The organism is Paraburkholderia elongata, from assembly GCF_013177735.1.
In the GTDB taxonomy this organism is placed as follows: Bacteria; Pseudomonadota; Gammaproteobacteria; order Burkholderiales; family Burkholderiaceae; genus Paraburkholderia; species Paraburkholderia elongata.
Genome location: NZ_WOEZ01000018.1, coordinates 57672 through 115342, shown reverse-complemented (window position 1 = coordinate 115342; position 57671 = coordinate 57672). Strand labels below are relative to the sequence as shown.

Here is a 57671-nt window from a genome sequence, read left to right as displayed (position 1 = left end):
CAGTTGACCGAGAACGCGGCGTCGGGCGAAATGCGCAGGTTGCCGACGAAATACAGGCCGCCGGCCAGTGCCGTACCGCACGCTGACACCAGGTAGACGATCAACCTCGCGCGCTTCACATCGACACCCTGGCTGCTGGCTGCCACCGCGTTGTCGCGCATCGCGGTCAATGCGAGGCCGGCTTTCGAGCGCAGGAACAGATACAACAATCCGATCGCCGCCGCGACGATGGCAAGTGCGAGCCATAAGGTCAGCGATTCGCGCAGCGCACGCGGCACGTCCTGCAATGCGGTCAGGCTCGTGCCCGAACCACCGCCCAGCACCGACACGTTCGCCACCGTCAGCCGGAACACTTCCGCAATCACCCAGGTGCCGATTGCGAAGTAGCCGCCTTCCAGCCGGAACGCCACCAGCGAGACGGGAATCGCCACGACGGTTGCGATCGCCGCCGCGATGGGTACAGCGACGAACGGCGAAATCCCGCAATAGTTGGCGAGAATCAGCATCCCATAGCCGCCGATCCCGAAGAACGCCTGCTGGCCGATCGACACCATCCCGCCATAGCCCGCCAGCAGATTCCACATCAACGCGAACACCAGATACGACGCGAGTTGCACGAAGTCGCGCATCGCATCGCGCCCGGCCCACCATGGCGCGCTCGCCACCGCCAGCGCGACGATCAGCAGCACGATCATCGCCACGCGGCTCGCACGGGTTGCGCGCCGCACTTCAAAGCCCCCTGCGGGCCGGTTCATATGCATTGTCATGTCGAGCCTCTATGCGGTTTTGGGAAGCAAGCCCTGCGGCCGTGCCACCAGCACGCCGAGAAACACCACGTGGCCGAGCCAGATACCCCAGCCGGGGTCGAAATAAAAGCCCACCTGCTGCGCAATACCGAGCGCCATGCCGCCGACGAAGGTGCCCCAGAAAGAACCCATTCCGCCGATGATCACTGCTTCGAACGCGTACAGCAGCAACGCCGGGCCATCGGTCGGCGACACCGCCGTGCGCATCGAATACAGCGCGGCGGCGACCGCGATCAGCACGAACGCAATGCCCATTGCCAGCGCATAGGTGCGGCGGTACGAGACGCCCATCAGTTGCACGATCTCGCGGTCATCCGAGGTGGCGCGAAACGCGCGGCCAAGCGGCGTGCGGCCGAACAGCCACTGCATCGCGAAAGCCAAAGCGAAAGTGACGACCAAAGTGACAAGCGGCAGGTATCCCAGCGTGATGCCGCCCGCGAGCGTGATGCTCTGCGATTCGAAGCTGCCGGTGGCGATCGATCGCGGATCCGCGGAGAACACCTGTTGCAACACGTTCTGGATCACGATCGATAACCCGAACGTGACGATCAGCGAAGGCAGCGGATCACGGCTGCTCACCCGGTTGAGAATCGTGTACTGCACCGCATAGCCCGCGCCAAACGCGATCACGAGCAGCAGAACCAGCGACACGGCGAGCGGTAAATGCGCGTAGTTCGTCAGTGCGAACAGCACGAACACCAGCAACACGATGAAGTCGCCGTGCGCGGTATTGGTGAGCCGCATCACACCGAACACCAACGACTGCCCCATCGCGAAGAGCCCATATAGCGCACCGAGCAGCACGCCCTGGACGACGATATTGATAAATGTGTTCATGCGACCGCTCCAAAATACGCTTGCGTGATCGCCTCGTCCGACACCTCGGCCGAGACGCCTGCAAGCGACACACGCCCTTCCTGGAAGCAATAGAAACGCGACGACACGCGGCGCGCCAGTTGCACGTCCTGCTCGACGACGATCGCGCTCATGCCGCCGGCAACGATCGCGGGCAACGCCGCATAGATCTCGCGCACGATCACCGGCGCAAGGCCGAGCGAAAGCTCGTCGCACATCAGAAGATCAGGATTGCTCATCAATGCACGGCCGATCGCGACCATCTGCTGCTGACCGCCCGACAATGCGGTGGCCGCATGGTGACGGCGCTCCTGCAACGCCGGAAACAGCGAGTAGACGCTTTGCAAGTTCCAGCGGCCTGGCCGTTTGGAGAACGCGCCGAGCAGCAGGTTTTCTTCGACGCTCAGGCTCGCAAACAGACGCCGGCCTTCCGGCACCAGCGCAATGCCCTTGCCGACGATGCTCGCCGCGGCCGCGCTGCCGATCGGCTCGCCGCAATACAGGATCTGATCGGCGTCCCGCGGGCGCAGCAAGCCCGCCACCGATTTCAGAAAGGTCGACTTGCCGGCGCCGTTCGAGCCGATCAGCGCGATCACCTCGCCGGGCGCGACCGTCACGTCGATGCCGAACAGCGCCTGGAAGTCGCCGTAAAACGCGCTCAGGGCGCGGGTCTCCAGCAATGCCGACATGATCAAGCCTCCAGTCCGAGGTACACGCGCCGCACTTCGGGATCGTCCATCACGGCGGCGGGCAAGCCTTCAGCAAGCCGCTTGCCGAAGTTGATGACGAGCAGCCTGTCAGCCACCGCGAGCAACGCATGCACGACGTGTTCGATCCACACGATCGTCACGCCAGCCTCCTTGACGCGGCGAATCTCGTCGACGAGTTCGTGCGTTTCGGGTTCGGTCAGACCGCCGGCGATCTCATCCAGCAGCAGCAGTTGCGGCTGCGTGGCCAAAGCGCGGGCCAGTTCGAGACGTTTGCGATCCAGCAGCCCCAGCGTGCCGGCCAACTGGTTGGCGCGCACTTTGAGACCGGTGCGTTCGAGCACATCCATGCAGACGTCGTAGGCAGCATGCTCGGCCAGTTCACCGCCGAAGGTCGCGCCCACCAGCAGGTTTTCGAACACCGTCATGCCGCCGAACGGGCGCGGCACCTGATACGAGCGGCCGATCCCCGCCGCGCACCGGCGATGCGGCGGCAAGTGGTTCACATCCGCGCCGTCGAATTCGACGCTGCCCTGATCGGGCCGCACGTCGCCGCTGACCAGGTTGAACAGCGTGGTCTTGCCGGCGCCGTTCGGACCGAGAATGCCGTACGTTTCGCCACGTTCGACCGCAAAGCTGATGTCGTCGGTCACCTGTAGCGCGCCATAACGCTTCGACACGCCGGTTAATCTGAGAACTGGGTTCATCACCGCTCTCCGCTGTGAAGTCACGCGATCAGCTTGAGCGGGCCGGACAGCGGCACGCTCGGCGCGAGCTGGTTGTTGACGATCGCCAGATCGAAGCGATGCTTCTGTCCCTTCACCCATTGGCCGCCTACCAATGGCGTCTTCGCGACGTTCTTCACTGGCCCACTGCCCCAAGCAACATGGCCGACCAGCGTATCGAGCTTGGTCGATGCAACCGCGTCGCGGATCGCTTCGTTGGAATCGACATCTTTCGCGCGCTTTAACGCATCGACGGCAATTTCGAACAGAGCGTGCGCAAAACCGATCGGTTGCGTCCACTGCTTCGACGTGATGCGCTCGTAGTCGTCCGCGACTTGCCGCGCGCTTTGTCCCGTCAACGACGACTTGAACGGATGCGACGGCGACCACCACACCTCGGTGGAGAGTCCATCGCCGAGATCGCCGAGCGCTTCGATCGATGTGGGAAACAGCAGTGCCTTGCCGATCGAAATGACTTTTGGCTTCAGGCCTTGCTGGCGCGCCTGAACGAGAAAATTCTTTGCGTCGGGCGGGATCACGACGCCGGTGACGATCTGCGTATTCGCCTGCTTGAACGACGAAATCTGCGCGGAAAAATCCTGCGTCATGCTCTGGAAACGGCCCGGATCTTTCAGCGTGAAGCCCTTTTGTGCGAGCACCGGCGGGAAGCCAAGCTTCGCGTCGCCCCAGGCGTTGCCGTCGCCGTCGTTCGGAAACAGGCCGCCGACGCTGTGATTGGTCTGCACCGATTGCCACATGCCGGTGAAGACCGCGATCACGTCCTCCAGTCCCCAGAAGAAGTGATAGGTAAAGCGGAAACCCTTTTTCGGATCGCCCTTTCTGCCGAAGAACCACGGCTGCCACGGCACCACCGTCGACACACAAGGCATCTCGTTCAGCTCGCACGCATCGCTGACCGGATTCGCGGTCTCAGGCGTGCCGGACACGAGCATGATGTCGACCTTGTCCTTCAGGATCAGATCGTTGGCGACTTCGCCGGCGCGATTCGGATTCGACTGGCTGTCCTTAACGACAATCGACACCGGATAAGTTTTACCGCCGATCACGATGCCGTTTTTCAGCGCCGTTTGCATCTGCTGGATCGTGAAGCGATCCGCTTCGCCGAACGGTGCGAGTGGGCCCGTTTGCGGCGAGACGTAGCCGATTTTCAGCGTGCGCGGGCCGGCAGAGAAAACGAGCGGCGAGAACGCCGAGGTTGACGCGGCGAGCGCGCCGCCCGCCGCGAGTGTGACGAAGCGGCGGCGCTTCGCATCGAAGGAATGTGCGTCCATGGTTGTCTCCTGAATTTTTTGTATGAGTGGGGGGCGTTCGCGCTAATCTGGCCGTCTGCCCTCGAAGGCAGCTTCCAGCAGCGCGCGTAGCGGCGTTCGTTCGACCGGCCGCGGATTCCAGTACGGATTCTTCAGCGCGAGATCGAGCGCGACGTCGAGATCGGTTGCGCTCACACCGATGTCTTTCAGCGCGGTAGGTGCGCCGTGATCGCGGGCGAGGTCGAATACGCCTTGCGCGGCGTCGTCGGCATGCAGCGCGCGTGCAATACGTTTCATTGCCTCAGGCGCGGCCTCGCGGTTATAGGCGAGCACGTGCGGCAAGACGATCGTGTGCGTCTCCGCGTGCGGCAGATTGAACGTGCCGCCGAGCGTATGGCACAGCTTGTGATGCAATGCCATGCCGACGCTGCCGAGCACCGCGCCGCACAGCCATGCGCCATAGAGGCAGTCGCCACGTGCAGCGAGATCGTCCGGTTTAAGCATGACGCGAGGCAAGCCCTGGCCGAGCGCACGGATACCCTCTTCCGCCATCAACGCGATGATCGGGTTCGCGTCCTGCGCGTAGAGCCCTTCGGCCGCATGCGCGATTGCGTTGATGCCGCTTGTCAGCGATAACGCGGGCGGCAGCGAGGTGGTCAACGACGGGTCGTAGATCACCGTCTTCGGCAGCACGCGCAGATCGCGGCCGGTCTTTTTGACGCCGTCTTCGGTGAGACCGTAAATCGGCGTCATTTCGGAGCCTGCGTAAGTGGTCGGAATCGCGATGATCGGGAGCGAGGTTTCGAGCGCGATTGCCTTGCCGAGTCCGGTCGTCGAACCGCCGCCTATTGCAATCGCGCAATCGGCGCCGACCTGCGTGGCAAAGTCGCGGGCCGCACGAGCGGTTTCGATCGGCACGTGCATCACGGCTTCGGCGTAGACGCCCGCGGCCCGCGAGCCGAGGCTCGCCGCCAGCGCTTCGGCCTGGGCACGCTGTTGCGGCGTGGACAACACGATCGCCCGCGTCGCGCCGAGCAAACCGATTTCACGATCGAGCTGGTCGAGACTGCCCGCGCCGAAGATCACGCGCGACGGCAGGCCGTTATAGATGAACGGTTCCATGGCGGTTCAGCGCGGGTAGTAAGGCGGAATCTGCGCATCCACGTTGACCCAGACCGACTTGGGTTGCGTGTATTCGCGCATCGCTTCGAAACCCATCTCGCGGCCGTAGCCGCTCGCGCCGACACCGCCGAACGGTGACGCGGGGCTCACGCGCTTGTAGCAGTTGATCCACACCATACCGGCGCGAATCTCGCGCGCCACGAGATGCGCGCGTTGCAAGTCGCGCGTCCAGAGACCTGCGCCGAGACCGTACTCGGTGCCGTTCGCAATCGCGAGCGCTTCTTCGTCTGTGCGGAATGTGGTGACGGTCATGAACGGACCGAACACTTCTTCCTGCGACACCCGATGCTCCGGCAGCGCTTGAACGATGGTCGGCTCGACGTAGCAGCCATTCGCCAGCGCTACGTCGTCCGGCGCCTTGCCGCCCGCCAGCACGCGGCCACCCTGTTCGCGTGCGACGTCGACGAACGACAGCACGCGGTCGCGATGCTGACGCGAGGTGAGCGGGCCCATTTCGGTCAGTGGATCGAGCGGATTGCCGATCCGGATCGTGCGGCTTAACGCGGTGAACTTCTCGAGCACTTCGTCAGCGATCGATTCGTGCACGATCATCCGCGAGCCGGCAATGCACGCCTGCCCCTGGTTGTGGAAGATCGCGAATGCCGAGCCTTGCACGACGGCATCGATATTCGCGTCGCCGAATACGATGTTCGCGCCTTTGCCGCCGAGTTCGAGCTGTACCTTCTTCAGATTGCCGCTCGACGCCTGCACGATCTTGCGCCCGATCGCAGTCGAGCCGGTAAAGGCGACCTTGCTGATCTCCGGATGCTCGGCAATGTACTGACCGGCGACATGACCTAGGCCCGGCAGGATATTGACGACACCGTCTGGAAATCCAACCTCGGCCATCAGTTCTGCGATTGCGAGACTCGACAGCGGCGTGAGTTCAGCGGGCTTCATGATCACGCAGTTGCCTGCGGCGAGCGCGGGCGCCATCTTCCAGCTCGTGAACATCAGCGGGAAATTCCACGGCACCACCTGCCCGACGATGCCGACCGGCTCGCGCGTCATGTAGTTCAGAAAGCCCTGCTCGACCGGAATCACCGAGCCTTCGAATTTGTCGGCCATGCCGCCGAAATAGCGAAACGTGGCTGCGGTGCGCGGCACATCGAGATTGCGCGTGTCGCGAATCGGGTGGCCGGTGTCGAGCGATTCGAGGCGCGCGAGCGCATCGGCGTTCGCCTCGATCGCGTCGGCGAGTTTGAGCAGCAGGCGCCCCCGCTCCATCGCGGCGAGATTGCTCCACTTCGGAAACGCCGCTTTCGCCGCCGCCACGGCGCGATCGACATCGGCGGGTCCGGCCATCGCGACTTCGGCAATCACCGAGTTGTCGTGCGGATTGAGGGAGGCGAGCGTTTCGCCGTTTGCAGCCGGCACGAAGCGGCCACCAATGAAGAGTTGCGTTTGCATGTCAGTCCTATGCAAGTAAAAGCGGGGCGTGACATTCCCCGCGGCGCCAGCGGTCTGGCGCCGTTCGATCGGCAATCGGGGGGAATGTCTGAGAGTTACATCTGGATCGGATACGGCGGCAGTTCGCCGCTTTCGTAGCGCTTGGGCAGATCGGGCGTAGCGTTCTCCCACACCAGCAGCATCGAACGCTTCTGCGAGTAGCCCTTGTGGCGGATATCGGCCGGCATCGCGGCGATATCGCCCGCGTTCATCGTGATGCGCGCGCGCGGCTCGCCGCTGTCCTTGTCGGCGACGTCCCAGATGATCTGATCGGACAGTTGCAGGAACCACTCGACGCGGTCGTTGCCATGGAACACCGGCAGCACGAACTCTTCGGTGGTCGGACAGAACAGGCTTTGCTGGCACACGGAGGTGACCGACGGATTCCACGTCACGTCCGAGCGCGACAGGTACTTGAAGAGGCTGAACGCATGCAGTGCGCCTTCAAAGCCGGGCTCCGCGTGAATCTCCGGTTCGTCCTGGCCGACGTCCGCAAACTGGCGGTTGACCGGCAAATCGTCGCGCAGCGGCGAATCGCCTTCGAGGCCCGGCATGCGCCTGGTGGCGATCCGCGTGCGCTCGATCGCGGCGATGTTGTCGCCATGCTTCGTGCCGAACGCAGAGCCGGTTTCTTCGGGCGCGGCGAACGGATCGAAGCCTTCGTTGACCCAGTCCCGCAGAATCGCCTTGAAGGTCGCCATGATGAGCGGCGTGTCGAACTGCTGCATATGATCGATGCCCGCTTCCTTGAAACTTGCGTTGTACGCACCGGCGTACATGTCAACCTTGCCGTAGTGATTGCGCGTGCCGATCACTTCGTCGAAATTGACCCAACCGTAGAAGAAGCCCCAGGCCACGTCGCGCATCATCGCGCGCAAGAAGTCGTCGGCATGCATCTGGTGCGAGCGGGTCTCGCCTTTGGCCGGCCATTTGACGGTAGCGAAATAAGCATCGCGGCTGAATTCGAAATCACCGAGGCGGAACGTGCGATAACCGGACACCGCATCGGCCTCGCTCGCGGTGACGTTTTGCAGGGTGCTGGTTTTGTCCATGATGGGCTCCAGAAGAGGATCGTTCGTGTAGAGGGAATCAGTGGATGCAGATGTCGGCCCACTTCTCGACCGAATAGCGTCCGAGGATCGTCTGCACGAGCAGCACGCCCTTCGTCACCGCTTCGAAGCGGTAGGCGGCGCCTGCGGGTAGCAGCGCCTGATGGCCGCGGCGCAGCCGCACATAACCCATCGACTGACCCAACGGCTGGCCTTCGAGCCGCACACTGCCTTCGGTCTGCGCGTCGACCAGCGGTCCGTCCGACGGTTTGATGAAATAGACGTCGATCTCGCCGTCGAGCACGACTGCGAATTCATCGTGCGACGCAGCGAACCACGGCGACGAACCTTCCGCACGCAGCGTCTCGATCACGTACTTGAGATTCTTGCCGACGACGACTTTCTCGTAGGGCTCTGAGTGGCTCGCCACGTCGAACACGTTCGACATGGCGTAATGCTCCGGTTTGCCCTTGATGATTTCGATGGAGCCTTTGCGGAAATTGTCCAGGCTGCCGAACCAGGTCTGTTGCATGTCTGTCTCCAGTTAATTTACGAATCCACGAATGCGTTGCATGGATCGAAGATTAAGTGGCTGCAGGCGCAACAGCAATGTTCTGAGGGTCGGGAAACGCGAACCATGGGTGCATCAAATTCCCGCCAGGGAAACTACCTGGTGGCGAACCCGGACAGGCGTGCGGCTGACCTCAGTCTTCGGCCAGTTCCTCGCCGACGCTCTTGGTCTCGTCGTCCGGCGGCGCAATGCCGAGCGCCTTGTCCCACTGCGGTTCGCGCAGATAGCGGGCGCGCAGGAAGTCGACGAAAGCCTTGACCTTGGTGGTCGAGCGGTGCGATGCGGGATAGACCGCCGAGAGCCACAGCGGCGGCGCCGCGTACTCCGGCAGCACGCGTTCGAGGCGATGCTCCAGCAGATCGGCAGCGGCGACCATGGTCGGCAGATAGACGACGCCCGCGCCGGCTCGCGCGAACTCCAGCAAGAGGTGCACGCTATTGGTTTTCAGCACCGGATTCAGTGCGATTTCGAAGCATTCGTTGCCGCGCATTAACGGCCACTTGTCGCCCCATGGATAGTACGAATAACGAGCGAAATCGTGCCGCAGCAAGTCGAGCGGCGTTTCGATCAGCGGCTCTTCCTTCAGATAACCGGGCGCTGCACATAACACGCCGCGTACCGGAAACAGACGCCGCTCGACCAGCAGGTTCGACGCCGGCGGATAGATCTGCAACGCCAGATCGAAGCCTTCCTGGACCGGATCGATGACTCTGTCATTGACGGTCACGACGAACTCCACGCGCGGGTAAGCGGCGCGGAATTCGATCAGCGTTTGCGAAAAATGACCAAGCGCGAAGCCCGGCAGAACATGGATATTGAGCGTGCCGGCAAGCGCCTGTGGATCGCCGCGCGAGCGCCCGGACAAATCGTGGACCTTGTTGACCAGCTCCGCGCACTCACGGTAATACGTCTCGCCGAGTTCGGACAGGCGCACCGCGCGCGTCGACCGATGAAACAGCGGCACGCCGAAATGGTCTTCGAGCTGTTTAACGCGAGACGTCACCACCGATTTGGCAACGCCCAGCTGCCGCGCGGCGCCGGCAAAGCTCTGCGCTTCCGCGGCCCGCACGAACGCTTCCATCGACATGAACAAATCCATCCTGTCTCCTGTGGTCGCTGGGTTCGCCGCCAGTCCTCCCGGATGAAAGTTTATTCCCTTTTGGGAACATTGCCGCTTGATGAGTTCGGGAAATTCTGGCGAATAAATTCGCGCTATCTTTTGCTGAAGACTTCTGAAGGGCGTATGTGTACCGCCACCACCCTCCCACTCAGTGCGACAATCGAGCCTATCAGACCATGCGCGGTCCACGACAGGCGCAATCAGGCAACTACCCCAGGAATCTTCGATGAAGCTGTCATTTGAGGTGTTGGAAGTACTCGATGCAATCGATCGCACCGGTACGTTTGCGGAGGCGGCCGAACTTCTGCATCGCGTGCCGTCGTCGCTAAGCTATCTGGTGCAGAAGCTCGAGAGCGACCTCGAAGTCAACCTGTTCGACCGGAGCGGCCGGCGGGCGAAATTCACACACGCCGGACGGGTGGTGGTCGAGGAAGGCAGGCGTCTGCTGCAAGGCGCCGAAGAACTCGAGCTCAAGGCAAAACGCGTGCAACACGGCTGGGAAGCGGATTTGCGCATCTGCATCGACGAGATCCTGCCGTTCGACGCAATCTGGCCGCACGTCCACGCGTTTTACGACATGAACATGGAGACTCGCCTGCGCCTGTCCAGGGAAGTGTTGGGCGGCACGTGGGATGCCTTGATCACGCGGCGTGCCGACCTCGTGGTGGGTGCCGCTGGCGATCCACCCAACCTGCCCAATCTCGTCACCCGCCCCATCGGTTCGATGCGCCATATTTTCGTGGTGGCGCCCGGTCATCCGCTCGCGGAGCTTCCCGAACCGCTGAGCATGGAAACCGTCGCGCGCCATCGCGGCGCGGTCATTGGCGATACCTCGCGCGAATTGATGCCGCGCACCGTCGGCGCCGCTGCTACGCAGAATTGCCTGACGCTGCCCACGCTCGCCGGCAAACTCGCCGCGCAACTCGAAGGGCTCGCTGTCGGCACCATTCCCGAGTGCCTCGCGACAGCGCCCATCGCGCGCGGCGAACTCGTCGCCAAGCAGGTCTTCGGCATGCGGGACGTGACCCACTTTTATATGGCCTGGCGCGAAGACGAAACCGGACAGGCGATGCGCTGGTGGATCGATCGTCTCGATTCGCCAGATCTCGTGGAGCGGTTCGTCAGCCATCTGTACGTTTGACGACGGCCGGTATGTGTCAGGCGCCGATACACGCCGGCCGGAAATCCTTGTCGTCCACGGCGGCGATTTTTGCCTCCAGTTCGGCCAGTAAGGCCCCGCCATCCCGAACATCCGGATCGGCCGGGTACCCGCTCAGGCGAGCCAGCGCTCGCGACAGCAAGCTGCGCGCCTCGCCGACGCGATCCTGCTCGATCCAGAGCCGCGCGAGACTACTCGCGGCACGCACCGCGAGAACAGCCGCGCTCTGCCGGCGTGCGGACTCCAGCGCGGTCATGAACCACTCTGCGGCATCCGCGTCCCTTTGCAATGCGCGCATCGCATCCCCCTTCGCACGGCACAGCTCGGCGTAGTACCACCGCTCCCCCGTCTCCTTGCAATGCTGCAGGGCTTCGTCGATCGCGGCCAACGCTTCTGTGTACTGTTCCGCACGCATCAGTGCGCGTGCGAACTGACATAGCAGCATGGTCAGTTGCGCCAGGAAGTCGATGTCACGAAGCTCGTCCAACGCGCTGCGAAATTGCGCCAGCCTGTGCGGATGCTCGCCGGACAGCGAAAACAGGTACTCGTCGTAGCATGCACAGCAGGTGTGCCAGATCGACAGCGATACGCGCGACGAGATAGCCTTCAGCATCGCGAGCGCGCGTTCCGCCGCCGCGCGCTCGCCCATGAGCAGCGCAAGCGGCACAAAAACATCGCCGAGCACATAGCAGGTGACGAGTTCGAAATCGTGCTGAAGGGCAGCCTCCAGCGCCTCCCCGGCAAGCCGCATCGCCCCTGCCGTGTCTCCCAGCGCCCACGTCACGCGCGCGAGCAGCGCCCGCGCGACGATGGCTTGGTCGAACCTGAAGCCGATCGTGTTCCACCGATGATCCGTGGGTACCCACGCGCTCAACATCTCTTCGAGCTTCTGGCGGGCCATGCGCTGTTCGCCGACGTAGTGCAGCGCGACGCCTTCCATGCGGCACCCGATCAGGCTGTGCGTCGCGTCTGTGAACTGACAGGCCAGCGCTTCGAAGCGCCGCGCGGCGACCAGCGCCTGACGCGCCTCACCGCCCGCCTGATACGAGTGCCGTAGTCCGCACAACGCGCGCGATTCAAATCCGGCATGGCCCATGGCAACGGCAAGCGTCAACACTTCGGACCATGCTTCCAGCGTCTGCATAGTCGGACCCTGCGTATAGACAAGCGCAGCCGCCCAGCTCGTCATCAGCCTCAAGCGCGCTTCAGCGGGAAAGTTCGAAGCGTTTGCGTCACGCGCGGCATCGAGCGCGGCGCGCGCGCGGCTACGGCATTCGTCGACTAGTGAAAGATCGAACAGATACGGTACGACAATCGAGGCAAGTTCGACGCCGACCTCGCGATCGCCCGTGGCCGAAAAGGCCCAGTCGAGCGCGGCTCGCACATTGCCGATTTCACGCGTGAAATCCGCCAGATCGTCTTGCAGCGACGTCACCTCCAGAGCGTGCTGCGCGCGTTTGAAGCGTTCGCAGAACGACTTTGCGTGGACCAGCGCGGCAGCGCTGCGCTCGCCGTTGTCGTCGAGTCGCTGCAGCGCATAGGCACGTGTCGTTTCCAGCAGACGATACCGCGGCGAAGCGCTGCCGTCGGCGCGGATCACCAGCGACTTCGACACGAGGCCGCTCAGCGCATTCAGCACTTCCGCCTGCGTAAGGCTGAGTTGCGTGCCGACGTAGCACGCCGAATCGAACGTGAACGCATCGACGAACATGCCGAGCCAGCGCAAGATGACACGTTCGCTGTTGTCGAGCAGGCGGTAGCTCCAGTCGAGTGTCGCCTTCAATGTCTGATGGCGCGGCAACGCAGTCCTGTAACCTCCCGACAGTATCCGCAAGCGGTCGTCGAGCCGCGCCGCCAGCACCTCGATGCCGAGGACCGCGGCGCGCGCCGCGGCCAGTTCGATGGCAAGTGGAATGCCGTCCAGATGCCGGCAGACCTCGCCGATCAGAAAAATGCTGCGCTCGTCGGACGAAAATTGCGGATCGGCAGCGCGGGCGCGGGTGAGAAACAGCTGGACCGCACTTGTCTGCAACACGTCATCGCTTGGGTTTCCGGGGCTGGGCACGTCGAGCGACAGAACCGGATAGACAACTTCGTCACGCGCCCGCAACGCTTCGCGACTCGTCGCCAGCACCCGCATGCCCTCGCCGGCTGCCGCCAGCGCCTCAGCCATCGTGGCAGCCGCTTCGATCACGTGCTCGCAATTGTCCAGCACGATCAACAGGCGCTTGCCTCTCATCTCATGCGCGATCTGCGCAAGCGAAAGGCCGGACGAAGAAATCTTCATGCCGAGCGCCATCGCCAGTGCGTCCAGCGCAAAGCGCGAGTCCGACACCGGCGCAAGCGACACGAACGCCACACCGTCGGGAAAGCGCGGCACCATCTGTCTCGCCGCTTCGATAGCGAGGCGCGTCTTGCCGATGCCGCCCGAGCCGACGAGCGTCACGATCTGCGCGGGTTCAATGGCGGCCAGCACCTCCGCGACGGCGCATTGCCGCCCCACCAGCGTCGACACATGGAGAGGAAGATTGTGCGTACTCGACCGGTGCGTATTTGACTGGTGCGCATTTGGCCCGTGTGTCGCGAGGGCGCCCTCGCCCACATCCGCTATCTCCGCGCCCGCCGCCATCTTCAGGCCGGTCATACGGTAGCCGCGGCCCGGCACCGTCACGATGCGGTCGCGATCCGCGCCCAGCGCCTTGCGTATCGCCGCAATGTGCACCTGGAGGTTGTTTTCCTCTACGATCGTCTCGGGCCAGACGTGCCGCATGATCTCGTCCTTGGAGACCAGCGCGCCTTTTGCGGAAATCAGCAATTCAAGGATGCCGAAGGCGCGGCTGCCGAGACGCACTGATTCGCCATGCGAGCGTATTTCCCGATGCTCGAGCGAAATATGGAGTTGTCCAATTTGAATCATCGCAAGCTCGCGAATCCAGAAGAGTGAATCGATTGAGCGACAGCTTTGCGTATATCACGATCGTCTGTTCGATGGGTTGTCAGGTCAGGACAGACGCGTGGGCAACCGGACCCTGAAAAGCTCCGCGAGGAGGATCTTATCTGGATCGTCAGATCGGGGAAATACTACGGCAGTTCTAGCCCGCAAATAGCTCAAATTTTTGATTGGTCAAATCAAATTTTTTGAACCTTCATTTTTGAACCTTCGGTCATGCACGACGATGCACTGCGTGTTTCACCAACCGAACCCGGCTTGCATGCCGGTGTGCGGTGGGCGCCCCGTTGGCCTGCTGCTCCTTGTTCAATACCGCCCCCTGCTTGCTGCTAGCCGGCGATCGCCTGCTAGTCTTTCCATTGCGCGCCCAGAATCAGCCCGCAAAAATTCACGCGGCAGTATTCAGGATCGATCCGCTCTAGCACGTCCGCGCAAACGGTACCGAACGTCGATGCCGGGCGATGCGCGATGCCGCGCCCAATTGCTTCGATGATCCGTTCCTTGAACCCGCTTTCCCGTGGATACGCCAGCAGTATTTCGTCACGCTCTGTTCGCGTGCAGGCATTCAGGTTCTCCGCGAGCAGGTCCGTGCGCATCGCCTCGGCAAGCACTCGCGCAAGCGGCGAGATATGAGCCGGAATACCGGGCGTCATGTGCAGCGCGATCGCGTGCCAGACATCGTTCATATCAGCAGCCGAGGCGCCGTGACGCCGCAGAAACTCCCGCGCGGCATTGGCGCTATCCACTTCATAGCGCAGTTGCGAATGGTCGTACGCCGAACTCAAACCGATACCGGCGAACATCGCGGCGACGTATAGCGCACTTCGATCGCACAGGAGCCGCTCGCGTTCGAGCGTCAGCGACGCAAATACGAACACCCGCGCGGCATGCCCGGCCAGCACATCTGGCAGGCTCGCCCGCACAGCGTCCGCAGCCGCCACGGCCATTGGACTTCGCGGGATCGGGACGCCAGCGACGATGTCAGGCGAGGTTGCACGGCTTGGCTTCATGGCGCGGGCTCAGTGGAGTGGACCTGAATTGTTATTGGAGCGGTTGATGCACGCGGGCACGCGGGCACGCCGGCTCGCCCATTGGAGACCGATGCGGCATCACGACCTGACAAGCAGATTAGAGCGAGGGCGCACTAAAAGTCCTGACGACTGCCTTAAACGTTCTTAAACGTAGTCGTGGACACTGCGTGAGGGAGTGAGGGAGTGAGGAAGACTGAGAAGCTGGTTGTCGATGCCTGGGGGACCGGCGCTCTTTTAGCAGGATTTATGACGCGCTCAGGACTTTTAAGGTTTGCATGGGCCATCATCGCCTCACCGTTGTCCGTAATCTTGAGGGAGCCTTCTATGCCTTACGATCCGTTTTCGCCCAATGCCTATGTGGTCGCGGCCGCAGGATCGCGATGCCGGGGCACACAGCCATGAAGGCCATGTCCACGTCCCCGTGGCGCCTGCCAGGGGCGATCTGCGCAACCCTGCTTGGCGTGGCGTTCTTCTTCTTCATCATCGGCGTCTTCGGTCTGCCCGCGTCGATCATCGCGCTCGCACTCTTCGTCGCGCTAGCCGTGGCGATCTCCCGGCGCCCACAAACCGAACGGAAAGAACCGTGAGCCTCGATCCCGCCATCCTCGCACGCGTCCAATTCGCGTTCACCGTCAGCTTCCACATCATCTTTCCGACGATCTCCATCGGACTCGCCGCGTTTCTGGCCATCATGGAAGGCCTGTGGCTGAAGACCAAAGATCCGCTCTATCTGCAGATCTACCGTTTCTGGCTCGGCATCTTCGCGATGGGCTTCGGGGTCGGCGTGGTCACCGGGATCGTCCTCTCGTTCGAATTCGGCTCGGCTTCGCCAGATTCGGACAGATGGCGGGCCCAGCCATCGGCCCGATGATCGGACTGGAAGTGCTGACCTCCTTTTTCCTTGAAGCCGGGTTCCTCGGCATCATGCTGTTCGGCTTCAACCGGGTCGGACCGAAGCTTCACTTCCTCGCCACCTGCATGGTTGCGCTCGGCACGTTGCTGTCGGCATCGTGGATCCTCTCGGCCAATAGCTGGATGCAAACTCCAGACGGCGTGGTGGTCGAACACGGCCGAGTCGTGGTGACCGACTGGCTGAAGGTGATCGTCAACCCCTCCTGGCCGTATCGCCTGCCGCACATGTTGCTGGCGGCCTACATCACCGGCTCGTTTCTCGTTGCCGGCGTCGGCGCCTGGTATCTCCTGCGCGGCGAACATGAAGCGTTCGGGCGCCGGACGGTCTCGATCGGCCTCACCTTTGCCACCCTACTGATCGGCTGCCAGGTCTTCGTCGGCGATATGCTGTACGGGAAAATGCTCGAGCATCAGCCGGCCAAGATGCAGGCTGCCGAAGGCTTCTGGGAAAAACAGTCGCAATCGCCCGCGCCCTATTACTGGTTCATCGTCCCGGATCAGCGGAACCAGCGCAATCGTTTCGCGCTCGGCACCCGTTACCTCGGAAGCATCTGGCTCACCCATAGTCTGAACGGCCGGGTCGAAGGATTGAAGAACACGCCACGCGACCGGCAACCGATCATGGCTTGGGTCTTCTACGGCTTCCGCACGATGTACGGCCTTGCCATCATCATGTTCAGTGTATGTATTGCATCGCTGTGGCTGCGCTGGCAGGGCCGGCTCTTCACCACACGCTGGTTCCTGCGAACACTCGTCGTGATGACGCCATCCGGCGTGATCGCGACGCTCGGCGGGTGGTATCTCGCCGAGACAGGCCGCCAACCCTGGGTGATCTACAACATCCTGCGCACGGCCGACGCCGTCTCGCCTGTCCCGGCAGGCGTACTGCTTTCGACGCTGATCGCGTTCGTCTGCATCTATGCGCTTTTCATGACCGCGTTCCTGATCTTCACCTTCCGTATGATCCGGCGCGGTCCACAAGCAGCACAGTCCGAGCCGGTGGCCACCGGCTCGCTCAAGCATGCGCTCAAGCCCGCGGTGATGAATGATCCTGCCGGCAGCAACCCGGCTCCAGTGGAGTAGCCCGTCATGACTCTGCCTCTGCTTTCCGCGCTGTTCACCGCCTTCGCGTTGTCACTTTACGTCCTGCTGGACGGCTTCGATCTGGGCGTGGGCGCCCTGCTGCTCCTGCAATCCGACGAACGGCTGCGCGACCGCATGGTCGATTCGATCATGCCCACCTGGGACGGCAACGAAACCTGGCTGATCATGGCCGGTGTCGCGCTGCTCGCTGCCTTCCCCATCGCTTACGGCGTGTTGCTTCCGGCGTTCTATATACCGCTGATCGTCATGTTGCTGGCGCTGGGACTGCGCGGCGTCTCGTTCGAGTTCCGCTACCAGATCGAGCAGGGGCGACGCTTCTGGGACGCGGCGTTCGGTGTCGGCTCGATCGTGGCTGCGCTCATGCAGGGGCTGATCGTGGGCGGGCTCATCCAGGGCGTAGCCGTCGACGGTGAGCGTTTCAGCGGCAGCGTGTTCGATGTGTTCCAGCCCTTCCCCGCGCTGACCGCCATCACCTTGCTCGCCGGCTATCTCGTGCTCGGCGCCGGCTGGCTCCATCTGAAAGGGACCGCGCCGCTGCGTGAATTTGCTCAGCGTTACCTGCGTCTGGCGGTGCCGGGCTTCGTTTGTCTCGCCGCAGCAACCTGTGCCGGCGCAGCGTGGGTTCAACCCGGCATTCGCGCCGCATGGGCCGCGCATACAATCGCCCTCGTGGTGATCGCGGCGCTGTTTCTCGGTGTGACCGCCGCCCTGCTGCGCGCGATAGGCGGCCGAGCCGACGGACGTCCCTTCTTTCTGGCGCTGGCGCTGTTCGTCCTGGGCGTGGCGGGCCTTGGCTTCGGCATTTTCCCGGACATCGTGCCCTTCCGTCTCACGCTCTGGGCCGCGGCATCGTCGACCCTCAGCCATGTCTTCCTGTTGATCGGCGCGGTGATTGTCACGCCGGTCGTACTCGCTTATTCTGCCTTCGCATACCGCACGTTTCGCGGCAAGACGCCCGAGACGGGATGGGAAACATGAGCCCGCGCATGCGGCGTCTGAGCTGGTTCGGCGGTCTCTATCTGGCGGCCGTCGCCACGCTGGTTGTCGTCAGCGTGGCGATGCATGCCGTCTTGCGGCTCTTCACGTGATCATCGCCTGTCAAATACGGATCGGCTTCAGCCATGAGTGACACTGCACAGCCGACAGCGATGCCCGCTTCGCCGCCACCCGCGCCTCCGCCCGCGCCCGCGCTCTTGATGTCGCCGGCGCACACGCGCCTGCTGCTCATGGGCCTTGGCCTCGCCACCGGGATGGAGTTCTATACGTTCGACAGCATGAACCTGGTACTGGCGGATCTGACCGGCACGTTGGGCGTGTCCGCGGACGAAGCCAGCTGGCTGCTGACCGTCTATAGCTGCGCGCTGTTTCTCGGCGTACCTGTCTCGATCTGGATGGCCGGGCACTATGGCTACAAGCGCTTTCTGCTCTCGACCATTGTCGTGTTCGCGATCGCCTCGATGGGTTGCGCGATCTCTCCGGATCTCAGTTCGATGCTGATCTGGCGCGCGATCCAGGGGCTGGCCGGGGCGGGTCTCGTCGTATGGTGGCGCGCGAGCATCTATGTGCTGATGCCCAAACCCCAGCGCAGCCCGTCGCTGATGAAGGCTTCCACGTTGCTCTATCTGTCGAGCGCGGCAGGGCTTCTGGTCAGCGGCTATATCACGGACCATTTCAACTGGCGCCTGATCTTCCTGCCGAACCTGTTGTACGCGTCCGCCGCGATATGGCTCTTGGCCCGCTACTTCCCCACACTGCCGCCGCCTGCCTCCGAGCGCGTGGTCAGCACCGACTGGCTCGGCATCGTTCTTCTTGCGACGGCGCTGATCTCGCTGCAGATCATCCTCAATCGCGGCGAAATCGACGACTGGTTCGGATCGCTACATATTCGTCTGCTCGCCTGGACGAGCGGCGCGGCGCTGCTTCTCTTCGTTGTCTGGCAGGCGAGTCCGGCGAACCGGACGCCGCTTCTCTGGCTCGGGCTGCTGCGTGACCGTTATGTGTTGTCGTCGGCGTTGATCGGCGTCTTCACCGGCATGATCCTGTCGGGCAGCCTGTTCGTTCTGCCCGAATTTCTGCGCAATCTCTCGACCCATACCCATAGCGCGACCCAGACCGGGCAGATCATCTGCATCTATGCGTTGACCGCAGCCGCCATCCGGCCGTTCATGGTCGGCCTCATCGCGCGGATCGGCCAGCGCAAGACGATCGTGATCGCGCTCCTCATGCTGATCGCGTCGATGGTCCTGTTCAATCGCCTGCTGACAACGGACACGCCGGGCTACTACTATGTCGTTCCGCTGATCCTTTATGCCTGCTGCCTGTCCCCGTTGTTGCCGGCGGTGGGCAGCGGCACGGTGGCCAGGATCGAGCAGAACAAGCTGCTCGACGGCGTCTCGCTGTACATGACCTTCCGGCAGTTCGGCGCATCGCTTGGCGTCGCGCTGCTGACCATTCTCATCGGGCATCGCGAGACGCTTCATTCATCGCGCCTGTTCGAGCATCTTCGGCACAACAATCCGGTCACGCAAGACTGGCTCGCGTCGGTGAGCGCAACGCTGGTCGCGCGCGGCGGCTATACCCCATTCGAGAGCCAGCGCGCAGCAGTCAGCGTTCTCGCCGAAGCAGGCGCACACCAGGCTGCCACGCTCGCTTACGCGGACGCGTTCGCCTTCATGGCGGTCGTCGGCGTCATCGCGCTGTGCCTCGTTCCCATTATTCCGCCGACCCCGGTGGCCAAAAAATAAGGAGCGCGGCCATGAAAACAGTATCTCTTCCCACCCCTATCCATCCGCGTTGCCGGAGGAAGCGATGAGCGAAGCACCACCGGTTCAAAAACCGGCCACCACGCCGCCGCCCGTCGTTGCACCTGCGGCGCCCCCGCCGCCTGACAATCGACGCGGACTGATTCTGGGCATTCTCGCGCTGATCGTGTTGCTGGCGATCGCCGCGTATTTCCTCGTGCCGGACCTCTACGAGAAGCAGACCGACGACGCCTATATCGACGCGCATCTCGTCTCGGTCATCCCCAAGGTGCCGGCTTACGTGCAGACACTGCATGTGAACGACAACAGCAAGGTGACGGCCGGCGATCTCCTCGTCGAACTCGATCCACGCGACTACGTCGTTCAGGTGGACCAGGCACGCGCCAATGTCGCGGCGGCCGTTGGCAAGCTGGAAGAAGCGCGCAATCAGGTTGCGGTGGCCGAAGCCAATATCGGCCAGCAGCAGGCGGAGCTTGAAGTGGCCCGAGCTAATGCGAAGCTTGCCGGCATCAACCTCGCACGGCTGCAATCCGTCGCCGACGTGCGCGCGGTGTCATCGGAGCGGGTCGATGAGGCGAAGGCGGCCGCCGATGGTACACGCGCCTCCGTGACCGCCGCCCAGGTCAAGGTCGACGCGTTACAAGCGCAGGCGAAGCTCACGCGCTCCCAGGTCAAAACGGCAGAGGCCGCAGTCGCCCAGGCGCACGCGATGCTCGAGCAGGCGACGCTCAACCTGTCGTACACCAAAATCTACGCAACCGAGTCCGGCAGTGTCGCGAACAAGAGCGTCGAGCAGGGCAACTTTGTTCAGCCCGGGCAGACATTGTTGTCGGTCGTTCCGGACAAGCTCTATGTGACCGCGAACTACAAGGAAACGCAGTTGACCCGCGTCAGACCGGGCCAGCAGGTCACGGTCCTCGTCGACGCATTTCCGGACCTGCGGCTTCGCGGTCACGTCGACAGCATTCAACGCGGGACCGGCTCGCACTTTGCGCTCCTGCCGCCGGAGAACGCAACGGGCAATTTCGTGAAGGTGGTGCAGCGAGTGCCGGTGAAAATCGAACTCGACAACCCTGGGGAAGCACTTAAGTTGATCTCGCCGGGCATGTCGGTCGAGACGGAAATCTTCGTGAGGGAGCGCCCGGCATGGCTCGGCTTCTGGAACTAGCGGCAGCGCGGCCGGCGGGGCTTCCTCCTTACCGGCGGCGCCATGTCGCCCCCATCGCCGCTATCGTCGCGGCATGGGCGGCGCTCCTCGCGGGTTGCACCGTGGGTCCGGACTATGTGCCGCCGAAACCGGCCATGCCGGCGAGTTTTACGGAACATACCGACTCGGCAACGAACGCCTCGCAAGGGTCGCCCACATCGGACGATGCCTGGTGGCAAGGCTTTGGCGACGCGACGCTCAACTCGCTCATGGCCGACGCGCTGCACTCCGCTCCCGACCTGGCGGTTGCCGAAGCACGCATACGCGAAGCGCGGGCCTTGCGCGGTATCGCTGGAGCAGATCAATACCCGACCGCCGACGTCGGCGCCAAATACGACCGGACCCATGGCAGCGCCAATGTGCCGGTCGGCGTGCCGCCCGGCGGTCTCGGTCCGGGCGCCAACGACAATCTATGGCAGACCGGCTTCGACGCATCGTGGGAGATCGACGTGTTCGGCGGCAAGCGGCGCGGCGTCGAGGCCGCCGACGCGTCGTATCAGGCCACCGTGGCGGAACGCGGCGATGTCGAGTTGACGTTGCTCGCCGAGGTCGCACGCAACTACATCGAATTACGCGGCGTGCTACGGCAACTCGCCGTCGCCCGCAGCAATCTTTCGATCCAGCAGGACTCACTATCGCTGACCCGCTCGCAATTCGATGCGGGGTTAGCCTCGCGTCTCGACGTGCTGCGTGCGCAAGCGCAAGTCTCGGATACCGAAGCCGCCATTCCGACATTCGAGGCGAACGAACGCGTGTCCATTTATCGAATCGGTGCGCTGATCGGTCAACCGCCGGAACAACTGCTTGCCCAGCTGGATGCGCCGCAAGCGATTCCTTCGGCGATCGCGGACGTGCCAGTGGGTCTGCCCTCTGACCTTCTGCGCCGCCGTCCGGATATCCGCGCTGCCGAACGCCGGATCGCCGCCGCGAACGCCCGCATTGGCGTCGCTCAAGCCGATCTCTATCCGCACTTCTCGCTGACTGGTGTGGCGGGCCTGGAGAGTCTGAACGCGTCGACCTTTCTGACCGCGCCGAGCCGCTATTTCTCGATCGGCCCGAGCATCAACTGGCTGATCTTCGATGCCGGCAAGGTTCGCTTCGAAATGCACGCTGAAGAAGCGCGCACCGATCAAGCCGCGGCAGCGTACCAGCGGATAGTTCTCGGTGCGCTGAGGGATGTCGAGACTGCGCTCGTGTCTTATGCGCAGTCCAAGGTACGGCATGAGAGGCTGGCGGCCGAGGTCACCGCCGACCGGGAAGCCGTGACCATCGCGACGCGGCTCTACAAGCAAGGCCTCAATGACTTCCTCTCCGTGCTCGATGCCGGACGCTCGCTGTACGCCGCCGACGACAAACTGGCGCAGAGCGAGCGTGACACGGCGCTCGAACGCGTTGCGCTTTACAAGGCGCTTGGCGGCGGCTGGCAAACGGAAGGCGATGCCGCAAATAAGCAGGGAATATAGCAATGCTGCCGGTTCAGAACCCGGCAGCATCAATCTCCTTGGCCTTTTAACCGGCTTTGCCCGGCTTCAAGCTTACGACTGGAGGAATGCAAGAAGATCGGCATTGACGCGATCCGCTTCCGTCGTGCACATGCCGTGAGGTGCGCCCGGATAGACCTTGAGCGTGGCGTTCTTGATGATTTCCGCCGACTTACGCCCGGAATCATCCAACGGCACGATCTGATCGTCATCGCCATGCAGGATCAGCGTCGGAACATCGATCTTCTTGAGATCCGGCGTGTAGTCCACCTCGGAAAACTGCTTGATGCACTCGTATTGACCGAGCACCGAGCCCATCATGCCTTCGCGCCAGAATTCGTCGATCACGCCTTGTTGGACTTTTGCATTGGGCCGGTTATAGCCGTAGAAAGCCACCGCAAGGTCTTTGAAAAACTGCGACCGATTGTTTGCGGTATTGGTACGGATACCGTCGAAGACCGACATGGGCAGCCCTGTCGGATTGGCCTCGGTCTTCAGCATAATCGGCGGCACTGCACCGATCAGGACCATTTTGGCGACACGTTTTGTGCCATGTCGGCCAACGTAGTGCGAAATCTCTCCACCACCCGTGGAGTGGCCGACGAGAGTGGCGCCCTTCAGATCGAGCGCCTCGATGACGGCAGCGAGATCGTCCGCGTAGGTGTCCATGTCGTTGCCGTGCGCGGTTTGACTCGAGCGGCCGTGCCCCCGGCGATCGTGAGCGATCACGCGATAGCCCTTCTGCACCAGAAACAGCATCTGCGGGTCCCATGCATCGGCGTCGAGTGGCCAGCCATGGGAGAACACGACGGGGTGGCCCGAGCCCCAATCCTTGTAGAAAATCTGTGCGCCGTCCGTGGTCGTAACGAAGTTCATGGATCGTGCTCCTGTATGTGCAAGATGATTGCCGGTTTTGCTGCCCGATGCGGTGCCGGCGGCGATGGAAACAGCTGGGACAACCGACGCTGCAACCGCACCGGCTCCGACCATTAACATATTGCGCCGCGACGCGGAAGAAATTTCTTTATCGGTTTTATAGCTCATTTTGGTTTCCTTATCGTTTACGACGATATTGGCGAGTTGTTTCGCGTCCACGACGTGGCGCGCCGGTCCCGGACCGACGCGGCATCACGACTGATTAGCAGATTAGGGGGATGAAGGACTAAAAGTCCTGACGGTGGCCTTAAACGTTCTTAAACGTAGCTTCGTGTTCCACGTGCCTCGTGCGGCGGACGTGGGGCGCTGGTGGTCGCGGGCAGATAGACCTTAAAGGAACGCCTTCTTACGAAGGAGCGTGACTTTATAACCAGACAATTGGCGCTATAACCCCGACAATTCACGCTTAATATCCCGCAAAGATATGAGTAAAGGCCAGTCTATCTGGACGCGAAGTACTGCTCGTCTTTCGCCACGCCTTAAAAAGCAATCCGCCCATTACAAATTCTTACACTGTCGCAAAGGCACGCCCCTTGCGCCTGCCGGCTCCATCGACAGACGAACGAAAGCAACCTTTCACGAGAGCTTCGCATTCCATACTTAGATTCCGGCCCGGGGCATGGTCGTTCCCAATTCAACTTACGAGGTGAAGAATGGACAAGATCAGGAAGTGGAGTGGAGCCGGTGCAATATTCAGCGCGAGCGTGCTGGCGTTCGCGAGCATGGCCGCGACAGCGCAGGATCATGGCCGTGATGGGGAACACCAGCGGCAGCGCATGCGCGTCTTGCTGATCAGTGTGGACGGGATGCATGAGGCCGATCTAGTCCAATACATCGCTACACATCCAAAATCCACCTTCGCGAAGCTGGCCAAACATGGCGTCGAGTACACCCATGCTTCGACCTCCCGTCCCTCGGACTCGTTTCCTGGGCTTCTGGCCTTTGCAACCGGCGGCAGCCCCCTTAGCCACGGCGTATTCTATGACGATACCTATGACGCTACCCTGTATCCCCCGGGCAGTAATTGCACCGGCACGCCCGGCACGGAAGTAAGCAACTTCGAAGCACTCGATTGGGATCTCACCAAGTTGGACGGCGGATCGGCACCAGCCGGCGCAACGTTCGATCCACGCAATCCTCACATCAATCCCGCGAACCTCGCGTTGCGCAAGACCGCCAACGGCTGCGAGCAGGTCTGGCCGCATCTATACATGAAGCACCATACGAACACGATCTTCGAGATCATCCATGAGGCCGGTCTGCGCACCGCATGGTCGGATAAGCACCCGGCCTACGAGATCCTCAACGGGCCGTCGGGGTTGGGACTGGACGAACTCTACGCCCCCGAGATCAACTCGACCTCCTTACAAGCGAATGGCTATCCGAACGCGCCTGCGACCGCCGATTGGACCACCGACCCGACGTATACCCGGACCTACGACGGCTTCAAGGTCAAGGTCGTCCTGAACTGGATTCATGGGCTGGATCAGTCGGGGACGAACAAGGTCGGTGTACCCGCGATCTTCGGCATGAACTTTCAAGCTGTCAGCGTCGCACAGAAGGTCACGGTGGCCATGGAAGGCACCTCCTCGACCCGCGGTGGCTATCTCGACGCAGTCTCGGCTCCGACACTACCGTTGCAGCAATCGCTAGACTTCGTCGATGCCTCTCTGGGCCAGATGTACGAGGCGCTTGAATCGAGCAAGCAACTGCAATCGACGCTGTTCATCGTCGGAGCCAAGCACGGCCAATCGCCGATCGACGTAACGAAACTTCACATGCTCGCGGGCTCGACGAACGCCTATGCCAAACCCGACGTGAGCGACCCTATGGATCTGCTGAAAAATGGCGGCGTACCGGTCGCCCAGGAAACGGCCGACGATGTGTCGCTCATATGGCTCAACAGCCACGACGATACAGCCAAGGCGGTATCGATCCTCGACGCTGATCAGATGAACGGAAATTCCACCCACATCCAGACGCTCTATCACGACGCAGCCTTGAGCACGATCTGGGGCAATCCCGCGAAGGGTCGTGTCCCTGATCTCATCATCCAGCCGATACCGGGGACGATTTACAGCAAGAGCACGGCAAAGCTGGCCGAGCATGGCGGCCTTACCACTGACGATACGAACACTCTGTTGGTGGTCTCCAATCCGAAGTTGGAAAAAAAGGTTGTCGATACGCCGGTGACCAATATGCAAGTGGCGCCGACCGTTCTGAAGGCGCTCGGGCTCGACCCACACAAGCTAGTGGCCGTTCAGCGTGAAGACACCAAGGTCCTTCCGGGCCTCGAGACCGTTGGGGACGACGATCGTGGTGCCCATTCGGAGTGACGGCAGCGAAAGCCCCTGCGCTCACCTTTAGCTTCGGGCCGCTGGCGTGATGCGTTCCTGAGAGGGCTGGCGTCAGGACGGGGGTGCTCGTTCTGACGCTGTGGTCGCTTCGGCGGCTCCGGCAGCAACAGGTCGGTGCCGCTGCATAGCGCCTCCCGCTACGAACGACCGCTTGCGCCAATGACGCGACGGTCAAGCTTGGGGACATCTTTATTGCACACGTGTGCCTTATTGGATATCATATTCCGGTTGGCCGCAATTCACGCAATCGAGTCCGCGGTCTTGATCCCGATGCTGCAGGGACTTGAGAATGACAGAAACATCCAATGCCGTTACTCGCCGGAAAGAGGCTCGGTTACTGTTCCTGCATGGATTTGCATGCGCAAAGGAAGACTGGAGATTTGTAGCCAGCTTTCTGCCGGCTCACACGGAATTCTCTACGTATGACTTTCCCGGCCACGGAACTGCGCCTGCGCCGCAAGCGCCTCGCGACGCTTCTACGTCAAATTGGTCCATCGAATACTTCGCTGCAGAAGTAGTGAGACACCTGCAGAGATTCGAAGCCGCCCCTGTCATTCTTGCAGGTCACAGTCTCGGGTGTCGCGTCGCGCTCGAAGTCGCCGCCCGGGCTCCAGAGCGAGTTAATGGACTGGTGCTGATCGAGGCCAGCATGATTGGCGAGCGTAGCGCTGACGCCGCTTGTCAGCATATCTATTCTCTCGTCGAAAAATCTGGCTTCAATCAGTTTGTAGAAAATCGATTCAACGAAATGTTCTTGAGTGAAAGCCCGCTGTCCAAAGCCATTTTGGCACGGGCAAAGAACATCGATCCGGTTGGAGGCACGGCATTGTTCGCCAGCATGGCTGGCTGGGATGCGGGCCTTATGGCTACGCGCCTCGGCCGTTTCACCAAGCCGATGCTGATTATCCAAAGCATGTACTTTGACGCTCTCGGCAAGCGCCGTCCCATCGATGAAACCAGCGAGTCGTCGTGGCTCCGGTTCGTGTCGTCTGTCGCGCCAGCGGCGCGCATTGAATTGGTAAAGGAATCGGGGCATTTTCCTCACATTGAACAACCCGAGAAGATCGCGTATCTCTTACGGGATTTCGTGAGCGAAATTAGCACGCTACGTTCGTAGGATCCTCGTATACGGCACACTCCTCTATCAAGGCTGGCTGCGCAGCGACTGATCCTCGTTGTGCGCCGCGCCCACCTTTTCCAATGCGACAACAGCCGATTCATTTCCTTGCAGAATCGCAGTCTGCAGCGCAGTCCGGCCAAGCGCGTCGGCATGATCGGGATTCGCGCCGCGCGCGACGAGCTCGGGCAGCAGGTCAAGCCGGCCGCCCATGTAGGCGCGTGCAAGACGGTCACGGCTGACGCCGCCAACGTTCCCTATTTTTGAAGGACCGCCTTGCGCCGCTCCTCGATCAGCAGATTGTCGAAGTGCGCAGGATCCGTTTCCGGAAAGACCCGGGCGCATTTGCGGATCATCACGCTCTCAAAGATTCCGGCGGCGTTATAAGGCTCGTTACGCATGAACTCTTCCACCGCCTCGCGGTTCGGCAAATCGACCGCGATCATCATGCCTATGCGACCCTCGCCAGCGTCTTCCAGAAGCGCCGCGCCGAGCTGCATGAGCTTGCGATGCGCGTTGATGTACTCCATATGCGCAAGCCGGGTTCTGTCCCGCAACTCGCGAGTATCGGGACGGTCCAGACAGATCACGGCATATGACATGTTTCAGCTCCCACGAATTGGAACGACGCAATGCACAGGGAATTGCGCTTCTAGCGAAGGCTGATCGTCGTATTGACGCCATCATTCACCGTCGCGTCGTCGAACCAGCGTGCGGTGACTGTTTTAGTCTGCGTATAGAATTGGACAACCTGCTTGCCATAAGGACCAAGATCGCCCAGCTTGGAGCCACGTGAGCCCGTGAAACTGAAGTACGGGACCGGTACCGGAATCGGAATGTTGATACCAACCTGGCCAACATCGATTTCGCTTTGAAACTTCCGGGCAGCAGCGCCACTGCTAGTGAACAGTCCCACGCCGTTTCCATATGGATTGCTATTCACGAGAGCGATTGCGTCGTCAAGCGTCGGAACAGACATGACGAGCAACACCGGGCCGAAAATTTCGGTTCGGTAAATCTGCATTTCCGTCGTTACGTCCGAGAAAATTGTCGGCCCGACGAAGTTCCCATCCTCGTACCCGCGCACGCTGATATCGCGGCCGTCGAGGGTTAGCGTCGCGCCTTCGGTCACACCGGTTTCCAGCAGCGCAAGAATGCGCGCCTTCGCAGCGCGTGAAATCACCGGACCGACGTCCGTTCCGGGTTCGCTCCCGGCGTTGACCTTCAACAGCTTCGCCTTGGCGACCAAATCGGGCAGCCACTGATGCGATTCGCCCACAAACACGATGACCGAAGTCGCCATGCAGCGCTGGCCCGCAGCTCCGAAACCGGCACCGGCCAAAGCGTTCAAGGTGTGCTCGCGGTTCGCGTCGGGCAGCACCACCGCATGGTTCTTCGCGCCCATCATCGACTGAACGCGTTTGCCATGTTCGCTCGCGAGTCGGTACACGTGGGTGCCGACCGCAGTTGATCCCACGAAGGAAACTGCCTTCACGAGTTCGTGCGTGCACAGGGCATCAACGACTTCCTTGCCGCCGTGGACCACGTTCAGAACGCCCGGTGGCACGCCCGCTTCAATCGCAAGCTCGACCAGTTGCATGGTCGATAGCGGGTCCTGCTCGGAAGGTTTCAATACGAAGGTATTGCCGCAGACGATCGCCATGGGGAACATCCACAGCGGGATCATCGCGGGAAAGTTGAACGGGGTGATGCCTGCACAGACGCCGATTGGCTGGCGCAGCGTGTAGGTGTCTACACCGCCGGCGACATTCTCGAGAAACTCCCCTTGCGCGAGGCTGCCGATCGAGCATGCGTGCTCGACGACCTCCAGCCCACGGAAGATATCGCCCTCCGCGTCGGCCAGGGTTTTGCCCTGCTCCGCGCTCAACGTCTTGGCAATGCGGGGCAAATGTTCGCGCACAAGTGCCTGATAGCGCAGCATGATACGCATGCGTACGCCCACGGAGGTACGTTTCCACTTTTCGAAAGCCGCGTGCGCCGAACAGATTGCACGGTCAATCTCGTCTGCGGTCGCGAACGGGACCGCAGCAAGCACCTCCTGGGTAGCGGGGTTGATAACCTCTCGCCACTCCTGGGTACTGGACTCAACTGGCTTACCGTCAATCAAAAGCATCACCTTGGGCGGTGTGCCAGATACTGTTTGGGGAGATGCATTCATGGGTCGGTGCCGATTCCTGGTTGATGTTGTCGGTGCCGCTGCGCCGAACAAGACAAATTCAAACTATCCGTAAGGGGATTACCTGAGGTCAGCGTCCGAGCTGAAAGCGGAAGAGAAAAGCCCCTTCGGGCGCCCGTCAGACAATCTTTCCCGCTTATGCCGGCACGGCAGTCGATTGCCACGCGACGACGCGCCAGACGTCCCCCTCTCGAAACCAGACATTGGTATATCGGCTGCGAAGTGAACGCTCGACCCCGCCGAGACGAACCTCCATGCTGACAACCCCCGACGCGACAGCAGCATCGGCCGAGACGACGTACTTCTCGTCCTCGCAGCGCATGGAGAGATACTGCGATTCGCCGCTTTCGATCTTGGCCAGCAACCGCTTTTTGCTGTCGACCTTAGCGGACGAGTGCGTCCAGATGAGGTCGTCGCTGAACAGTCGATCGAGTGCCGCAAGGTCGGCGCTCGTCATTGCGCGGCACCGCTCGTCTTCGAGGCTTTTCAGGTCAACCGGTTGTGTCGTATCCACGTCTCCTCCTTTCATTTGATTGGCGAAAAAGCGGTTGGCACGAGAATCCTGGTTTCCATCACCTCAATCATCTCGAGAAGCTTCTTTAAGACCGCTTGCCAGGCCGGATCCGCATACAGCGCAGCACGGCATCGAGCCCGCTCGTTGAAGTCGGCGTAGCCCCACATATGAATGATCTGGTTAAGCGGTCCAATCTCGGTCGAAAAATACCCCACCATCTGGGGAAGATGCTTCGTTTGAATCTCCATGACCTCTCGCGCGTAGAAGTCAAGATATGCCAGCACGCTGCCGGGTTTGACCGTGTAGGTTCGTTGCTCGACAATCATCGCCATCCCCTCCTATGCTTGTACCTGGACGGCCAGATGACCGATCCCTTCGATTTCCGCGTCCAGCTTGTCACCCGGTTTAAGGAACGTTCCGGTCTTAAGGCCGACGCCGCTGGGCGTTCCAGTCATGACGATATCGCCAGGTTCCAGCGTCACGTGTTCCGTGATCGCAGCGAGTTGCTCGGCGATGTTCCAGATCATCAGACTGGTTCGCGCATGCTGCTTCACTTCGCCGTTGACCTTGAGGGTCAATTGCAGATCGTTGGCATTGATTTGATCTGCGGGAACGATGCACGGTCCGAGCGGATTGCTCGAGTCAAATGCCTTGCCGCCGAACAGATCGAATTTCACCAGATGCTTTTCGTGAAACTGCCAGTCGCGCGCTGACAGGTCGATACCCACTGTGTAGCCGGCGATGCAGGACATCGCGTTCTCGACCGTGAGTCTCGTCGCCCGCTTGCCGATGACGACGGCCAGTTCGATTTCCCAATCGAATTTTTGCGTCTGGACGGGGTAAGGCACTGAAGCGCCGCTACCCACAATCGCCGTAGTAGGCGGCTTCATGAACAGAACCGGAATCTTCGACGACTTGTCGAAATCCACATAACCTGCATCCTGTTGCATGTGGTCGAGATAGTTGGCACCCAACATGACCAGCTTGTTCGGGTAAAGCAACGGCGCGAGGATGTCATCGGCCGATTGCGGAGCCTGGATTTCGCCAGGTGCGCCTTCAGACTTGAGACGCCCAGAAAGGCTGGCGAGACGTTTGTGGGACTGCTCCCAGTCGTCAAATAGCTGCATCAGGCCGCGAGCGGAATCCGCGGGGAGCAGATCCGGTGCCACCGTCGAAATCGGCCAATAGCGGCGACCGACTTCGATCACAGGGGTGGGCTTGCCTTGGTGACGGAACGTGGCGAGTGTGTATGAAGTAGTCATGGGTATGCGTTTTCCGAAGTATCAAGAGACGGTGAGCTAGCCGACGTCACCTTACGAAAAAGAAAAGGTCAGTTCCGCGGCTTCCAGTTCTGCAATCCGTGTGAGCTGGTTATATTTCGCGAGACGTTCCGAATTGCGCACGGAGCCGATCTTGATCTGGCCCGCGTCTGATCCGACAGCCAGGTCCGCAATAAAGGAGTCTTCAGTTTCCCCTGAACGGGCGGATATGACGGTCGCGTAGCCCCCCGCTCGTGCACGCTTCATCGCTTCGAACGCGCCGGTGAGGGTGCCGTTCTGATTCACCTTGATAAGCACCGCGTTGGCCGCGCCTACTTCTATTCCGCGCGCGATGCGGTCGGGATTGGTCACAAACAGGTCATCGCCGACGATTTGCACTTTCGGGAAGCGCTTTGTGAATGAGGACCACGAAGACCAGTCGTCCTGATCAAAAGCGTCCTCAATCGAAATCAACGGATATCGACGGATGAAGTCCCCGAGGTATTCCGCCATCTCTTCACCGTCGAGCGTACGCTGCTCGCCGGCCAGGTGATATTTACCGTCACGATAGAACTCGCTCGCAGCGACATCGATTGCGATTGCGATATCGTGACCCGGCCGCAGCTTTGCCCGCTCAAATGCGCGCATCATCAGCCGAAAGGCCTCGTCGGCGGACGCATATCCGGGACTGAGACCGCCCTCGTCCGCCAGCAGGGTCGTGATGCCGTCTTCCGCCAACAGATCGCTCGCGGCCGAGCGCACGCTTGCGAGCATGTTCAGGGCGTCGCCATAGGTCTTCGCACCAACGGGGATGGCGAGGAAGTCCTGAAAATCCATGCTTCGCCGGGCGTGCGCGCCACCGCTGAGGATATTGGTCATCGGCATCGGCATGGACGTCCGCGTCGTCCCCAGAAGCTGCGCAATGTAGCGGTGCAGCGGAAGCCGCTCGTGAATCGCGGCTGCCCGACAGATTGCGAGCGATGTAGCAATGACCGCGTTCGCGCCCAGTCGGGAGAGGTTCGCCGTGCCGTCGTGGGTACGCAAAGCTTCATCGAGCCCGGCCTGGGAAGTTGCGGGCCGGCCCTTGAGAAGCTCGGCAATTTCGCCGTTAATGTTATTCACAGCTTTGGAGACACCTCGACCCTCATGGAGTCCGTCGTCACCGTCGCGCAGTTCGAGAACCTCGTGTCGTCCCGTGGATGCGCCTGATGGGGCGCAGGCACGTCCGGAAGAACCATCTCGCAGTGAGACGTCAACCTCGACGGTCGGGCGTCCACGGGAGTCGAGAATCTGGCGGCCGCGCACTTGCAGGATATCGGCCGAGCGGGCTAGATTGAAAGAAGGATGTGTCATGTCATTTCCATTGGTTAGTCAAACCACCGATTCGCGAACGTCATGTCACCGCTCAGCAATGTCTGTGCAATGCGCCGGATACCGCGGGTGTCGAGCTCAGCAACGTAATCGACAGGAGAATCGCTATCGAGACGAGCCAGCAGCAGGCACCCGAGCAGCGGCAGAAGATGGGAGTCGAAGACTGCGGGCCCCTCGACGAGATAGCCTTCGACGAACGAACGCTCAGCAAACAACAGCTCATTCGCCTTCGCCTCCCGGCGGTGCGCCTTGAGAATCAGATGAGCAAGGACAAACGCCACGTCAAAACGAGGGTCGCCCCAATGCGCGACCTCCCAATCGACCACCGTGACGGTTGCGTCGTCGACCAGTAGATTCTTCGGGCTGTAATCACCGTGAACCAGCGCCTGTCGCCGCGTTGTCACGCCTTCGATGACCGTCGAAACTGCGTCGCGGTATTCCGGGTTGCGCTGCGCGACTCTTTCGAAGTACGGCGTCACCCGCAATTCGCGGAAGAACGTCTGGTCAGCGAACCGTTCGGCAAGCGCCGGGCACCTGGAGGAGCGCTTGTGCAGCATTCCAAGCAGTTCACCCACTCTTCGGGCCGTCGCGAGATTGATCGTGCCCGCAAGGAGTTCCTGCTTCCAGTTTTTCTGGGTGGGTGAGACGAGCTCCATCGCGAACTGGTTGCGAACGCTATCGCTCCACAGGACACGAGGTACCACCCCCGGTCCCAGTAATTCGGTTGCGGCGTTCAGCGCTGCGACTTCTGTCAACGACCGCGCCGGGTCCGACCGCCAGTCAGCGGCTACCTTCAGCTTGTCCAGCGCCTTCTTTATCACGATCGAACCCTGGATCGTCTGGATCACCTGAATATCACTCGCCACACCGCCAGGCAGCGACTGACCGCTTTGCAGACGGTTGCATGCGTTGACCGGCTCTTTGCCAGAGAGAACCCGCACTACCTCTTCGCAAGCCCTGGTCCGTAGTTCAATTACTGAGGTGTCCGATAGGAACGCCACATGCGGCGTCGCGGTGACATCCGCATGTCCGATGAGATTTGCGGGTGGGCTCGGTTCGCCTTCAACAACATCCAGTGCCGCACCGGATAGCCGACCGTCTGCGAGTGCGTCTAATACGGCTTCGTTGCTGACCAGTCCGCCACGACTGACATTGATGAGCAGTGGCTTGTGTTTGCAGGCCGAGATGAAACGTTCGTCGATCAGATGGTGCGTTTCGTCGGTGAGTGGCACGTGCAGGATGATGGCATCCGCGCTGTTCTGGATATCCTCAACGGTAGCCGCCTGTACGCCCGCTTCCGCCGTCACGGGATAATCTCCGTTCGTCGCAAGCACCGTGCATCCGAAGGCAGCCAGCTTGCGACCGGTAGCACGGCCGATTCGCCCGTATCCGATAATGCCGACCGTCAGTTCGGCAATACGCTTTAACGGCCGGGACCCCGGCGCCCATCGGCCCTTTTTAACGTCGCGGTCATATCCGGCAATTGCCCTGAAATGGTTCAGCAGAAGCGCGAGGGCATGATCCGAAACTTCTTCGACGCAGTAATCCGGCACATTCGTGACCCACGCGCCTACAGCGGTCGCCGCGCCAACGTCGATGTTGTCCAGTCCCACCCCCAACCGGGCCACAATCTTAAGCCGGGTCGAGGACGTAATGGCGCGCGCCGACACGGGAGCCCAACAGGTCAGAATGGCGTCCGGATCGTGCTCCGCAACCAGGCGCTCAATTTCCTCTTCGCTCCCGGCGACGGCGGGACCTGCAACGAGTTCGAAGCCCGCCGTTTCGATCACGTCGGTTTCGACCTTCAGGTCGGGCCACGCATAGTCTGTGATAAGTACTTTCATCGTCGTCCACAACTGGTTACAGGAGGGCCGGCTGTCGGCCCCGCGATCGTCAGGAGCGCAGGAAGTCTTCCGGCATCACCATGGTTCCCCATTGCTCAAGGGATTCCTGGTTATGCGGATTCAATCTCGTCGGGTACGTATCGTTGAGGAAGTCTCCATCGGTCACGTGCTCGACACGAAAACCAGACGGGTCGTACCAATAGTCCGAAATCGCTCCGCCGAGCGCGTGACGCACGAGGCCCCACGACGCCTTGTACCCCTTTGACGCCAGGTATCGACGACCCATGCCGATGGCATCGAGATCGATCGTCTCGAAGCAGACATGATGTGCCCCGTTCGTCGGCCCCATGAATACAGCGATGTTGTGGTGGTCGACATATTCCGCGCCCCGCGGAAACCGCATGAACGCGCCAATTGCTTTTTCTTTCTTTTCGCCGATCAAGTCCGAAGGAAATGCACCTAGCTTCTCCGTGAACCATTCAATAATCGCTACCGGATTCGGAGAGCTCATTACAACGTGTTTAAGCGCAATTACCTCCGCTGGGCCCACGTCAAAAATCGGGAATCTCCCCAGCCGACGGCGTTCGCCCGCAGAATTCCAGGCGGCCGCGGGACGACTCACTGCTATCGGCGCGACGCGAGCAACACCATGAACAAGCTCGATCCTCCGACCATCCGGATCCATCGTCACCACCCGCTTTCCACCGCCCGGATAGTCGAGGTCTTCGATCGGAGCGCCCAAACGCGCAGATAACACCTGCAGGCTCTCCTCTGAATCCACCTCGAACGCCACCCCGACAAAAGAGGGTTCCTCTCCGCGTTCTGCAATGTAGAGATACGGTGCATCATTGCATCCCCGAAAGAAGATACGGTCCGGCGTTTCATGCGCGACTACCAGTCCGAAGTCCTCAAAGAACGTCCGAACGGCCGCGAGGTCTCGGTGCCGGTATGTTGCATAGCTGATCGATCTAATCATGGTGTCTCCGACTACTTGGTTTAACTGCACTCCTTCAACACAAGGTCTACCCCTTGGCGGGGGCTGGCAAAAACACGCGCTCCTGGTCATGCAGCGCCAATTCATGCTCTTTGAACCATTGAACGACCACCTGTCGTGCCTGACAGGTCGTCTCCATCAGCAATAACCGTCCTGCGTTTGATGTTGGTTCGAAGTATAGGATAAATATAGGCACACGTGTGCATTATGGTTTACCCGAATCAAACCGCAATGCCTATGAGGCGCGGTAGTAGCCCCACAGACGCTGAAGGTGACGCAGACCTCGCCTGAAATGACTGTGGCGATCTATGGTTTGGTGTTCGCGGAATGTCTGGCGATGGCCGGCCGTCTTAGTGATAATTTTGGCCGGCGCCAGTTGTTCGGTACGTTCGGTACGTTCGGTATCGGCGTGGCGGTGTTCGCCGTTGCCTATCAATCTGCCCGACTACGCTGTTTTGCTTCTAATGTGGCGCACCATCCCCGAGACGCGCGGGGAGAAGAACGGACTCACAACCGCCTCGTCGATCCCCGAAGCACCAACGATGGTTCAAACTGGACCGTGCCGGGTGAGACCTCCGATGCGCCACTGGTTTGACGCTCGTCGAGACGAGACAGCAGGACAGTAGTCGCAGTAGTAGCGATGTCTTCTACCGGCAACCTCACTGTTGTAATGCCTCCCTCGGCCAATTCGAACCACGCAGGGTCGTGATACCCCACGACGGATACATCTCGTGGCCAGTCGAGTTTGAGTGCCCTTAGCGCCTGCAGAGCGCCAAGAGTCAACTCAGCGCTGCCAAGGATGATTCCCGTCGGGCGGTTCCTTGCTGACATCATTGAGGTAACAGCGTACCGCGCGAACTCCGGACGCGGCGACCCAAGCGATATATTCGCAGCCTTCAGGCCGCGTTCGGCCAGCGCGTCCTGGAATCCGCCAAGCCTCTCTCGTCCCGTACTGAGTGTTTCGTCCCCACCCACGAATGCGAGTCGTGTATGGCCACTATCCAGGAGGTGCCGGGTTGCTGCCTTGATGCCCGCGCGATCATCGATAACGACGGCGCTCCCTGCAAGATCGGCATGTACACGCACGAGTTGCACCGTTTCTACGTTCTGCAACAACGCACAGGTTTCCGGACGGGGAAGCGCCGTCGGAACAATGACTATTCCAGCAGGACGCGTTTCGAGAATCGCCCTCAATTCGCGCAATTCGCGGTCAGGGTTGTCATCAGTGACGGAAAGCAGAAGCTGCATCGAATGCGATGCGAGGGAGTCAGCTACGATTTTTGCAACGGTCGCATAAAAATCATTCTGAATATCAGGAATGATGAGACCAACCAGCGAACTGCGCCGACCACGCATCATTCTCGCTGACGCGGAAGGGAGGTAGCCCATCTGTGCAACCACCGCTCGAACGCGCGACTTGGTCTCATCGCTAATCTTCGGGCTATCGGCCAACGCGCGTGAGACCGTTGTATGCGAGATATTCAGCGCCTTCGCTACGTCGCGTATCGTGATTCCCGCATCCCCTCGCAGGGGCGGTCTTGCTCCCTGTGTGTCGTTGGGCCCCATTTTGATAGTCTCTCCACTAGAAGCACCTTAAATTCAGCGCGCCTTCCTGGCACGTGAACGCGCCGGTCATGGCGCGGGGCTCATTCATCCGCAATCGTGCCGATGCAGCATTTTACACTGTGCAATTTCGCCATCATCAAGTGCAGCCAACCCGCACACCCGATGGACCGACGCAATCAGTCAAACGATGGGCACGGATCGAATGCTACTCGCCAACGGCAATGGCGAACGTCCGCTACTGACTTCGACGAATGCGTACTGTCGAACCGTTGCTGACATTCAGCTCGGCAGATCAAGTGCCTGCTAATCGCTCTCAATGAAATCAGTTCGACCGCCTCCCTATCCGCGCTCGCGCTGGGTGATAGTGGTAGTACGGCGCACCTGCGCGCGTTGCGAATCGAAATCAGACTACAGATTGAAGCCCCTTGCACGTTTTGTACGGTTTCGTACCGCATTCGCGTGCGCCTGCGCGTAGCGTCAGAGACATCCAGCAACAACTTGGGGAAAATCATGCTACGACGAACATTCATATGGACTACACCGGGATCGATCCTGGCTGTTGGTCTCGCGCTCTCGGGCTGCACGACGACCGGAACATCCGACGCCAGTGGCCACCAGGCCGACAAGCGTCACACCATCGACGCGGGTGTCGACTCGACCCTTGCACGCCTTTACACGATCGCCAACGGCTCACGTGAACTGGTCGGCAAGGCGCGTGGCGTATTAGTGTTCCCGTCGGTCATCGCCGCCGGCTTCGGGGTCGGCGCCCAGTATGGTGAAGGCTCGCTGCGAGTCGGTGGCAGCACGGTCGGGTACTACAGCACTACAACCGGTTCGATCGGGCTTCAGATCGGCGCGCAATCGAAAGCCATCATTTTCCTGTTCATGACCGAGGACTCTCTCGCCCGATTTCGTAACAGCGAAGGCTGGTCAGCCGGCGGCGATGCGTCAGTGGCGGTGCTGAAAGTCGGCGCGAACGGCAACATTGATACGACCACCGCGACGGCGCCGGTCGAAGCGTTTGTGCTCACGAACAACGGGTTGATGGCCGGCGTGACGCTCGAAGGCACGAAGGTCACCAAGCTTAAGTCACTGTAACGAGCGACGCAGACGAGGCAAGCTAGTGTCTATTTGTTGTTTTCAACTTTACGGAGGAGGTATGCACATTCTCACCAACGCTGGTCCGCTGGTATCGCTGATCGCCGGCATTCTGATTCTCGTGGTGCCTCGCCTGTTGAATTACATCGTTGCGATCTATCTGATCGTTATCGGGTTGCTCGGGCTGTTCGGGGGACATCTCCACTGAATCGAAACCTCCCATATTGTTCCCAACATGGAACTTCTCCTTTCGACTCCGTATTTCGACGAGCCCGTCGCTGCTTTCTCGCTAGGTGCCCGGAATCTTCACGCTTTTCTCGAGGTATCTCCGCAACGTTCAATATGATGCAAGTGCACGTACGCACTACTCGGGACGGACCTGCCCGGTAGAGTAAGAGTGCTCTTGATTTGCTGTGCAGTCGGTACGGTCGTGTACATCGAGATATCCTGATTGCCGCCCGGTGTTCGCGAGCCACATCTCCCAGGAGTACTGCAGGGGTATCGTCGTAGCAGTTCGCGCTCGCGCGCGAATGGCGCGCGTTTTACAGCGCCCTCAGATCAGGCAACAGCCGATCGAACTCCCGTTTCACCACGCTGTAGCATTCGCACACGCGATTTTCGAGCCCCGGTCTATCCAGCACCGCGATGTGGCCATGACTGTAGCGAATCAGCCCCGCGTCCTGCAGTTTCAGCGCCGCCTCCGTCACGCCGGACCTCCGCACGCCAAGCATGTTGGCGATCAGTTCCTGCGTCATCGTCAGCTCGTTTGACGGCAAGCGGTCCATGCTGAGCAGCAGCCAGCGGCACAATTGCTGGTCGATCGAATGATGCCGGTTGCAAACGGCGGTCTGGGCCATCTGCGTGATCAGTGCCTGGGTGTAGCGCAGCAACAGTCGCTGCACCGGGCCGGCTCGATGGAATTCCTCTTTCAAAATGCTGGCGTCCAATCGATATGCCTCGCCTGCGCTTTGCACAATCGCCCGGCTTGGCGTGGTTTCCCCGCCCATGAAAAGCGCAATGCCGATGAGTCCTTCGTTACCCACGATCGCAATTTCGGCGGACGAGCCGTCTTCCATCACGTACAGCAGCGACACGATTGAGGTCGTCGGAAAATAAACGTGGTGAAGGCGGTCGCCGGACTCGTACACGACCTGCCCCAGCGGCATGTCGACCCGCACCAGATGCGGGGCTACGCGTGCCCACTCTGCTTCGGGTAAAACCGCGAGCAGATGATTTTTGTTGGCATGAAGTTCGTTCTCCATGTGTCGCTCCCCGGTATCCTGTCCAGAAACTGCACCGTCTTTGCCGAATTGTTCCTGGCAGTATCAGGTTTCGACGGCAGTTGCGTGAACGCGTCATACGAATCGGCAGAGAACGCCTCTGCGTTGCAACGCGCAGCGGCATCTTCTGAAAGCCGAGTGTAACTGAACCTTCCGTGAATTATAGTTCGCGCGCATACAGTGGGGCGTCTCGGCGCGCTCTAACCGCCGGCAGCCATGGGTCGCACGGGTCGATACGTCGGCGCTGAAAATACTTTCAGTTGAAAGGAAGCGTGTCGCCGCCCCCCGCGAGCATTTGCTCCACCCGATTACGCGATTTGACGAAGGGGCGACAAAGTAGTCGCCACCGTACGGACGGGGGAATTTCATCCGGTCCATGATGATCTCAGCTTCAGGAGGCCACCATGTACACCCAACTCTCGGCCGAGGCTATCCAGGCCCTCAAATCGCTCGATCGAATTCCGGACTCCGAATCGGAGATGCCGCCCCATGATCGACGAACTATTGACTCTCGGGCTTGCATACGAGTCGCGCACCGGCGGCGTCATCAATATGACGGCCGCAGGCCGGCTGTGGCTGAACCAGCGCATGGGATAGTGCACGTTGTTACGTGCGGAGCGAATTGGCGCTGCCTGCGGCGGTTGTCGCCACGCTGCGCCTTCGGATGATCGAAATCCCATCGTTACTTAACTTCGCAACGGTTTCCTATGTGATCTCTTGCGATCCGGCGCCGTCCACAACGACTGCCGTCAGCCGATGTTCGAAGCGCTATCTGGCTGGCGTCAGACGTTGAACCCGCGTTGCTTCAGCAAACAAAGCTCTCGGGCAGACTCGCGTTCTATCGGAACTGGAGCGGTATAAACAGAGTTATGCCTGGCGCCGCCTCAGGGGCATAGACCACGGGTGGTGGCGCGTACACATAGTCCTGGTTGCCATAGTAGTTGCCGTAGTAGTCGCCGCGACGGTGGTCATTGTTGGGATGTTGATACGCCTGTCGATTGCCGTGATCCGACTGATGCCCCTGGTTCTGCTTGGAACCGTTATTCATGCCATGTTACTGTGGATGGCCCTGGTTATGCTGATAGCCGTCATTCGTGCCATGCTGCTGTTGGCCCTCGTGGTTGCCGTCGCCGTTGCCTTCGCCAAAGGCCGGCGCCATAGTCATGCCGCCAATGGCCAATGCCAGGCCAACGGCCGTCATGATTCTGGTCCTCATCGAGCCCACGCACGCGGCTCGCACTCCTTGGATTTTCATAATGTTCTCCTGTCTGCGATCCGGGACCTTACTGCGGTTTCAGTCCGCTTCCCGTTGCGGGTGTCTCGAGATCACCCCTTCTTTGCGGAGTGATGGTGGTCAGTCTGGAAAATCAGATCGGCATTCTTCTTCTGGACATCGGACATGCTGTCGTACAGCGCCTGAAACGCGGGAGTGAGCTTTCTGATGCCGTCCGCATGGGCGTCGGCGATCTGGCCATAGGACTTGAGATCGTCGACAGCGCTCATGCTGTTGGCGCTACTGGTTCGCGCCTGTCTGAGCGAGTCCATCGTGCCCGCATTGTCGCGCATGACCTGCGCGACCTTTTGCCAAAGATCTTCCTGCGCTGCGGTGATCTGAAGCCTGGCGTGAAGTCCACTGATGCGCGTATCGATCCGGTCGTGGGTCGCAACGGTCATCACGCCTGCACGTGGTTGAGTCTGGGTGGGGGAGGCAGCGCTCGCATGATTGGCGAACGCAGCTATCGCGAGAAAAACCGCTATCGCGAGCGCCGGTGCAGTTCGTGGTTTGGATGGGGGTGCAACGAGTCTCATGATCGGTCTCCAAAGGAATTCGATGGACTCCCAAATGGATACCGTCATTGCAGGCGAGTTCGATCGAACAGATCATTTGTGCGCCGAGTCCCGACCGGCGTCTGTCCGGTGCCGGACACTTGCGCGCTGGAATCGAACTACTGAATCCTTGGGGCGATGGGCGCGGCGCTCAAACTGTTGATCACCGGCCCCGCGCTGCTTTATGTCTGCCTCTTCGGTTTGCTGTCCGCTACCGTACCGACTGCTTCGCCGATTGACGTCATGCTATTCCGATCGAAGCAGCGCTCAAGGAGCCAGGTGATGAACAAGGACCAGATGCAGGGTTGGATAAAAGAGATCACCGGCAAGCTGCGTACCGGCCTCGGCAAAACCATCGGAAACCGGACGGTCACGTGGAGGGGGCGCGTCGAGCAGCTCATCGGCAAGACGCAGGCATCGTATGGCGATGCCAAGGCGCGTCTCAGGAAACGCTTCTAAGCCACCAATGCGCCGTACCTCGTCATATCCGTCAAGAAGCACACACAATGTCTGACTTCTGCGTCCTGTTCCGGAGTCAACGGAATACCGTGAAAGGTGCTTTGCGGGGTGGCTTCGACCATGGTACTGCTCCCGGATTTGTCCGGTTTCCAGTGTAGGCCTGTTGTGCTAAGGAAGCTTTAACTATCGGTCAGTGCATTGACCAACCGCTCCATCCACAAGTAGCGTCGCGCCTGTCTCGCTGTATGAAACTGCGCGAAAAGGCTCATACGAAACCAGGATCGATGGATGAAGATCGCTCCTGCTATTTATCTGGTCACCTAAAATATAAGAATGGTTCTGACCTCAAAGGAGGCTGCCATGAGTCAGTCAATGATCAGTTTTGTAGTGGGGATCGCCGTGGTGCTGTGCGTCGCGATATTTGCCGCGGTACGGTACGGCCGGGAACACAAGGACGAGCCGGTTTCCCGATGGCTAGACACGCATCCGATTCGGGACTGGATGCGTCATAAGCACTGAATGACACAACTTCCGACTTTTGAAAGCGCTGGGACACGCGAGTGCTATTTCTTCTACCGCGTAATCCGTCGCCTGGTGTAAATCGGGAACAGATTGAAAAGGATGATATGACGTACGCAATGTGGGGCATCGCGGTCGGGTTGGCGCTGATGTTCGGCGTGTCGCTACGGCAGTACAGGCGCAGCCTCCTGCGGAGGCAGGAGATCCGTTGGCTAGGTGAACATCATGTATTGGACAGGCTACGCAAGCATTTGGGATTGTCGCTTGAGAAATGACACGCGCTCGGGAGATTGGCAGGTTGCAAGACTGTTTTTTTGAGGAGTTGACGAGATGACCCTGAATTACGCAGGCAGGTCGCACGATGAAGCCGTGGCAGCGCGGCACAAGCAGAAGCAGAAAGCACAGGAACAGGCTGGCGGCGAAATGGCGATAGAAGGGACGGAGGCCGACGCGGAGCATAGTTGCGGCGAGCTCTCCGAACGAGGAAAGCAGGTATGGCGAAGTGGAAGCGGGATCAACGGTGGGGGGAAGGAGTGATAGGGTCTCGTCGATGCGATGCGGGCGGAGCAATTCATTTCGCGCGCAGTTGAAGCGCACCCGGATGGTTCTCGTACACCTGTGCCGCTTCGACGAATTTTTCGGCGATCTCAGCTTCTGCAGAACCCAGAATCACTCGGAGGCGAATGCGACATCGATCATGCTGGAAAATACGATGCGGCGGGGCGACGTCATGTCGATGTGCGTTCGAGTTCATCGAACAACCTGAGCAGTCGGGACACGCGGGTCGTTCCATCGGGTACCAGACGCTGATGCGTCGATAGCGACGTAACGCGACGCCGCCAGTACGATAGTCCAAGGGGACTTCCCGGGATAAGAAGTGGAATGATCTGTTCGAGGTGCGTCAGGTCTTCTTCGAATTGGTGGTGCAGCATCGTGGTCCTTGGAGGCTGTTTGACGGTCCACGTCAATTATGTGCCGACCTATTCTGCACGTCTGCACGCTACCGTACAGAGTGTGGAACGGGCCGAATTTTTCACACGAACCGCGGATGGCTCCAGGCGTGCGGCTTCACGTCGAAATCCATGTTGCCCCGCCTGGATCGCGGTATGGCACCGTACCCGTTCTTTGCAGACCTGCGCCAGCAGACCTTAAGTTAGAGCCCAATTAGGGCCCTTCGTACCGCTCATCAAGTTCATGTACGACAGCCTGCGTCATGAACGTGGAGCGCGTCATGTGACGTTCTTTTGCTGCTGCATCGACTCGCTGCAGCAGACTCTCGAGCAGACTGAATTGAACGCTCACGGCTTTCGAGGTAACCCGCGCCAGATTGATCTCGATGAACATCCAGATCCCTTGCCCGTCGTCCATGTCGAGCGCATGCAACTCCGACGTACTGCAGGTGGGAGCCGGTATGAGTTGCTCGCTGCGGTCGTACATCAATTCGACGACCTCCTGTGCGTTGCGCTTCAGTTCACCAAACGAATCCCCACTTGCTTCGGCGCGGGGAAAATCGGGAAAGCTGGCGCGAAAGCCGGTACCGCTGTCGCGGTGCACATAAAGCGGATATTGCATGACCTGCTCCACTCGAGCTGTGGACTGACTGGCATTCGGTGTGTCAGAGTCCGCTGGCCTGAACCTTGCCGTCGACGATGTCCTTGCCGTATTGCATCGCGAGGTCGATGGCATCGCCCGCGGGAGAAGGAAATATTCTGGAATGCAGAAAATCTGGGAAGTAAGCTGCGTACGTCGTGAACCGCAACCATCTTGCATGGGATCGGAGACGTTGCGACGACAGCATACGCCATATTCGTCGCTGACGGGTTCGCGAGCCGGTTGCGACCCGTTTGGCTGGCTTCGTCCGGAAGGCGCGCAATGGACATCTAAAATAAAAATCGCGACAGATTGACCAGATGCGCCCAAACTGCGCGACATGGCTGTCGCTTTCGCGACGGGCAAATCAGGAGAAACATGTTGGCAAAGAGCACGATGCGCGGTAATCGCGAGGCCAAAAAGCCGAAACAACCCAAAAAGGTGATCTCTCCTGCGGTGGGCGTGTCCTCGGCGATTGCGCCGAAGACCGCCGCGGCCAACGTACCGGCAAAGAAGAAATAGCAGGCACCCGGGGCACGAATCCGTGTCCTCTCTGCTCCACCCTTTCCGGGTGTTCAGCGAGAAACTGCGTCTACAGAGCTGCGCAGGTGCTCCTGTCCCTCATTCTTTGCCGAATCGGTCTGATCGAAGTTCATCCGACGTCTTAGTGCGCCGTTAAACAGCAGTTAACGGTTTGCGCATGGGAGCGTACTGACGCATTCCCGTTACCCGCATCGTTCCAGCGGAATCTTTCGGCCGCGCCAGCGGCCGTCATCGCGGACCATGCCCGCAGAAGCTGTATGCCTGCTTTTTCGTCCTGACGGTTCCTCGCGCGTCCACCCGCACCCGTGAATCAAGCCACACCCCGGAGGCTTGCATGCACACGACACGCGTGGTGCGGCCTCCTCGAAGGAAGATCCGATCATGTCCCAACTCTATGAGCTGTTCGCCGATACAACGATGGCGAACGATGCGCGCGCCGCTAACGTGACACGCCAGAGCGACCAGTCCACCTCACCGAACTCACCGACGTCGCAGGAAGTGCGCCTGTGAACGCGATCCTTCGATATGTCGCGAGACATCGCTCGCCGTCGCCGCCGTGGACTGACATCGCGCCGGTGCGCGAGGAGCTGTTCGGCGTCGAACGGCTCGAGCAACACGCGGAGAGCCTCGCTGCCGCGCAACCGGTAACGAAGACACCGCCCGCCGTTTTATCGCTGCACACGAGACTGAACGACAATGCCGCTGTCCTGCTCGCGGCCTACCGTGCGAGCGCCGAAGAACTGGAGAGCGGCCGGGGCGTGGTACCCGCCGCGGAATGGCTGCTCGACAACTATCACCTCGTCGAGGAGCAGATCCGCGAGATTCGCGACGACTTGCCGCCTGGCTACTACCGTCAGTTGCCCAAGCTTGCCGCTGGCCCGTTCGCCGGCTATCCGCGCGTATTTGGTCTCGCGTGGGCGTTCGTGGCGCACACCGACAGTCACTTCGACCCGCAAATCCTGCGGCGTTTCATCAGCGCGTATCAGCGGGTTCAGCCGCTCACGATCGGCGAATTGTGGGCCGTGGCGATCACGTTGCGCATCGTGCTGATCGAGAACCTGCGACGCCTGACTGACCAGATCACCGCAGGCCGCAGCGCACGCGCCGACGCCGATGCACTCACCGACCGTCTGCTCGAATCGGGCAGCGCCCGCTCGGCGCTCGAAGCGGACATTTCCACGCGCTCATCAGGCCGGTTGTCGGAGCTGTTCGCCGCACAGCTCGTTAAACGGCTGCGTGACCAGGATCCGCGTACCACGCCGGCACTTGGCTGGCTGGAAGAGCGGCTCAAGCTTCAGGGCGCCTCCATCGATGAAGTCGTGCAGCATGCGCAGCAGCGCCAGGGCGCGTCGAACGTCACCGTGCGCAATGTGATCACCAGCATGCGGTTGATTTCCGATATCGACTGGGCGGAGTTGTTCGAGGAAGTGAGTCTCGTCGACGCCCGGTTGCGCGCGGGCAGCCGCTTTGCCACGATGGATTTTCCGACGCGCAATCTGTATCGCAGCGCGATCGAGCAACTGGCGCGCGGCTCATCCTTCACCGAACTCGAAGTCGCCGGGCTGGCGCTGGAATCGGCGCAGGCGGCGGTACTGGAAGCGGGCGATGCCGCACATGCGGAACGCGCCGGCGACCCCGGCTATCACCTGATCGCCGAAGGCCGGCGCGCACTCGAGCAGGCGATCGAATTTCGTCCGCCGGCGCGTCTGCGGATCACGCGGTTCAACGTCCGCCTCGGCATCGGTGGCTACGTCGGCACGATCCTGACAATCGCCATGACGTTAATGGCGCTGGCGTTGTGGGCAATGTGGGCATTGGCGCCGCGCGGTCTCGAAGCCGGGGTACTCGCGCTGTTTGCCGTATGCGGACTCCTGCCCGTCACTGAGATCGCGACTGCGCTCGTCAATCGCGCGGTGACATGGAGTTTCGGCGCGATCACGCTGCCGGGTCTCGAACTGACTGCCGGCGTGCCGTCGTCGTTGCGCACGCTGGTTGCCGTGCCGACCCTCCTGACGAGCGTTGCCGATTTGCGCGAGCAGGTCGAACGTCTTGAGGTGCATCACCTCGCCGGAGCCGGTGGCGACCTGTCCTTTGCGTTGCTGGCGGACGGGCTCGATGCGGATCAGGAAGTGCTGGCCGGCGATGCGCATCTGCTCGCCGTGGCCGCCGACGCCATCGACGCACTGAACCGCCGTTACGAGCCAGGCCCGAGCGGCAGCCGTTTCCTGCTGCTACACCGCCGCCGCGTGTTCAACGCGAGCGAGAACAAATGGATGGGCTGGGAACGCAAGCGCGGCAAGTTGCATGAACTCAACCGGCTGCTGCGCGGCGCGACCGATACGACTTTCGTGTCGATCGCCGGCCGTGCGCCGCAGGTGCCGTCCGACGTGCGTTACGTCATCACACTCGACGCCGATACGCGTCTGCCACGAGATGCCGCGTCGCGGCTGATCGGCAAGATGGCGCATCCGCTGAACCGGCCGACATTCAGCGATGCCGAACAACGCGTCGTCAACGGATACGCGATTCTGCAGCCGCGTGTCACACCGTCGCTCCCCGTCGGCCAGGAAGGGTCGCTGCATCAGCGCGTCTTCTCCGGCCCCGGCGGCATGGACCCGTATGCGGCGGCCGTGTCCGATGTCTATCAGGACCTGTTCGGAGAAGGGTCGTATACCGGCAAGGGCATCTACGACGTCGATGCCTTTGAAGCGGCTTTGCATGGACGCGTGCCGGAAAACGCGCTGCTCAGTCACGATCTGTTCGAAGGGATTTTTGCGCGCGCCGGACTGGCGTCGGATGTCGAGGTGGTCGAGGAAGTGCCGTCGCGTTACGACGTGATTGGCAAGCGGCAGCATCGCTGGACGCGTGGCGACTGGCAATTGCTGCCGTGGATCGTCGGCCATCGCGGCCGCGACCGACATGCGATGCCGTCAATCGGCCGCTTCAAGATGCTCGACAATTTGCGCCGTTCGCTGCTCGCCCCCTTCATGGTCGCCGCGCTCGGCCTATGCTGGCTGATGCCGATCCGCGCCGGGATGGCCGGCGCGCTGCTGGTGCTAGGCGCGCTCGCGATTCCCGCTTTCCTGCCGACGCTTTTCGCGATCCTGCCGCGCCGCAGCGGCGTCCATCTGCGTAACCACCTGGACGTGCTGGCCGCCGACGTGCGGCTCGCGGCCTTGCAAACTTTTCTGTCGGCCGCGTTCCTCGCTGACCAGGCGTGGCGCATGGGCGATGCGATCGTCCGGACGCTGCTGCGGTTGTTCGTGACACATCGCCGGCTGCTCGAATGGACGACCGCTGCGCAGTCGAAGGGCAGCCCTCGTCTCGATCTGCGCGGCTTTTATCGGCAAATGAGAGGCAGTGTCGCGCTCGGCCTCGTGCTGCCGGCTGGTGCGATCGCGTTCGCTCCGTCGCACTGGCCGCTCGTGCTGCCGTTTGCGTTGTTATGGCTCGCCGGGCCGGCGCTCGCGCTGTGGTCGAGCCGTTCGCCGACCGTCGCGCGGCGTTTCGCGATGGCGGACCTGGACGCGCGCAGCCTTCGCCTCGTCGCGCGACGCACGTGGCGTTTCTTCGAGACCTTCGTTACGCCAGCAGAAAACATGCTGCCGCCCGACAACTTCCAGGAAGATCCGAAACCGGTCGTCGCGCACCGCACCTCGCCGACCAACCTTGGGCTCTATCTGCTGTCGGCGATTGCCGCACGCGATTTTGGCTGGGCGGGGACGACGGAAACTGTCGAACGGCTTGAAGCGGCGTTCGCTTCGATGCACAAGCTCGCGCGTTTCAAGGGGCATTTCTATAACTGGTACGGGACGCTCGATCTCCAGGTGCTGGCGCCGGCGTATGTTTCGTCGGTCGATAGCGGCAATCTTGCCGGTCATCTGATCGTCCTCGCCAACGCGTGCGAAGAGTGGCCGCATGGGTTGCTCGCGCCGGCTGCGCGACCCGGAATGATGGACCACCTGCAACTTGCACGCGAAGCCATCGACGCGCTGCCCGCCGCAGGCGGTGAACGTGGCAGGCAGCTGGTTGCGATCCTCGAACAGATCAGCACGCAGTTGCGCGGCCCGCAGACGCTCGAAGCGCTGTCGCCGTCGCTCACGCGGCTGACGGAAAAGGCCGCAAAGGCGACGCGTGAACTCGTGCCCGCCAGCGGCGACGACAGTTCTGCCGACCTGATGTTCTGGATCGACGCGTTGAGCAAAAGCGTCGTCGAACATGCCCGCGACCGGCAACAACTGGCCGAGGCATCGGATCTTCTGCAGGCACGCTTGAAGTCGCTCGCCGATACCTCGCGAGCGATGGCGCTCGACATGGACTTCGCGTTCCTGCTCGATCCGGAACGCAAGCTGCTATCGATCGGCTATTCGCAATCCGACAACAGCCTCGACTTGAACTGCTACGACCTGCTGGCGTCCGAAGCGCGCCTCGCGAGCCTGTTCGCCATCGCGAAAGGTGACGTGACGACACGCCACTGGTTCCGCCTCGGTCGCGCCGCGACGCCGGTCGGCAACGGCTCGGCGCTGATCTCGTGGTCGGGGTCGATGTTCGAATACCTGATGCCGTCGCTGGTGATGCGCGCGCCGGTCGGCAGCCTGCTCGAGCAGACGAGCCGCCTGGTGGTGGAACGGCAAGCCTCGTATGGACGTTCGCTTGGTATTCCGTGGGGCATTTCGGAGTCGGCGTACAACGCGCGCGACATCGAATTCACCTACCAGTATTCGAATTTCGGCGTGCCCGGTCTCGGCCTCAAGCGCGGGCTTTCAGAGAACCGCGTGATCGCGCCGTATGCGACGGGGCTAGCCGCGATGGTCGACCCGCAGGCCGCGCGAGAGAACTACGCACAACTCGCCGCGCTGGGCGCGCTGGGTCGCTATGGTTTCTACGAAGCACTCGATTTCACCCGCTCGCGGCTACCGGACAACGAGGATGTGGCGATCGTGCGCAATTTCATGGCGCATCACCAGGGCATGACGATCGTGTCGATCGCGAACACGTTGCTTGACGCGCAGATGCGTGCGCGTTTCCATCGCGAACCCATGATCCAGGCGTGCGAACTGCTGTTGCAGGAACGCATGCCGCGCAATGTCGCCGTGGCGCACCCCCGTGCCGAGGAAGTGAACACGTCAGCAGCCGTCGCCGGCGTTGTGCCACCGACCGTACGGCGCCTCGCCGCGTCAGCTGTGGCTGGCGCAGCGCCGGTGACACACCTGTTGTCGAACGGACGCTACGCGGTCATGCTGACTGCGACCGGCGGCGGTTACAGCCGTTGGCGCGATATTGCGGTGACGCGCTGGCGCGAAGACGCAACCCGCGACGACTGGGGCTCCTTTATCTTCCTGCGCGATACGCAGAGCGGCCACGTGTGGTCGGCAGGCGCACAGCCGGTGGGCAGCGAAGCCGAGTACGAAGAGGTTGTGTTCGGCGAGGACCATGCGGAATTCATTCGCCGCGATGGCTCGTTGACAACGACGATGGATGTGCTGGTTTCCGGCGAAGCAGACAGCGAAGTGCGCCGCGTGTCGTTGGCGAATAGCGGACGCCGCGCGCGCGAGATTGAACTGACTTCCTACGCGGAAATCGTGCTCGCGACGCCCGCCGCCGACAATGCGCATCCGGCCTTTTCGCGGATGTTTGTCCAGACCGAGCACCTCGCAGAATTTGGCGCGCTGGTGGCGACGCGCCGTCCGCGTTCGCATGACGAAAAGCAGTTGTGGGCTGCGCATTTCGCGGTTGTCGACGGCGAGATCGTCGCCGATCCGCAATACGAATCGGATCGCGCGCGCTTTCTGGGGCGTGGGCGCAACGCGGGCACGGCGGCGGCGATCTTCAACGATCAGCCGCTGACCAACACCGCCGGGACCGTACTCGATCCGGTCTTTGCGCTCAGGTATCGCGTGCTGGTGCCACCGGGCAAGGTCGCACGCGTGACGTTCTGGACAGTAGTGGCCGAGTCGCGAGCGCTGCTGCTCGATCTGGTCGACCAACACCATGACCGCAACGCGTTCGATCGCGCCAAGACGCTAGCCTGGACGCAGGCTCAGGTGCAGTTGCGCCATCTCGACGTCGAAGCCGAAGAGGCGGCGGATTTTCAACGCCTCGCCGCGCCGATTATCTACGCCGATCAGCGTTTCAGGGCACCGTCGGACGCGATCATTCGCGGGGCCGGCGTGCAGTCGGGACTCTGGCCACACGCGATTTCCGGCGACCTGCCGATCGTGCTGCTGCGTATCGACGACGCCGAAGACATCGCGCAAGTCCGGCAGTTATTGAGGGCACACGAGTACTGGCGGATGAAGCGGTTGAGCGTCGATCTCGTCATCATCAACGAACGCGCTTCGTCGTATATCCAGGAATTGCAGGGTGCGATCGAAACCGCCGTGCGCAGCAGCCAGTCGCGGCCGCGTTTCGGCGAAGAACTCGCGCAAGGGGCGGTCTTTACGCTGCGCGCCGATTTGATGAGCGTGGAGGCGCGTGCGCTGCTGCAATCGATCGCGCGTGTCGCGTTGCTCGCGCGTCGCGGTTCAATCGCCGACCAGCTCGCCCGGTTGCCGCAGTCGCAAGGCCAGCCGTCGGCGCTGCGTCGGCAGAAGCCGCCGATGTCGTCGCCATGGCCCGCGCCGCCTCGTCTGCCTCGCGAGCTTCCGTCTGTTCCGTCGAAGCTCGAGTTCTTCAACGGCCTGGGCGGTTTCGATAAAAACGGCCAGGAATACGTGACTGTGCTCGTCGCAAGCGCGACGACGCCCGCGCCGTGGATCAATGTGATCGCGAACCCCGGCTTCGGCTTTCAGGTCGCGGCGGAAGGCAGCGGCTACACGTGGGCCGAAAACAGCCGTGAGAATCAACTCACGCCGTGGTCGAACGATCCGGTCGAAGACCCCGCCGGCGAAGCCATCTATGTGCGCGACGAAGTCACTGGCGATGTATGGGGCGCCACCGCGCTGCAGGTCCGCGATAGCGGGACGTATATCGCGCGTCACGGGCATGGCTACAGCCGCTTCGAACACGAGGCGAATGGCATCGCGCTCGACTTGCTGCAATACGTGCCGCTCGCCGACCCGGTGAAGATTTCCCGGCTGACGTTGCGCAATCTGTCCGGTATGCCGCGCCGTCTGTCCGTGACGACGTGGATGGAATGGGTGCTTGGCACATCGCGCAGTGCATCGGGACCCTTCATCGTGACGGAAATCGACTCCACTACCGGCGCGATGCTGGCGCGCAATCCGTGGAACATGGAGTTCGCGGGGCGCGTGGCGTTCGCCGACCTGGGTGGCCAGCAGACCGCGTGGACGGCGGATCGCACCGAATTTCTCGGCCGCAACGGCCGGACTGCGGCACCCGCCGCGCTGACCGGCAACGCGCCGCTGTCTGGCGCGACCGGCGCGGGCCTCGATCCATGCGCGGCGTTGCAGGGCATGATTGAGCTAGGCGTGGACGAGATCGTCGAGGTGGTGTCGTTCGTCGGGCAGTGCGCGTCTGTCGAAGCGGTACGCGCGTTGATCGAGCACTATCGCAAGGCCGATCTCGACGCTGTCCTCGCCGAAGTGACGAGCCACTGGCAGAAGGTACTCGGTACTGTCCAGGTGAAGACCCCCGACCGCGCGATGGACCTGATGCTAAACGGCTGGCTGCTGTATCAGACTCTCGCGTGCCGTACCTGGGCGCGCTCGGCGTTCTATCAGGCGAGCGGTGCATACGGGTTCCGTGACCAATTGCAGGACGGCATGGCGCTGACCCATGCGCAGCCGGACGAGACACGGCGGCATTTGCTGCGCGCCGCGGCGCGGCAGTTCGTCGAAGGCGATTTCCAGCATTGGTGGTTGCCCCAGTCGGGGCAAGGTGTGCGCACGCGGATTTCCGATGACCGAGTGTGGCTCGCGTTCGCGACGGCGACGTACATCGGCTGCGCGGGCGACGTCGCGATTCTCGATGAGATCGTGCCGTTCCTCGATGGACCGTCACTGCGGCACGGCGAGCACGATGCATTTTTCCAGCCGATGGTCGCAGACGAATCAGCGTCACTGTTCGAACATTGCGCGCGCGGCCTGGATCAATGCATCGAACTGACCGGCGAGCATGGCTTGCCTCTGATCGGCACGGGTGACTGGAACGACGGGATGAATCGCGTCGGCGCGGGCGGCAAGGGAGAAAGCGTTTGGCTCGGCTGGCTGCTATTGCGGACTATTGAGCTGTTCGCCCCCCTGGCTGAATCGCGCGATCTGGTTTCAGTTGGGCGCGCTGCGCGCTGGCGCGCTCATGCGGCGTCGGTGCGCGAGGCGCTGGAGCGCGATGCGTGGGACGGCGAGTGGTATCGCCGCGCGACTTTTGACGACGGCACGTGGCTTGGCTCTTCGCAAAGCGACGAGTGTCAGATCGATTCGATCGCACAGTCGTGGGCTGTGCTATCAGGCGCGGCAGATCCAGCGCGCGCGGCGCTGGCAATGATGTCGCTGGAAAAGCACCTTATCCGTCGCGACGACGGGCTTGCTTTGCTGTTCACGCCGCCGTTCGATAAAACGTCGCACGATCCCGGCTATATCAAGGGCTATCCGCCGGGGCTACGTGAAAACGGCGGGCAGTATAGCCACGCGGCGATGTGGGCGATCCTCGCGTTGACGAAAATGGGCGATGGCAACAAGGCCGCCGCGCTGTTTTCACTGCTTAATCCGGTCAATCATGCGCGCACACCGATAGAAGTCGACCGCTACAAGGTCGAGCCCTATGTCGTTGCCGCCGATGTCTATTCCGTGGCGCCGCACGCCGGGCGGGGTGGCTGGACCTGGTACACGGGATCCGCTGGCTGGATGTACCGGGCGGGTGTCGAGGGCATTCTTGGGATTTGCCGCGAGGGGGATTTTTTAGTGGTCGATCCCTGTATTCCGGACACGTGGCCGGGGTTTGAAGCAACAGTGACGATGCATTCGACGCAGTATGAGGTTCGCGTCGAATCCGCTGACGAGGGCGGTGCGATGCGTGTGGTGCTCGACGGCGCGAGCCTCGAATGTGGTGATGAACGGGTGCGCGTGCCGCTTGATGGCGGGTCGCATAAGCTCCTGATTTCGCTTTGCTGCGGCGTGAGTGAAGACGTGAACTCGGGCGCGCAGGTCGCGTGACGAATCACGCATCGGTCATCACCTCGAGCGGCATGCCAATCCCAGGCGGCTCACTTGGGTTCCTGTGCCTCATTCTTGATCGCCTGGCCTCCCTTCGAAATGTCCTGACCTGCGCCCGCCATCGTGTTGCAGCCGGCGAGAACTGCGGTACCAGCAATCAGCATCCATACAATCAATCGAATCATTATCTTCCCCTTGTTCAAAACAGGATCGGACCAGTTTAATTTTAGACGATTTTGCCGTCGGTGCTGCCTGTTCGGAAAACGTGGCGTTACCCGTCATCCCATCGCTCCAGCAGCGACATGCGTGCCCCGCTGATCACCAACCGTAAAGACGGCGACAGACTCCCGCAACGCGCTCGCCCGTCCAGCCATGGTCTGCGCACCCGCCGTAACCTGCTCAACAAGCACCGAATTGTGCTGCGTGACTTTTTCCATTTCTGCAACCGCCTGATTGACGTGCTCGATACCCGTCCTTTGCGTGGTCGATGCGAGCGCGATCTTGCTCACGAAGTCACTCAGTTGGTGCACCGATCGCACGACCTGCTCGATCGTGGCACCCGCATCGGCCACCAGGTGCGAGCCGGCGTCAACATGATCGGCCGACTGCCCGATCAGCACCTTGATCTCCTTGGCCGCATCCGCGCTGCGCTGCGCGAGCGTGTGCACTTCACTCGCTACCACTGCGAAGCCGCGCCCTTGCGCGCCTGCGCGAGCCGCCTCGACGGCAGCGTTGAGTGCCAGAATATTGGTCTGAAACGCGATGCCTTCGATCACGCTGATGATCTCAGTGACCTTCGACGAACTCGCAGATATGTCCTGCATGGTCGTAACCACCCGCTCGACGACCTGCCCGCCCTGGACAGCGGTGTCGGAAGCCGCGTTCGCGATCGTGCTGGCCTGCATCGCGTCCTCGGTGTTCTGCCTGACGGTGGAGGTCAATTCCGCCATGCTGGCGGCCGTCTGTTGCAATGACGCCGCCTGTTCCTCGGTGCGCTTCGAAAGATCGGCGTTGCCGTCGGCGATCTCCCCGGCGTGTACAGCGATCGATTCGGCCGAGGTCTTAATCTGCGTGACCATGGACATCAATTGCAGACGCATCGCCTCGAGCGACGCCATCAGGCTATGCGCGTCGCCCTTGCCCAGTTTGACCGTCACCGCGAGATTCCCGCCGGCGATCTCGCTGGCAAGGCGCTGTGCCTCGGCCGGGTCCGCGCCGAGCTGCCTGAGTATGCTGCGCGTGATCAGCACCGCTGCGGTGAGGCCAATCAGCAAGGCGACTATTACCGCGCCCGTGGTCACCGCCTGCAGCGTTGCATAGGTCGCTGCGGCATCGTTCGCTGCATCATGGCTGCGGGTTTGTTCAAGCGCGAGCAGTTCGTCGAGGGTCGTCAGCCAGGCAACCTGCTTCGGACGCACTTCGTTGACGAGCACCTTGACCGCCGCGTCCTGATCGTTCGCCAGCTCCCAGTTAAGCGCTTCCTTCTCGACCAGCGGCAAGGTTGCCGCTTCTTCATGCTTGAGCTGGGCGAGGAGACGGCGCTCGTCGCCGGTCGTCAGCGGCGACGCGCTGAACATGCGCCCCAACGCCTGATAATTCTCGGCATAAACCGCCTCCTGCCGCTTGATGGACGCTTGCTCGTTTGCCACTTCCTTTTCGTCGGTCAGCAGCGCCATGTTGCGGATCGAGATGGCGATGCCGTTGACCGCACCGCGCAGGTTCGTCGCGAATCCCGTTTCGGCGTCGTGTACCTGAACGATGTCGTCGAGTTTGCCGCGAATGCTGGCAACGCCGGCCATGCCCATTAAGGAAGTGGTCACGAGCAGCATCAGTACGGTACCGAAACCGAGTGCGAGTCGGGTGGAAACGTTGATTTGAGCCATGGGAGAGTCTTTGTCTCAAGAGGCCGCGCGCCGATTGATGTCCTTTAGTGCGCTACGCCGGCCGGATTATTGTTCTGTTCGCGGCTATCCTAGTGCAGTAGTCGTAGTTGAAATAACTGTTTTTTTTAAATTTGCAGCAGATAAACTCCGCAACCAGGAAGCGAAGGATCGTTGTGACCGGCCTCGAGTCGTAGCAACGCGCGATCAATCGCTGCCACAACGAATTCATTCGATACCGATCTATGCGGAAACTGCCTCCACTCAGCGCGCTTAGGACCTTTGAGGCCGCAGCGCGACATCGTCATTTCGGCAGAGCAGCTGACGAGCTGTGCGTGACTCATAGCGCCATCAGTCATCAGGTGCGCTCGTTGGAAGAGGTGCTCAAAGTCACACTGTTTGAAAAGCAGGGACGCCAGGTTCACTTGACCGACGCTGGCCTGCGGTTGCTGCACTCGGTACAGCAGGCGCTCGACATGATGGCCGAAGCGTGCAGCGACGCTGCCCACCCGGGCATGCGCGGTTCCCTGAAAATCTCGGCACCGGCCGAATTGGCGCATCGCTTTTTTCCACGGGTGATCGGCGAATTCTCTCAACGCTACCCAGGTCTGACCGTCCATCTCCTGGTTCACGATAGCGATTCGAACGAGATCAACCCGGGTGCGGACATCACCATCCTCTATTCGATGGGCGACACCGATTGGGCCCGCTACTGGGCCGTGCCGTTTCGCGCCATTGAATTCTTCCCGGTATGTCACCCGAGTCTGATTGAGGGCGAGGACAGCTTGCAGATTCCGGCGGATCTCGTGCGCTTTTGTCTGCTGCATGATGACCAGGACGGGAAAACCTGGGCCACGTGGCTCGGCACCCATGCCGCCGCGTTGCCGGCTCCCGCGCGCAACCTGCACTTCGCCCATTCCGGCATCGCCATCGAGGCGGCGCTGCAGAAGGTCGGGGTCTGCCTGGCGGATACGCTAACCGCGGGCGACGAGCTGAAAAGCGGCCGGCTGATTCGCCCATTCGCCGTTTCGGTTCCTTCGCCCGGCAACTACTACCTGGTTGCCGAACGACGCAAACGGAATGAGGCCCGGCTCGCGGCGTTCATGCAGTTTGCCGGGCTCGCCCAATATTTATGTGAAATCAATTCACCGATTGCAGAGAATTGATCATTAGTTAGCAAAAAAAATTCAACCTAGGATAAGCCATGAATGCCGGCCCCCTGCCGGCACGCCCCCAACCAATGGAGCGACTACATGGCACGTACTCTCACCACACTTCCCCGCAACGACGGCTTTCGATGCCCCGGCGAATTCGAACCTAAGGCTGGCTGCTGGCTCGGCTGGCCGGAACGGCCCGACGTCTGGCGCAACGGTGGCAAGCCGGCGCAGAAGGTGTGGGTGGATATCGCTACCGCGATTGCCGAGAGTGATCCTGTCACCATCTGTGCGTCGTCGCGCCAATATGCGAACGCGCGGGCTATGTTGCCGCCGCATATCCGCGTGCTGGAAATGACTGTGAACGACTCATGGTTTCGCGACAGCGGCCCAGCATGGCTGCTTAATGATCATGGCGAGGTCCGTGGCGTCGATTTCCGGTTCAATGCCTATGGCGGATTGAACGGCGGCCTCTACTTTCCGTGGGACATGGACGACCAAATCGCCGGGAAGATTCTGGAAGCCGAACGCACCGACCGTTACCGGGCACCGATCATCGCCGAGATGGGCGGGATCCAATGCGACGGCGAAGGTACTGTCCTCACCACCGAGCAGTGTCTGCTCAATCTCAACCGCAACGCCCATCTGGGCAAGGAAGCCGTGACCCAGCACCTCCTCGATTACCTGGGGGCGCGCAAAGCCATCTGGCTGCCGCGCGGGTGCAAATTCGACGAGACCGACGGCCATATCGACGATCTAGCCTGCTTTTCGCGTCCGGGCGAGGTGGTGATGCAGTGGACGGACGACCCCAGCGACCCTCAATACGAGATTTACCGGGAGGCCTACGCCATCCTGAGCAGCACCACCGATGCGAAGGGGCGCTCGCTGAAAATTCATAAAATCCTTGCGCCCGAAACACTCGTTTGGACTGCAGAAGAAGCTGCCGGTCTCGATCATGGCGACGCGGCGATGGCGCGTGTGGCGGGCACCCGGATCTGCGCGTCATATATCAACTACTACGTAGGCAACGGCGTCGTCGTGGTGCCCGAGTTTGGCGACGCCAACGACCTGCCTGCGCAGCGGATGCTGGCCGACGTGTTCCCGCGGCATCGGATCATCGGCATTCCCAATACCCGCGAGATCCTGCTCGGCGGCGGAAATATTGCCTGTATCACGTCACCGCAATACGCCGCACAAACACGTTGAGGAGAGACGTATGCAGCATTTCAATCAAGCTGCGCGAGCTTGATCGACAACCGGAAGGTCCACAGAGCAAGCCCTCATCATTGGGAGAGAGTCATGAATATCCCGTTATTCAGAGCCATAGTTTGTTGTCTGCTGGGCACCAGCAGCATCGCCATGGGCGCCGGTCAGGTCCTCAACGTCTACAACTGGTCCGATTACATCGGGGATAAAACAATCGAAAACTTCGAGACGGAAACCGGCATCAAGGTGAAGTACGACGTCTACGATAGCAACGACACCCTGCAAACAAAACTGCTGGCCGGCGGCACCGGTTACGACATCGTCGTGCCATCCGCCAATTTTCTGGCAAAGCAAATCGACGCCGGCATCTATCAGAAGCTCGACAAGTCCAGGTTGCCTAACCTCGTCAATCTGGACAAGTCAGTCATGGCGATGGTGCAAAGCACTGACCCAGGCGCCCAGTACGGCATTCCATGGGCCTGGGTGACGATCGGTCTTGGCATCAA

General features: G+C 61.2%; 49 protein-coding genes and 2 pseudogenes (2 of these 51 cut by a window edge). 20 read left to right on the top strand and 31 right to left on the bottom strand.

What is annotated here, in order from left to right:
* From GNZ13_RS03410 to GNZ13_RS03365, 10 genes are all read right to left on the bottom strand, one after another.
* Positions 1–767, bottom strand: the 5' portion of a protein-coding gene (locus GNZ13_RS03410; protein WP_236001781.1) for a branched-chain amino acid ABC transporter permease. Its footprint begins 340 nt before the window's first position; 767 of the gene's 1107 nt are visible here — the first part of the coding sequence; its start codon is at positions 765–767; its stop codon lies off the left edge, out of view.
* Between the two features lie 9 nt (positions 768–776).
* A complete protein-coding gene (locus GNZ13_RS03405; protein ID WP_172160486.1) occupies positions 777–1643 on the bottom strand; it encodes a branched-chain amino acid ABC transporter permease in 867 nt (288 codons plus the stop codon).
* Positions 1640–2350: an ABC transporter ATP-binding protein gene (locus GNZ13_RS03400; RefSeq protein ID WP_172160485.1), complete on the bottom strand. Its 711-nt coding sequence runs from the start codon at positions 2348–2350 to the stop codon at positions 1640–1642. The genes GNZ13_RS03405 and GNZ13_RS03400 overlap by 4 nt, the downstream gene beginning before the upstream one ends.
* Before the next feature lie 2 nt (positions 2351–2352).
* A complete protein-coding gene (locus tag GNZ13_RS03395) occupies positions 2353–3075 on the bottom strand; it encodes an ABC transporter ATP-binding protein (protein WP_172160484.1) in 723 nt (240 codons plus the stop codon).
* A 20-nt stretch (positions 3076–3095) separates the two neighbouring features.
* Positions 3096–4385: an ABC transporter substrate-binding protein gene (locus tag GNZ13_RS03390; RefSeq protein WP_172160483.1), complete on the bottom strand. Its 1290-nt coding sequence runs from the start codon at positions 4383–4385 to the stop codon at positions 3096–3098.
* A 42-nt stretch (positions 4386–4427) separates the two neighbouring features.
* Positions 4428–5486: a maleylacetate reductase gene (locus GNZ13_RS03385; RefSeq protein ID WP_172160481.1), complete on the bottom strand. Its 1059-nt coding sequence runs from the start codon at positions 5484–5486 to the stop codon at positions 4428–4430.
* 6 nt (positions 5487–5492) lie between these two features.
* Positions 5493–6956: an aldehyde dehydrogenase family protein gene (locus GNZ13_RS03380; protein ID WP_172160479.1), complete on the bottom strand. Its 1464-nt coding sequence runs from the start codon at positions 6954–6956 to the stop codon at positions 5493–5495.
* Positions 6957–7051: 95 nt separating this feature from the next.
* Positions 7052–8047, bottom strand: a complete 996-nt coding sequence (locus GNZ13_RS03375; RefSeq protein ID WP_172160477.1) for a hydroxyquinol 1,2-dioxygenase — start codon at positions 8045–8047, stop codon at positions 7052–7054.
* A gap of 37 nt (positions 8048–8084) precedes the next feature.
* Positions 8085–8576 (bottom strand): cupin domain-containing protein, encoded by a 492-nt coding sequence (locus GNZ13_RS03370; RefSeq protein ID WP_172160475.1) that lies wholly within the window; start codon positions 8574–8576, stop codon positions 8085–8087.
* Positions 8577–8748: 172 nt separating this feature from the next.
* Positions 8749–9714, bottom strand: coding sequence for a LysR family transcriptional regulator (locus GNZ13_RS03365; protein ID WP_172160473.1), 966 nt, complete (start codon positions 9712–9714; stop codon positions 8749–8751).
* A 247-nt stretch (positions 9715–9961) separates the two neighbouring features.
* On the opposite strand from GNZ13_RS03365, the gene GNZ13_RS03360 reads away from it, so the two are divergent.
* Positions 9962–10876 (top strand): LysR family transcriptional regulator, encoded by a 915-nt coding sequence (locus GNZ13_RS03360; protein WP_172160471.1) that lies wholly within the window; start codon positions 9962–9964, stop codon positions 10874–10876.
* Positions 10877–10892: 16 nt separating this feature from the next.
* On the opposite strand, the gene GNZ13_RS03355 is transcribed toward GNZ13_RS03360, so the two are convergent.
* Positions 10893–13811, bottom strand: a complete 2919-nt coding sequence (locus tag GNZ13_RS03355; RefSeq protein WP_172160469.1) for an ATP-binding protein — start codon at positions 13809–13811, stop codon at positions 10893–10895.
* Between the two features lie 380 nt (positions 13812–14191).
* Positions 14192–14854: an HD domain-containing protein gene (locus GNZ13_RS03350; RefSeq protein ID WP_172160467.1), complete on the bottom strand. Its 663-nt coding sequence runs from the start codon at positions 14852–14854 to the stop codon at positions 14192–14194.
* Positions 14855–15282: 428 nt separating this feature from the next.
* Between GNZ13_RS03350 and GNZ13_RS51985 the strand changes: the two genes are divergently transcribed.
* The 6 genes and pseudogenes from GNZ13_RS51985 (at position 15283) to GNZ13_RS03325 (ending at position 22323) form a co-directional block, all read left to right on the top strand.
* Positions 15283–15462: a hypothetical protein gene (locus GNZ13_RS51985; RefSeq protein WP_236001780.1), complete on the top strand. Its 180-nt coding sequence runs from the start codon at positions 15283–15285 to the stop codon at positions 15460–15462.
* Positions 15459–16870 (top strand): annotated as a pseudogene (locus GNZ13_RS03345) (cytochrome ubiquinol oxidase subunit I). Before GNZ13_RS51985 ends, GNZ13_RS03345 begins: the two are co-directional and overlap by 4 nt.
* Positions 16871–16876: 6 nt before the next feature.
* Positions 16877–17869, top strand: coding sequence for a cytochrome d ubiquinol oxidase subunit II (gene cydB, locus GNZ13_RS03340; protein ID WP_172160465.1), 993 nt, complete (start codon positions 16877–16879; stop codon positions 17867–17869).
* A gap of 143 nt (positions 17870–18012) precedes the next feature.
* On the top strand, positions 18013–19635 hold the full coding sequence (locus GNZ13_RS03335; RefSeq protein ID WP_236001779.1) for an MFS transporter: 1623 nt from the start codon (positions 18013–18015) through the stop codon (positions 19633–19635).
* Positions 19636–19699: 64 nt separating this feature from the next.
* Positions 19700–20821, top strand: a complete 1122-nt coding sequence (locus tag GNZ13_RS03330; protein ID WP_172160463.1) for an HlyD family secretion protein — start codon at positions 19700–19702, stop codon at positions 20819–20821.
* Positions 20800–22323 carry an efflux transporter outer membrane subunit gene (locus GNZ13_RS03325; RefSeq protein WP_172160461.1) on the top strand — a complete coding sequence of 508 codons (1524 nt, stop codon included), beginning with the start codon at positions 20800–20802 and terminating at the stop codon, positions 22321–22323. The genes GNZ13_RS03330 and GNZ13_RS03325 overlap by 22 nt, the downstream gene beginning before the upstream one ends.
* A 72-nt stretch (positions 22324–22395) precedes the next feature.
* On the opposite strand, the gene GNZ13_RS03320 is transcribed toward GNZ13_RS03325, so the two are convergent.
* Positions 22396–23217: an alpha/beta fold hydrolase gene (locus GNZ13_RS03320; RefSeq protein ID WP_172160459.1), complete on the bottom strand. Its 822-nt coding sequence runs from the start codon at positions 23215–23217 to the stop codon at positions 22396–22398.
* Positions 23218–23999: 782 nt separating this feature from the next.
* On the opposite strand from GNZ13_RS03320, the gene GNZ13_RS03315 reads away from it, so the two are divergent.
* Positions 24000–25613, top strand: a complete 1614-nt coding sequence (locus GNZ13_RS03315) for an alkaline phosphatase family protein (protein WP_172160457.1) — start codon at positions 24000–24002, stop codon at positions 25611–25613.
* 310 nt (positions 25614–25923) lie between these two features.
* Entirely contained in the window at positions 25924–26751 is an 828-nt protein-coding gene (locus GNZ13_RS03310; RefSeq protein ID WP_172160455.1) for an alpha/beta fold hydrolase, read from the top strand.
* A gap of 27 nt (positions 26752–26778) precedes the next feature.
* Here GNZ13_RS03310 and GNZ13_RS03305 read toward each other — a convergent pair whose 3' ends face one another.
* The 10 genes from GNZ13_RS03305 to GNZ13_RS03260 form a co-directional block, all read right to left on the bottom strand.
* Complete coding sequence (locus GNZ13_RS03305; RefSeq protein WP_172160453.1) at positions 26779–26964, bottom strand: ankyrin repeat domain-containing protein; 186 nt, start codon at positions 26962–26964, stop codon at positions 26779–26781.
* Positions 26965–27008: 44 nt separating this feature from the next.
* Positions 27009–27353 (bottom strand): YciI family protein, encoded by a 345-nt coding sequence (locus tag GNZ13_RS03300; RefSeq protein ID WP_236001778.1) that lies wholly within the window; start codon positions 27351–27353, stop codon positions 27009–27011.
* 50 nt (positions 27354–27403) lie between these two features.
* A complete protein-coding gene (locus tag GNZ13_RS03295; RefSeq protein ID WP_172160449.1) occupies positions 27404–28930 on the bottom strand; it encodes a CoA-acylating methylmalonate-semialdehyde dehydrogenase in 1527 nt (508 codons plus the stop codon).
* Between the two features lie 154 nt (positions 28931–29084).
* Complete coding sequence (locus GNZ13_RS03290) at positions 29085–29462, bottom strand: nuclear transport factor 2 family protein (RefSeq protein ID WP_172160447.1); 378 nt, start codon at positions 29460–29462, stop codon at positions 29085–29087.
* A gap of 11 nt (positions 29463–29473) precedes the next feature.
* Positions 29474–29794 carry an NIPSNAP family protein gene (locus GNZ13_RS03285; protein ID WP_236001777.1) on the bottom strand — a complete coding sequence of 107 codons (321 nt, stop codon included), beginning with the start codon at positions 29792–29794 and terminating at the stop codon, positions 29474–29476.
* Between the two features lie 6 nt (positions 29795–29800).
* Positions 29801–30724 carry a fumarylacetoacetate hydrolase family protein gene (locus GNZ13_RS03280; protein ID WP_172160445.1) on the bottom strand — a complete coding sequence of 308 codons (924 nt, stop codon included), beginning with the start codon at positions 30722–30724 and terminating at the stop codon, positions 29801–29803.
* A 51-nt stretch (positions 30725–30775) separates the two neighbouring features.
* The gene (gene eno / locus GNZ13_RS03275) at positions 30776–32074 is read right to left on the bottom strand and encodes a phosphopyruvate hydratase (protein WP_172160443.1); all 1299 of its coding nucleotides are present in this window, start codon (positions 32072–32074) and stop codon (positions 30776–30778) included.
* A gap of 14 nt (positions 32075–32088) precedes the next feature.
* Entirely contained in the window at positions 32089–33936 is a 1848-nt protein-coding gene (locus GNZ13_RS03270; RefSeq protein WP_172160441.1) for an NAD(P)-dependent oxidoreductase, read from the bottom strand.
* 49 nt (positions 33937–33985) lie between these two features.
* Positions 33986–34912 carry a VOC family protein gene (locus GNZ13_RS03265; protein WP_172160439.1) on the bottom strand — a complete coding sequence of 309 codons (927 nt, stop codon included), beginning with the start codon at positions 34910–34912 and terminating at the stop codon, positions 33986–33988.
* 525 nt (positions 34913–35437) lie between these two features.
* Positions 35438–36496: a LacI family DNA-binding transcriptional regulator gene (locus tag GNZ13_RS03260; protein ID WP_172160437.1), complete on the bottom strand. Its 1059-nt coding sequence runs from the start codon at positions 36494–36496 to the stop codon at positions 35438–35440.
* 510 nt (positions 36497–37006) lie between these two features.
* Here GNZ13_RS03260 and GNZ13_RS03255 point away from each other — a divergent pair.
* The gene (locus tag GNZ13_RS03255; RefSeq protein ID WP_172160435.1) at positions 37007–37594 is read left to right on the top strand and encodes a BPSL1445 family SYLF domain-containing lipoprotein; all 588 of its coding nucleotides are present in this window, start codon (positions 37007–37009) and stop codon (positions 37592–37594) included.
* A gap of 61 nt (positions 37595–37655) precedes the next feature.
* The gene (locus tag GNZ13_RS03250; protein ID WP_115102851.1) at positions 37656–37802 is read left to right on the top strand and encodes a DUF3096 domain-containing protein; all 147 of its coding nucleotides are present in this window, start codon (positions 37656–37658) and stop codon (positions 37800–37802) included.
* A gap of 334 nt (positions 37803–38136) precedes the next feature.
* Here GNZ13_RS03250 and GNZ13_RS03245 read toward each other — a convergent pair whose 3' ends face one another.
* The 3 genes from GNZ13_RS03245 to GNZ13_RS03230 form a co-directional block, all read right to left on the bottom strand.
* A complete protein-coding gene (locus GNZ13_RS03245; RefSeq protein ID WP_172160433.1) occupies positions 38137–38856 on the bottom strand; it encodes a Crp/Fnr family transcriptional regulator in 720 nt (239 codons plus the stop codon).
* Between the two features lie 1072 nt (positions 38857–39928).
* Positions 39929–40129, bottom strand: coding sequence for a hypothetical protein (locus GNZ13_RS51975; protein ID WP_236001776.1), 201 nt, complete (start codon positions 40127–40129; stop codon positions 39929–39931).
* 71 nt (positions 40130–40200) lie between these two features.
* Entirely contained in the window at positions 40201–40683 is a 483-nt protein-coding gene (locus GNZ13_RS03230; RefSeq protein WP_236001775.1) for a Spy/CpxP family protein refolding chaperone, read from the bottom strand.
* 300 nt (positions 40684–40983) lie between these two features.
* Between GNZ13_RS03230 and GNZ13_RS03225 the strand changes: the two genes are divergently transcribed.
* From GNZ13_RS03225 to GNZ13_RS03215, 3 genes are all read left to right on the top strand, one after another.
* Complete coding sequence (locus GNZ13_RS03225) at positions 40984–41160, top strand: CsbD family protein (RefSeq protein WP_172160431.1); 177 nt, start codon at positions 40984–40986, stop codon at positions 41158–41160.
* Positions 41161–41520: 360 nt separating this feature from the next.
* Positions 41521–41679, top strand: coding sequence for a hypothetical protein (locus GNZ13_RS03220; RefSeq protein WP_172160429.1), 159 nt, complete (start codon positions 41521–41523; stop codon positions 41677–41679).
* 330 nt (positions 41680–42009) lie between these two features.
* A complete protein-coding gene (locus tag GNZ13_RS03215) occupies positions 42010–42216 on the top strand; it encodes a hypothetical protein (protein WP_172160427.1) in 207 nt (68 codons plus the stop codon).
* Between the two features lie 40 nt (positions 42217–42256).
* On the opposite strand, the pseudogene GNZ13_RS54130 reads toward GNZ13_RS03215, so the two are convergent.
* The 3 genes and pseudogenes from GNZ13_RS54130 to GNZ13_RS03205 form a co-directional block, all read right to left on the bottom strand.
* A pseudogene (locus GNZ13_RS54130) lies at positions 42257–42355 on the bottom strand (slipin family protein); the annotation flags it as partial.
* A 488-nt stretch (positions 42356–42843) separates the two neighbouring features.
* The gene (locus GNZ13_RS03210; protein WP_172160425.1) at positions 42844–43251 is read right to left on the bottom strand and encodes a type II toxin-antitoxin system HicB family antitoxin; all 408 of its coding nucleotides are present in this window, start codon (positions 43249–43251) and stop codon (positions 42844–42846) included.
* Between the two features lie 43 nt (positions 43252–43294).
* Complete coding sequence (locus GNZ13_RS03205; RefSeq protein WP_172160330.1) at positions 43295–43438, bottom strand: hypothetical protein; 144 nt, start codon at positions 43436–43438, stop codon at positions 43295–43297.
* 209 nt (positions 43439–43647) lie between these two features.
* Between GNZ13_RS03205 and GNZ13_RS03200 the strand changes: the two genes are divergently transcribed.
* The 3 genes from GNZ13_RS03200 (at position 43648) to GNZ13_RS03195 (ending at position 52925) form a co-directional block, all read left to right on the top strand.
* The gene (locus GNZ13_RS03200; RefSeq protein WP_172160328.1) at positions 43648–43791 is read left to right on the top strand and encodes a hypothetical protein; all 144 of its coding nucleotides are present in this window, start codon (positions 43648–43650) and stop codon (positions 43789–43791) included.
* A gap of 402 nt (positions 43792–44193) precedes the next feature.
* Positions 44194–44322 (top strand): hypothetical protein, encoded by a 129-nt coding sequence (locus GNZ13_RS53415; RefSeq protein WP_268959127.1) that lies wholly within the window; start codon positions 44194–44196, stop codon positions 44320–44322.
* Positions 44319–52925 carry a GH36-type glycosyl hydrolase domain-containing protein gene (locus GNZ13_RS03195; protein ID WP_172160424.1) on the top strand — a complete coding sequence of 2869 codons (8607 nt, stop codon included), beginning with the start codon at positions 44319–44321 and terminating at the stop codon, positions 52923–52925. The genes GNZ13_RS53415 and GNZ13_RS03195 overlap by 4 nt, the downstream gene beginning before the upstream one ends.
* 50 nt (positions 52926–52975) lie before the next feature.
* On the opposite strand, the gene GNZ13_RS03190 is transcribed toward GNZ13_RS03195, so the two are convergent.
* Positions 52976–53110, bottom strand: coding sequence for an entericidin A/B family lipoprotein (locus tag GNZ13_RS03190; RefSeq protein ID WP_172160423.1), 135 nt, complete (start codon positions 53108–53110; stop codon positions 52976–52978).
* Between the two features lie 93 nt (positions 53111–53203).
* Complete coding sequence (locus tag GNZ13_RS03185; protein WP_172160422.1) at positions 53204–54808, bottom strand: methyl-accepting chemotaxis protein; 1605 nt, start codon at positions 54806–54808, stop codon at positions 53204–53206.
* 242 nt (positions 54809–55050) lie between these two features.
* Between GNZ13_RS03185 and GNZ13_RS03180 the strand changes: the two genes are divergently transcribed.
* The 3 genes from GNZ13_RS03180 to GNZ13_RS03170 form a co-directional block, all read left to right on the top strand.
* The gene (locus GNZ13_RS03180) at positions 55051–55971 is read left to right on the top strand and encodes a LysR substrate-binding domain-containing protein (RefSeq protein ID WP_172160421.1); all 921 of its coding nucleotides are present in this window, start codon (positions 55051–55053) and stop codon (positions 55969–55971) included.
* 87 nt (positions 55972–56058) lie between these two features.
* Positions 56059–57165: an agmatine deiminase gene (gene aguA, locus GNZ13_RS03175; protein WP_172160420.1), complete on the top strand. Its 1107-nt coding sequence runs from the start codon at positions 56059–56061 to the stop codon at positions 57163–57165.
* A 153-nt stretch (positions 57166–57318) separates the two neighbouring features.
* A protein-coding gene (locus tag GNZ13_RS03170) for a polyamine ABC transporter substrate-binding protein (protein WP_236001783.1) crosses the window boundary here: on the top strand, positions 57319–57671 show its 5' end (the start). It continues 682 nt past the right edge of the window; only the first 353 of its 1035 coding nucleotides appear in the window; its start codon is at positions 57319–57321; the stop codon falls past the right edge of the window.

Bases quoted from the DNA above. Each gene is read 5' to 3' on its own strand.
- GNZ13_RS03210 (WP_172160425.1), bottom strand. From the start codon at position 43,251: ATGCAATATCCGCTTTATGTGCACCGCGACAGCGGTACCGGCTTTCGC.
- GNZ13_RS03360 (WP_172160471.1), top strand. From the start codon at position 9,962: ATGAAGCTGTCATTTGAGGTGTTGGAAGTACTCGATGCAATCGATCGC.
- GNZ13_RS53415 (WP_268959127.1), top strand. From the start codon at position 44,194: ATGTCCCAACTCTATGAGCTGTTCGCCGATACAACGATGGCGAACGAT.
- GNZ13_RS03330 (WP_172160463.1), top strand. From the start codon at position 19,700: ATGAGCGAAGCACCACCGGTTCAAAAACCGGCCACCACGCCGCCGCCC.
- GNZ13_RS03350 (WP_172160467.1), bottom strand. From the start codon at position 14,854: ATGAAGCCAAGCCGTGCAACCTCGCCTGACATCGTCGCTGGCGTCCCG.
- GNZ13_RS03220 (WP_172160429.1), top strand. From the start codon at position 41,521: ATGAGTCAGTCAATGATCAGTTTTGTAGTGGGGATCGCCGTGGTGCTG.
- GNZ13_RS03280 (WP_172160445.1), bottom strand. From the start codon at position 30,724: ATGACTACTTCATACACACTCGCCACGTTCCGTCACCAAGGCAAGCCC.
- GNZ13_RS03315 (WP_172160457.1), top strand. From the start codon at position 24,000: ATGGCCGCGACAGCGCAGGATCATGGCCGTGATGGGGAACACCAGCGG.
- cydB (WP_172160465.1), top strand. From the start codon at position 16,877: ATGACTCTGCCTCTGCTTTCCGCGCTGTTCACCGCCTTCGCGTTGTCA.
- GNZ13_RS03270 (WP_172160441.1), bottom strand. From the start codon at position 33,936: ATGAAAGTACTTATCACAGACTATGCGTGGCCCGACCTGAAGGTCGAA.
- GNZ13_RS03325 (WP_172160461.1), top strand. From the start codon at position 20,800: ATGGCTCGGCTTCTGGAACTAGCGGCAGCGCGGCCGGCGGGGCTTCCT.
- GNZ13_RS03380 (WP_172160479.1), bottom strand. From the start codon at position 6,956: ATGCAAACGCAACTCTTCATTGGTGGCCGCTTCGTGCCGGCTGCAAAC.
- eno (WP_172160443.1), bottom strand. From the start codon at position 32,074: ATGACACATCCTTCTTTCAATCTAGCCCGCTCGGCCGATATCCTGCAA.
- GNZ13_RS03265 (WP_172160439.1), bottom strand. From the start codon at position 34,912: ATGATTAGATCGATCAGCTATGCAACATACCGGCACCGAGACCTCGCG.
- GNZ13_RS03320 (WP_172160459.1), bottom strand. From the start codon at position 23,217: ATGAACTTCGTTACGACCACGGACGGCGCACAGATTTTCTACAAGGAT.
- GNZ13_RS03300 (WP_236001778.1), bottom strand. From the start codon at position 27,353: ATGTCATATGCCGTGATCTGTCTGGACCGTCCCGATACTCGCGAGTTG.
- GNZ13_RS03365 (WP_172160473.1), bottom strand. From the start codon at position 9,714: ATGGATTTGTTCATGTCGATGGAAGCGTTCGTGCGGGCCGCGGAAGCG.
- GNZ13_RS03335 (WP_236001779.1), top strand. From the start codon at position 18,013: ATGAGTGACACTGCACAGCCGACAGCGATGCCCGCTTCGCCGCCACCC.
- GNZ13_RS03260 (WP_172160437.1), bottom strand. From the start codon at position 36,496: ATGGGGCCCAACGACACACAGGGAGCAAGACCGCCCCTGCGAGGGGAT.
- GNZ13_RS03180 (WP_172160421.1), top strand. From the start codon at position 55,051: ATGCGGAAACTGCCTCCACTCAGCGCGCTTAGGACCTTTGAGGCCGCA.
- GNZ13_RS03185 (WP_172160422.1), bottom strand. From the start codon at position 54,808: ATGGCTCAAATCAACGTTTCCACCCGACTCGCACTCGGTTTCGGTACC.
- GNZ13_RS03405 (WP_172160486.1), bottom strand. From the start codon at position 1,643: ATGAACACATTTATCAATATCGTCGTCCAGGGCGTGCTGCTCGGTGCG.
- GNZ13_RS03370 (WP_172160475.1), bottom strand. From the start codon at position 8,576: ATGCAACAGACCTGGTTCGGCAGCCTGGACAATTTCCGCAAAGGCTCC.
- GNZ13_RS03255 (WP_172160435.1), top strand. From the start codon at position 37,007: ATGCTACGACGAACATTCATATGGACTACACCGGGATCGATCCTGGCT.
- GNZ13_RS03245 (WP_172160433.1), bottom strand. From the start codon at position 38,856: ATGGAGAACGAACTTCATGCCAACAAAAATCATCTGCTCGCGGTTTTA.
- GNZ13_RS03310 (WP_172160455.1), top strand. From the start codon at position 25,924: ATGACAGAAACATCCAATGCCGTTACTCGCCGGAAAGAGGCTCGGTTA.
- GNZ13_RS03390 (WP_172160483.1), bottom strand. From the start codon at position 4,385: ATGGACGCACATTCCTTCGATGCGAAGCGCCGCCGCTTCGTCACACTC.
- GNZ13_RS03400 (WP_172160485.1), bottom strand. From the start codon at position 2,350: ATGTCGGCATTGCTGGAGACCCGCGCCCTGAGCGCGTTTTACGGCGAC.
- GNZ13_RS03295 (WP_172160449.1), bottom strand. From the start codon at position 28,930: ATGAATGCATCTCCCCAAACAGTATCTGGCACACCGCCCAAGGTGATG.
- GNZ13_RS03200 (WP_172160328.1), top strand. From the start codon at position 43,648: ATGTTGGCAAAGAGCACGATGCGCGGTAATCGCGAGGCCAAAAAGCCG.
- GNZ13_RS03375 (WP_172160477.1), bottom strand. From the start codon at position 8,047: ATGGACAAAACCAGCACCCTGCAAAACGTCACCGCGAGCGAGGCCGAT.
- GNZ13_RS03395 (WP_172160484.1), bottom strand. From the start codon at position 3,075: ATGAACCCAGTTCTCAGATTAACCGGCGTGTCGAAGCGTTATGGCGCG.
- GNZ13_RS03250 (WP_115102851.1), top strand. From the start codon at position 37,656: ATGCACATTCTCACCAACGCTGGTCCGCTGGTATCGCTGATCGCCGGC.
- GNZ13_RS03285 (WP_236001777.1), bottom strand. From the start codon at position 29,794: ATGGCGATGATTGTCGAGCAACGAACCTACACGGTCAAACCCGGCAGC.
- GNZ13_RS03305 (WP_172160453.1), bottom strand. From the start codon at position 26,964: ATGGGCGGCCGGCTTGACCTGCTGCCCGAGCTCGTCGCGCGCGGCGCG.
- GNZ13_RS03355 (WP_172160469.1), bottom strand. From the start codon at position 13,811: ATGATTCAAATTGGACAACTCCATATTTCGCTCGAGCATCGGGAAATA.
- GNZ13_RS03385 (WP_172160481.1), bottom strand. From the start codon at position 5,486: ATGGAACCGTTCATCTATAACGGCCTGCCGTCGCGCGTGATCTTCGGC.
- GNZ13_RS51975 (WP_236001776.1), bottom strand. From the start codon at position 40,129: ATGAAAATCCAAGGAGTGCGAGCCGCGTGCGTGGGCTCGATGAGGACC.
- aguA (WP_172160420.1), top strand. From the start codon at position 56,059: ATGGCACGTACTCTCACCACACTTCCCCGCAACGACGGCTTTCGATGC.
- GNZ13_RS03225 (WP_172160431.1), top strand. From the start codon at position 40,984: ATGAACAAGGACCAGATGCAGGGTTGGATAAAAGAGATCACCGGCAAG.
- GNZ13_RS51985 (WP_236001780.1), top strand. From the start codon at position 15,283: ATGTCCACGTCCCCGTGGCGCCTGCCAGGGGCGATCTGCGCAACCCTG.
- GNZ13_RS03230 (WP_236001775.1), bottom strand. From the start codon at position 40,683: ATGAGACTCGTTGCACCCCCATCCAAACCACGAACTGCACCGGCGCTC.
- GNZ13_RS03190 (WP_172160423.1), bottom strand. From the start codon at position 53,110: ATGATTCGATTGATTGTATGGATGCTGATTGCTGGTACCGCAGTTCTC.
- GNZ13_RS03215 (WP_172160427.1), top strand. From the start codon at position 42,010: ATGACCCTGAATTACGCAGGCAGGTCGCACGATGAAGCCGTGGCAGCG.